45 protein-coding genes and 4 pseudogenes (2 of these 49 cut by a window edge) are annotated in these 57,671 nt (G+C 58.3%); 40 read left to right on the forward strand and 9 right to left on the reverse strand.

What is annotated here, in order from left to right; translation table 11 throughout:
* The 8 genes from trbE to XH85_RS09940 all read left to right on the forward strand — a co-directional run.
* Positions 1–1,047, forward strand: partial view of a conjugal transfer protein TrbE gene (trbE, locus tag XH85_RS09905; protein WP_128937182.1) — the final stretch only. Its footprint begins 1,395 nt before the window's first position; only the last 1,047 of its 2,442 coding nucleotides appear in the window; its start codon lies beyond the left edge, outside the window; it ends in the stop codon at positions 1,045–1,047.
* Positions 1,044–1,772, forward strand: coding sequence for a P-type conjugative transfer protein TrbJ (trbJ, locus tag XH85_RS09910; RefSeq protein ID WP_128931745.1), 729 nt, complete (start codon positions 1,044–1,046; stop codon positions 1,770–1,772). The genes trbE and trbJ overlap by 4 nt, the downstream gene beginning before the upstream one ends.
* Positions 1,772–2,143 carry a putative entry exclusion protein TrbK-alt gene (trbK-alt, locus tag XH85_RS09915; RefSeq protein WP_128931746.1) on the forward strand — a complete coding sequence of 124 codons (372 nt, stop codon included), beginning with the start codon at positions 1,772–1,774 and terminating at the stop codon, positions 2,141–2,143. The genes trbJ and trbK-alt overlap by 1 nt, the downstream gene beginning before the upstream one ends.
* The gene (trbL, locus tag XH85_RS09920) at positions 2,140–3,366 is read left to right on the forward strand and encodes a P-type conjugative transfer protein TrbL (RefSeq protein WP_128931747.1); all 1,227 of its coding nucleotides are present in this window, start codon (positions 2,140–2,142) and stop codon (positions 3,364–3,366) included. Before trbK-alt ends, trbL begins: the two co-directional genes overlap by 4 nt.
* A gap of 93 nt (positions 3,367–3,459) precedes the next feature.
* Entirely contained in the window at positions 3,460–4,143 is a 684-nt protein-coding gene (gene trbF, locus XH85_RS09925; RefSeq protein WP_128931748.1) for a conjugal transfer protein TrbF, read from the forward strand.
* A 5-nt stretch (positions 4,144–4,148) separates the two neighbouring features.
* Complete coding sequence (gene trbG, locus XH85_RS09930) at positions 4,149–5,174, forward strand: P-type conjugative transfer protein TrbG (RefSeq protein WP_164934978.1); 1,026 nt, start codon at positions 4,149–4,151, stop codon at positions 5,172–5,174.
* Complete coding sequence (locus XH85_RS09935; protein ID WP_128931750.1) at positions 5,171–6,382, forward strand: TraB/TrbI/VirB10 family type IV secretion system protein; 1,212 nt, start codon at positions 5,171–5,173, stop codon at positions 6,380–6,382. Before trbG ends, XH85_RS09935 begins: the two co-directional genes overlap by 4 nt.
* A gap of 4 nt (positions 6,383–6,386) precedes the next feature.
* Complete coding sequence (locus tag XH85_RS09940) at positions 6,387–6,629, forward strand: DUF2274 domain-containing protein (RefSeq protein WP_128931751.1); 243 nt, start codon at positions 6,387–6,389, stop codon at positions 6,627–6,629.
* Positions 6,630–6,793: 164 nt separating this feature from the next.
* On the opposite strand, the gene XH85_RS09945 is transcribed toward XH85_RS09940, so the two are convergent.
* The 3 genes from XH85_RS09945 to XH85_RS09955 form a co-directional block, all read right to left on the reverse strand.
* The gene (locus XH85_RS09945) at positions 6,794–7,702 is read right to left on the reverse strand and encodes a TauD/TfdA dioxygenase family protein (RefSeq protein ID WP_128937183.1); all 909 of its coding nucleotides are present in this window, start codon (positions 7,700–7,702) and stop codon (positions 6,794–6,796) included.
* 226 nt (positions 7,703–7,928) lie between these two features.
* Positions 7,929–8,102: a hypothetical protein gene (locus tag XH85_RS46230; RefSeq protein WP_164934965.1), complete on the reverse strand. Its 174-nt coding sequence runs from the start codon at positions 8,100–8,102 to the stop codon at positions 7,929–7,931.
* Positions 8,103–8,628: 526 nt separating this feature from the next.
* A complete protein-coding gene (locus XH85_RS09955) occupies positions 8,629–9,258 on the reverse strand; it encodes an FMN-binding negative transcriptional regulator (RefSeq protein ID WP_128931752.1) in 630 nt (209 codons plus the stop codon).
* 200 nt (positions 9,259–9,458) lie between these two features.
* On the opposite strand from XH85_RS09955, the pseudogene XH85_RS09960 reads away from it, so the two are divergent.
* From XH85_RS09960 to XH85_RS10010, 12 genes and pseudogenes are all read left to right on the forward strand, one after another.
* Positions 9,459–9,732: pseudogene (locus tag XH85_RS09960) on the forward strand (transposase); the annotation flags it as partial.
* Positions 9,733–11,223: 1,491 nt separating this feature from the next.
* Positions 11,224–11,441: pseudogene (locus XH85_RS46235) on the forward strand (transposase); the annotation flags it as partial.
* 239 nt (positions 11,442–11,680) lie between these two features.
* Positions 11,681–11,896, forward strand: coding sequence for a cold-shock protein (locus XH85_RS09965; RefSeq protein ID WP_128931753.1), 216 nt, complete (start codon positions 11,681–11,683; stop codon positions 11,894–11,896).
* A 290-nt stretch (positions 11,897–12,186) separates the two neighbouring features.
* Positions 12,187–12,588, forward strand: a complete 402-nt coding sequence (locus XH85_RS09970) for a hypothetical protein (protein WP_128931754.1) — start codon at positions 12,187–12,189, stop codon at positions 12,586–12,588.
* 1,611 nt (positions 12,589–14,199) lie between these two features.
* The gene (locus XH85_RS47830; RefSeq protein ID WP_420809152.1) at positions 14,200–14,631 is read left to right on the forward strand and encodes an efflux RND transporter permease subunit; all 432 of its coding nucleotides are present in this window, start codon (positions 14,200–14,202) and stop codon (positions 14,629–14,631) included.
* A complete protein-coding gene (locus XH85_RS47835; RefSeq protein ID WP_420809153.1) occupies positions 14,564–14,935 on the forward strand; it encodes an efflux RND transporter permease subunit in 372 nt (123 codons plus the stop codon). Before XH85_RS47830 ends, XH85_RS47835 begins: the two co-directional genes overlap by 68 nt.
* Before the next feature lie 100 nt (positions 14,936–15,035).
* A pseudogene (locus XH85_RS48225) lies at positions 15,036–15,221 on the forward strand (transposase); the annotation flags it as partial.
* Positions 15,222–16,071: 850 nt separating this feature from the next.
* Positions 16,072–16,744: pseudogene (locus tag XH85_RS44870) on the forward strand (pantoate--beta-alanine ligase); the annotation flags it as partial.
* Between the two features lie 707 nt (positions 16,745–17,451).
* Positions 17,452–20,556 carry an efflux RND transporter permease subunit gene (locus XH85_RS09995; RefSeq protein WP_128931757.1) on the forward strand — a complete coding sequence of 1,035 codons (3,105 nt, stop codon included), beginning with the start codon at positions 17,452–17,454 and terminating at the stop codon, positions 20,554–20,556.
* A gap of 109 nt (positions 20,557–20,665) precedes the next feature.
* Entirely contained in the window at positions 20,666–21,556 is an 891-nt protein-coding gene (locus tag XH85_RS10000; protein WP_128931758.1) for a sulfite exporter TauE/SafE family protein, read from the forward strand.
* Between the two features lie 79 nt (positions 21,557–21,635).
* Entirely contained in the window at positions 21,636–21,842 is a 207-nt protein-coding gene (locus tag XH85_RS10005; protein WP_128931759.1) for a hypothetical protein, read from the forward strand.
* Between the two features lie 489 nt (positions 21,843–22,331).
* Positions 22,332–23,471, forward strand: a complete 1,140-nt coding sequence (locus XH85_RS10010) for an MFS transporter (RefSeq protein WP_164934979.1) — start codon at positions 22,332–22,334, stop codon at positions 23,469–23,471.
* A gap of 310 nt (positions 23,472–23,781) precedes the next feature.
* On the opposite strand, the gene XH85_RS10015 is transcribed toward XH85_RS10010, so the two are convergent.
* Both XH85_RS10015 and gmd read right to left on the reverse strand, forming a co-directional pair.
* Positions 23,782–24,759 carry a GDP-L-fucose synthase family protein gene (locus tag XH85_RS10015; protein WP_128931761.1) on the reverse strand — a complete coding sequence of 326 codons (978 nt, stop codon included), beginning with the start codon at positions 24,757–24,759 and terminating at the stop codon, positions 23,782–23,784.
* The gene (gene gmd / locus XH85_RS10020; RefSeq protein ID WP_128931762.1) at positions 24,740–25,825 is read right to left on the reverse strand and encodes a GDP-mannose 4,6-dehydratase; all 1,086 of its coding nucleotides are present in this window, start codon (positions 25,823–25,825) and stop codon (positions 24,740–24,742) included. The genes XH85_RS10015 and gmd overlap by 20 nt, the downstream gene beginning before the upstream one ends.
* Positions 25,826–27,120: 1,295 nt before the next feature.
* On the opposite strand from gmd, the gene glmS reads away from it, so the two are divergent.
* From glmS to XH85_RS10035, 3 genes are all read left to right on the forward strand, one after another.
* On the forward strand, positions 27,121–28,947 hold the full coding sequence (glmS, locus tag XH85_RS10025) for a glutamine--fructose-6-phosphate transaminase (isomerizing) (RefSeq protein ID WP_128931763.1): 1,827 nt from the start codon (positions 27,121–27,123) through the stop codon (positions 28,945–28,947).
* A gap of 898 nt (positions 28,948–29,845) precedes the next feature.
* Positions 29,846–31,837: a glycoside hydrolase family 127 protein gene (locus XH85_RS10030; RefSeq protein ID WP_128931764.1), complete on the forward strand. Its 1,992-nt coding sequence runs from the start codon at positions 29,846–29,848 to the stop codon at positions 31,835–31,837.
* 409 nt (positions 31,838–32,246) lie between these two features.
* Positions 32,247–33,074 (forward strand): Effector protein NopP, encoded by an 828-nt coding sequence (locus XH85_RS10035; protein ID WP_128931765.1) that lies wholly within the window; start codon positions 32,247–32,249, stop codon positions 33,072–33,074.
* 919 nt (positions 33,075–33,993) lie between these two features.
* On the opposite strand, the gene XH85_RS10040 is transcribed toward XH85_RS10035, so the two are convergent.
* The 4 genes from XH85_RS10040 to dctA form a co-directional block, all read right to left on the reverse strand.
* On the reverse strand, positions 33,994–34,419 hold the full coding sequence (locus tag XH85_RS10040) for a response regulator transcription factor (protein WP_128931766.1): 426 nt from the start codon (positions 34,417–34,419) through the stop codon (positions 33,994–33,996).
* Between the two features lie 46 nt (positions 34,420–34,465).
* Positions 34,466–35,149, reverse strand: a complete 684-nt coding sequence (locus tag XH85_RS10045; protein ID WP_128931767.1) for a response regulator transcription factor — start codon at positions 35,147–35,149, stop codon at positions 34,466–34,468.
* A complete protein-coding gene (locus XH85_RS10050; RefSeq protein WP_128931768.1) occupies positions 35,146–37,818 on the reverse strand; it encodes a PAS domain S-box protein in 2,673 nt (890 codons plus the stop codon). Before XH85_RS10050 ends, XH85_RS10045 begins: the two co-directional genes overlap by 4 nt.
* 538 nt (positions 37,819–38,356) lie before the next feature.
* Entirely contained in the window at positions 38,357–39,664 is a 1,308-nt protein-coding gene (gene dctA, locus XH85_RS10055) for a C4-dicarboxylate transporter DctA (RefSeq protein ID WP_128931769.1), read from the reverse strand.
* A 1,155-nt stretch (positions 39,665–40,819) separates the two neighbouring features.
* Between dctA and XH85_RS10060 the strand changes: the two genes are divergently transcribed.
* From XH85_RS10060 to ald, 17 genes are all read left to right on the forward strand, one after another.
* On the forward strand, positions 40,820–41,509 hold the full coding sequence (locus tag XH85_RS10060; RefSeq protein WP_164934980.1) for a molybdate ABC transporter permease subunit: 690 nt from the start codon (positions 40,820–40,822) through the stop codon (positions 41,507–41,509).
* A gap of 77 nt (positions 41,510–41,586) precedes the next feature.
* Entirely contained in the window at positions 41,587–42,849 is a 1,263-nt protein-coding gene (locus XH85_RS10065) for a serine hydrolase domain-containing protein (protein ID WP_128931770.1), read from the forward strand.
* Positions 42,850–43,680: 831 nt separating this feature from the next.
* The gene (locus XH85_RS10070; RefSeq protein ID WP_128931771.1) at positions 43,681–44,775 is read left to right on the forward strand and encodes a hydrogenase small subunit; all 1,095 of its coding nucleotides are present in this window, start codon (positions 43,681–43,683) and stop codon (positions 44,773–44,775) included.
* A 13-nt stretch (positions 44,776–44,788) separates the two neighbouring features.
* Positions 44,789–46,579, forward strand: a complete 1,791-nt coding sequence (locus XH85_RS10075) for a nickel-dependent hydrogenase large subunit (RefSeq protein ID WP_128931772.1) — start codon at positions 44,789–44,791, stop codon at positions 46,577–46,579.
* Positions 46,580–46,583: 4 nt separating this feature from the next.
* Positions 46,584–47,279 carry a Ni/Fe-hydrogenase, b-type cytochrome subunit gene (cybH, locus tag XH85_RS10080; RefSeq protein WP_164940725.1) on the forward strand — a complete coding sequence of 232 codons (696 nt, stop codon included), beginning with the start codon at positions 46,584–46,586 and terminating at the stop codon, positions 47,277–47,279.
* 11 nt (positions 47,280–47,290) lie between these two features.
* A complete protein-coding gene (locus tag XH85_RS10085; protein WP_128931774.1) occupies positions 47,291–47,875 on the forward strand; it encodes a HyaD/HybD family hydrogenase maturation endopeptidase in 585 nt (194 codons plus the stop codon).
* Positions 47,876–47,891: 16 nt separating this feature from the next.
* Positions 47,892–48,182: a HypC/HybG/HupF family hydrogenase formation chaperone gene (locus XH85_RS10090; RefSeq protein WP_128931775.1), complete on the forward strand. Its 291-nt coding sequence runs from the start codon at positions 47,892–47,894 to the stop codon at positions 48,180–48,182.
* A 191-nt stretch (positions 48,183–48,373) separates the two neighbouring features.
* Entirely contained in the window at positions 48,374–48,814 is a 441-nt protein-coding gene (locus XH85_RS10095; RefSeq protein ID WP_128931776.1) for a hypothetical protein, read from the forward strand.
* Complete coding sequence (locus XH85_RS10100; protein ID WP_164940434.1) at positions 48,814–49,668, forward strand: hydrogenase expression/formation protein; 855 nt, start codon at positions 48,814–48,816, stop codon at positions 49,666–49,668. The genes XH85_RS10095 and XH85_RS10100 overlap by 1 nt, the downstream gene beginning before the upstream one ends.
* A gap of 100 nt (positions 49,669–49,768) precedes the next feature.
* Positions 49,769–50,863 carry a hypothetical protein gene (locus XH85_RS44875; protein ID WP_164940726.1) on the forward strand — a complete coding sequence of 365 codons (1,095 nt, stop codon included), beginning with the start codon at positions 49,769–49,771 and terminating at the stop codon, positions 50,861–50,863.
* Positions 50,856–51,197 (forward strand): hydrogenase maturation nickel metallochaperone HypA, encoded by a 342-nt coding sequence (gene hypA / locus XH85_RS10115; RefSeq protein WP_128931777.1) that lies wholly within the window; start codon positions 50,856–50,858, stop codon positions 51,195–51,197. Before XH85_RS44875 ends, hypA begins: the two co-directional genes overlap by 8 nt.
* On the forward strand, positions 51,197–52,150 hold the full coding sequence (hypB, locus tag XH85_RS10120) for a hydrogenase nickel incorporation protein HypB (RefSeq protein WP_128931778.1): 954 nt from the start codon (positions 51,197–51,199) through the stop codon (positions 52,148–52,150). The genes hypA and hypB overlap by 1 nt, the downstream gene beginning before the upstream one ends.
* A complete protein-coding gene (gene hypF, locus XH85_RS10125) occupies positions 52,147–54,402 on the forward strand; it encodes a carbamoyltransferase HypF (RefSeq protein ID WP_128931779.1) in 2,256 nt (751 codons plus the stop codon). The genes hypB and hypF overlap by 4 nt, the downstream gene beginning before the upstream one ends.
* Before the next feature lie 49 nt (positions 54,403–54,451).
* Complete coding sequence (locus XH85_RS10130) at positions 54,452–54,637, forward strand: HypC/HybG/HupF family hydrogenase formation chaperone (RefSeq protein ID WP_306469171.1); 186 nt, start codon at positions 54,452–54,454, stop codon at positions 54,635–54,637.
* Positions 54,634–55,776, forward strand: a complete 1,143-nt coding sequence (gene hypD / locus XH85_RS10135; protein ID WP_128931780.1) for a hydrogenase formation protein HypD — start codon at positions 54,634–54,636, stop codon at positions 55,774–55,776. The genes XH85_RS10130 and hypD overlap by 4 nt, the downstream gene beginning before the upstream one ends.
* Positions 55,773–56,819, forward strand: coding sequence for a hydrogenase expression/formation protein HypE (gene hypE, locus XH85_RS10140; RefSeq protein WP_128931781.1), 1,047 nt, complete (start codon positions 55,773–55,775; stop codon positions 56,817–56,819). The genes hypD and hypE overlap by 4 nt, the downstream gene beginning before the upstream one ends.
* Positions 56,820–57,213: 394 nt before the next feature.
* Positions 57,214–57,671, forward strand: the 5' end (the start) of a protein-coding gene (gene ald, locus XH85_RS10145; protein ID WP_128937187.1) for an alanine dehydrogenase. The gene runs 655 nt beyond the window's last position; 458 of the gene's 1,113 nt are visible here — the first part of the coding sequence; it begins with the start codon at positions 57,214–57,216; the stop codon falls past the right edge of the window.

The raw sequence follows: 57,671 nt of genomic DNA on the forward strand, positions 1-57,671 counted from the left end.
TTCCGGCGCTATCCGAACTCGCAGGTCTTTGCGTTCGACTTCGGTGGTTCGATCCGGGCGGCCGCGCTCGCGATGGGTGGTGATTGGCATGATCTCGGCGGCGCACTGTCCGACGAGAGCGAAGAGCCAGTCGCCCTCCAACCGTTGGCCTGGATTGACGATTCTGCCGAGCGAGGCTGGGCGACGGAATGGATCGGCGCAATCCTGGCACGAGAAAAGATTGAGATCACGCCGGAGGTCAAGGATCACCTGTGGTCGGCGCTGACGTCTCTGGCCTCGGCGCCGAGGGAGGAGCGCACCCTGACGGGGCTGTCAGTCCTGCTCCAATCGAACTCTCTGAAACGCGCCTTACAGCCTTATTGCCTTGGCGGTCCGTCCGGGCGCCTGCTCGATGCCGAATTCGAACGCCTTGGTGAGGCCGCGGTTCAGGCTTTTGAGACCGAAGGTCTGATTGGAACGAGTGCAGCGCCGGCGGTGCTGGCGTATCTGTTTCATCGAATCGGGGACCGCCTCGACGGCCGCCCTACACTCCTTATTGTCGATGAGGGCTGGCTTGCCCTCGACAACGAGGATTTTGCCGGCCAACTCCGGGAATGGCTGAAGACGCTTCGGAAGAAGAACGCGTCCGTCATCTTCGCCACCCAGTCACTTTCGGACATCGATGGCTCCGCAATTGCGCCTGCGATCATCGAAAGCTGCCCAACGCGCCTGTTGCTGCCGAACGAGAGGGCGATCGAACCCCAGATCACAGCCATCTACAGACGCTTCGGCCTCAACGACCGGCAAATCGAGCTACTGAGCCGGGCAATGCCGAAGCGCGACTACTACTGCCAGTCCCGTCGCGGCAACCGGATGTTCGAACTCGGGCTTGGTGAGGTGGCTCTCGCATTCACTGCAGCCTCTTCCAAGATAGACCAGGCTGCCATCACGCAGCTCTTCACCGAACATGGCCCTGACGGCTTCGTGCCGGCTTGGCTTCAGCACCGTGGCGTCGCCTGGGCCATCGACCTGATCCCCAATCTCATCAATCTGGAGAAATCGCTATGAGGCGTCTTGGCCTATTGGCGGCTGCTGGCACGGTCGCGCTGATTCTGGGCGTCACGGTGCCTGCAAGGGCGCTGATCGTCTTCGATCCCAACAACTACGTTCAGAACGTCCTGACTGCCGCACGAGAGCTGCAGCAGATCAACAATCAGATCACCTCGTTGCAGAACGAGGCGCAGATGTTGATCAACCAGGCGAAGAACCTGGCAAACCTGCCATACTCGTCGCTACAGGAACTGCAATCTTCGATCCAGCGGACTCAGCAATTGCTGGCCCAAGCCCAGCGCATTGCCTACGACGTCCAGCAGATCGATCATGCCTTCTCGACGAGCTACGCGCCAGCTACCAGCAGCCAGTCGGATCAGTTGCTGATCTCGAACGCTCAATCGCGGTGGCAGAATTCGTATGCCGCAACGCAAGACGCGCTTCGTCTCCAGGCCGGCATCGTTGGCAACCTCGACACCAACCGCGTCCAGACCTCCGTGCTCGTTAGCTCAAGCCAAGGCGCTAGCGGTGCCTTGCAGGCAACACAGGCCGGCAATCAGATTCTGGCATTGCACGCGCAGCAGCTCGCCGACCTCACTGCTGTCGTGACGGCGCAGGGCCGGGCGCAAAGCCTTGAAGCCGCGCAACGCGCGGCGGCCCAGGACCAGGGCCGCGAACAGCTCCGGCGGTTTCTTACGCCAGGGCAGGGCTATCAATCATCCAACGTGCAGATGTTCCACTGATGACCGACATCCGGGCATTCAAGGCGTTGTCGCTGCTTACGACAATTGGCGTGTTGGTCGTCACAGCCTGCACGATTCAGCTTCGCGGTAGCGACGAGTCGCCCGCGCTGCCGAAGACGGAGCAGACGACAAATGCAACCAGCTCTGACCTCGCACGCTGTCGCAGCGTCACTGCGGAGAAAACGGCAGGTTATCAGCATTGCAGGCAGGTTTGGGCCGAAAACCGGCGACGCTTCTTTGGCAAGAAGAACGGTCCCGCAGATCCTGGCCAAGACGATTCCACCGCGGGCTTGGCACCCGCCCCAAAGGATCAGAGCCGAATCCCACAAGGATATCCACCCCTGGCGGCACCTGAGGCAAGCAAGCCATGACCGGTACGGGGATCATCGACCAGTTCCTCGAAACGTTCACACGATATATCGATAACGGTTTCGGGCTGCTGGGGAGTGAGGTCGGATATCTCGCAACGACGCTTGCCGCGATCGACATCACACTCGCCGCCTTGTTCTGGAGTTGGGGAACGGACGAGGACATTATCGCTCGCCTTGTCAAGAAGACGCTTTTCGTTGCGGTCTTCGCGTACGTCATCGGCAACTGGAACAACCTCGCGCGCATCGTCTTCGAAAGCTTTGCTGGTCTTGGGCTGAAAGCGTCCGGCGCAAGTCTCTCCGCGGCAGATTTCCTGCGACCGGGAAGGATCGCCCAAGTCGGACTCGACGCCGGTCGACCGCTGCTTGACTCCATCTCCAACCTGATGGGCTACATCAGTTTCTTCGAGAATTTCGTCCAGATTGTCGTCCTCCTGTTCGCGTGGGTCGTGGTGCTGCTCGCCTTCTTCATTCTGGCGATCCAGCTCTTCGTCACCCTGATCGAGTTCAAGCTCACGACGCTGGCTGGATTTGTGCTCATTCCCTTTGGCTTGTTTGGCAAGACCGCCTTCGCGGCCGAGCGGGTCCTGGGCAATGTCGTGTCCTCCGGAATCAAAGTCTTGGTCCTGGCCGTGATCGTCGGAATTGGATCGACTCTGTTTTCGCAGTTCACCACTGGCTTTGGTGGCAATCAGCCAACCATTGAAGACGCGATGACGCTGGTGCTCGCGGCGCTTTCCTTGCTGGGCCTCGGCATCTTCGGTCCGAGTATCGCAAACGGCCTGGTGTCGGGCGGACCCCAACTCGGCGCCGGCGCTGCAATTGGAACAGGCCTTGCTGCCGGCGGCATTGTTGCGGCTGGCGCGGGACTTGCCGCTGGCGGTGCCGGTCTCGCTGGCGGTGCGATTGCAGGCGCCGCGCGCGGTGGCGGCGCTGTCATAAGCGGAGCATCAGCCGCCTATCGAAGCGGCGGCCTTGCTGGTGTAGCGGAAGCTGGCGCTTCGGCTGCGACGAGTCCTTTGCGTCGAGCAGCGGCTGTCTTCGGAGGTAGCCAAGCGGGCGAGCAGGCCGCGAGCGCCCCGGCCGAAGGGCAGCGTGATTGGGCTCGCCGCATGAAGCGTGCTCAGGCCATTCGGCATGGTGCCTCGGCTGCTGGCCACGCCGTCCGCTCGGGCGATCATGGTGGCGGCGGCTCCTCCGTCGATTTGTCCGAAGGAGAACGCTGAGACGGACCAGTGCACCTCCGTCGCACAGCGCGCCTCAAATCCTTCCATCCCACGACTTGAAACCGATCACTCGATAATCAGGGGCAACCATCGATGTTCAAACGACCATCAATTCACTACGGGCGCATGCCCGAGCCGATTACGCCTTATCAAAAGGCGGCGCAAGTGTGGGACGAACGCATTGGATCAGCGCGCGTGCAAGCCAAGAACTGGCGCCTAATGGCGTTCGGCTGTTTGATGCTGTCGGCCGGTCTCGCTGGCAGCCTTGTCTGGCAATCCAGCCAAGGCTCGATCACGCCCTGGGTTGTCGAAGTCGATCATCTCGGCCAAGCCCAAAGGGTTGCGCCGGCCAACACCGACTATCAACCAACCGATGCGCAGATCGCCTACCATCTGGCGCGCTTTATCGAGGATGTCAGAGGTCTGCCAGCCGACGGCATCGTTCTGCGCCAAAACTGGCTCCGTGCCTATGATTTTACGACCGATCGCGGCGCCGCTGCGCTCAACGACTACGCGCGCAACAATGATCCCTTTGCCAAGCTGGGTAAGGCGCAAATCTCCGTCGACGTATCGAGCGTCATTCGCGCTTCGTCCGAAAGCTTTCGGGTCGCGTGGACCCAGCGCGTCTACGACAACGGCGCGTTGAGTTCGATCGAGCGTTGGACTGCCATTCTCACCATCGTAATCGAAACGCCGCGCGATGCCGAACGCCTGCGCAAGAATCCCCTTGGCGTCTACGTCCGCGCCATCAACTGGTCGAAGGAGTTGAGTCAGTGAATGATATGACGTTAGAAGTATCTACGAAACGTCGCATCCAACATCGTAGGCTCTATTCGGCTCGGCCCGAGTTCGTGAACTCGAAACGTGCATTTTTGTTCGCTTTCCTGCTTAGTTCGTCGATGCTTGGCGGGTGCGCGACCTACATTCCGCCGGAGATCAGCTATGACGCTGAAGTTCCTCCGTTGCCGGCACCGCCTGTGGCTCTCGACGACAAACCAAGACCCCTTCACGTTCCACCCCTCTGGAAGCCAGCACTCGGCGGTAAGTCGGGAGGAAAGGAAGACGCAGAGCCGGTGAGCCGGGTCGAGACGGCAAACAGCGCGGCCCGTGTTGAGCCGCGCAAGCGGGGGTATTTCAACGCAGCCCAAATCTACGCCTACAGTCCCGGAGCGCTCTATCAGATTTACGCCGCACCGGGGCAAATAACGGATATCGCGCTCGAGGAGGGAGAACAGTTGACGGGATCAGGACCGATCGCGGCCGGAGATACCGTACGCTGGGTCGTGGGCGATACCGAGAGCGGGAGCGGGGACACACGGCGCGTCCATATCCTGGTCAAGCCGACTCGAGCTTCGATCGAGACCAACCTTGTGGTCAATACTGACCGGCGCACCTACCTAATCGAGCTCCGCTCCCGCGAGCGACCTTACATGCCCTCCGTTGCTTGGTACTATCCAGAAACTGTACGGGAACGATCGCGCTCGATCGCTCTGAAGCCCGTTCTTCCGGAGCCGGCGCAGCGCATTTCCCGCTATGCCATCGAAGGGGACAGTCCTCCCTGGCGGCCGCTCGCCGCATATGACGACGGCCGCAAGGTCTACATCGAATTTCCGGCAGGGATCGTGCAAGGCGAGATGCCTCCGCTCTTCGTCATTGGTCCAGACGGCAAGACCGAGCTAGTCAACTATCGCGCTTACGCCAACGTATTGATCGTCGATCGGCTGTTTGCTGCCGCCGAACTGCGGCTTGGCGGCGAGCATCAGCAGAAGGTCAGGATTGTCAGGACTGACGGGAGGCCGTCGAAATGAACACCCGGAATGCAAACGATGACGAGCAACCAGTTCCGCCGGAGACACAAGGGGAGCATTCCGAGAGCTTCCGCTTGAGAGCAGAGCATCCGCGCGTGACGCGGTTGTCGCGGAAGGTCTTGGCCGGCGGGAGCGCGGTTGCCCTGCTTGTCATTGGCGGAGCGGTGCTGTGGTCGCTACAGAACAATCGCTCACGTAATCAAGCGGCCGATGAGCTTTACAGTACCGACCACCACAATGTGGCCGACGGCATAACGACGCTGCCGAAGGACTATGCTGGCGTCCCGCGCCAGTCGATCCCGCAGCTTGGTCCGCCGCTCCCCGGGGACCTCGGTCGACCGATCCTCGCCGCTCAAGGCCAGTTGCCGACGAGCGGCGCTGACCCGGACCAGCAGCGGCGGGATCAAGAGACCGAAGCTGCTCGCATCAGTCATCTATTCGCTTCGACCAATGGAAGTGAAGTACGTCCGTCCGCAGCTGCGGCTGTTGGAAGTGACCGCGTTGTGCCATCGAATGCAGCGGGGCCCGGCGATGACGGATCTGCGCAAAACGGTCAAGACCGAAAGCTTGCCTTTGTGAGTGGTTCTGTGGATCGCCGCACGGTCAGTTCTGACCGCATCGCCAGGCCCGCTTCACCCTACATCGTGCAGGCCGGAACTGTGATTCCGGGAGCTCTGATTACAGGGATTAGATCGGATCTTCCAGGCCAAATCACCGCGCAGGTGACCGAAAACGTATACGACACGCCCACCGGTCGGTTCTTGTTAGTGCCCCAAGGAACGCGCCTAATCGGGGTCTATGATAGCCAGGTCACTTTCGGCCAGTCGCGCGTTCTGCTCGTTTGGACCCGACTGATTATGCCGAATGGACGTTCAATCGTTCTCGAGCGGCAGCCGGGCGCTGATACTGCCGGATATGCAGGCCTCGAAGATCAGGTCGAAAATCACTGGGGTGAACTGTTCAAGGCTGCGGCACTATCGACGCTTCTGGCGGTCGGGACCGAATTGGGTGCCGGCTCGGACACCAACAGCAACGACAGCGCAATCATCCAGGCATTGCGACACGGCGCCTCCGACTCACTGAATCAAACCGGACAGCAGGTCGTCCGCCGCAGTCTCAGCATCCAGCCTACTCTGACTGTACGACCTGGCTTCCCGGTTCGTGTTCTTGTCAATCATGACCTCATACTTACGCCCTATAGAGCGTGACAACATGCCAAAACTCAAAATTGGAGAGCTTCCAGACGACAAGCCGGTCAAAGTGAGTACGGAGCTGCCTGCGGCCGTGCATCGTGATCTCATTGCATATGCAGAAGCGCTTACGCGTCAGGGTGGTCAAGTGGTCGATCCGACTAAGCTCATCGCTCCCATGTTGGCGCGCTTTATGGCCACGGATCGAGGATTTTCTAAACTGAAACGTGAAGGCCACGTACCGGCCGCTGGCGAAGGACAGTGATGCTCAAGGTTTCCGAGACTGTTGGTCGACGCTAATTCTAGGCGCTGCCGAGCTGGCGCCAAGAGCCGAGATATCTTGTCGGAAAGGTGTGTTCGCGCCCGATACAACTCCGATTACCAGGTTTTCTCGGTTTTCAGACGCGAGGCGCTGGGTGCCGACTGCAGTTATTCGGTCGCCTTGAAGCGCGTTACACTGCTCCGGCCATCGACGCTGACAGGCACGTCACCCTCGACCGTGGCCCGCCGTACGACGCGATGCTGGTCCCCGTAATCGTTGACCGCGTAATGCTGCGTTGCGCGGTTATCCCATATTGCAATATCGCCCTCCAGCCAGTTCCAGCGCACAGTGTTTTCGGGCGCGGTGATGTGAGATTGGAACAGATCGAACAACTTTTGTCCGTCGTATTTGCCGACTCCAACAAAGTGCTTCACCAAGGCGCCGAGCACTAGCGTCCGCTCGCCTGTTTCGGGGTGGACGCGTACAACGGGATGCTCGGTCTCAAAAACCGTTCTGGTGAACACCTCGTCAAAGTGCTTCTTGTCGACCTCACGGATACGCGCGATCCCGGCGTAATCGAAAACGTTGCTGTGAACGGCCCATAGGCCGTCGGCAAGCCGTTGTAGAGGCGGCGGCAGATCAAGATAAGCGGCAGCTGTGTTCGACCACACGGTGTCGCCGCCGAACCTTGGCATTACAATGGCCCGCAGGACCAAAATCTTGGGATAGGCTTCGGCGAAGGTCCCATCCGCATGCCAAACGTCTGCGCGACCGCCGCCGCGAGTGGAGTCCAGTTCGAGGAGCGACGCCATCCCCTTGGTGGCACCGAGCATGGGATGCGGCACTAACTTTCCGAGACGAGCGGCAAAGCGCTCCTGCTCGGCGTCATTGAGATGTCCTTGATTACGGAAGAAGATCACCTTGTGCTCAAGCAATAAGCTGTTAATCGCAGCGATCGCGTGATCCGGTAGATCGCCTGATAGCTTGATATTTTTGATTTCGGCGCCGATGCGCGCTGCACGTTTCACCACATCGGTGCTCGGAACGACGCCACCGATCAAAGCTGTTGTGCTCATGTTGCGTTTGTAAGCCCTTGCAGTTTCTCTCTCTCTCGCCTCTCGGAGCGAATGATCTTCAGCAAGCATCGTGCCAAGCGAAAGACGAGCATGTACCGCAATGCGCACTGAACGAATCGTGGTATTTGGCGCGAGTCTCTGATCAGCGGCGAGCAAGACATTTCGTGGCCATTTACGTAAGTCAGCGTTGCGCGCCAAGAATTCGTATTAGTCGTGAAAAATGGCGTTACTTACTATGCACAATCTCGATTTCATCTTCCGACATATAAAGATTGCGGAAAACAATGGATAAAGGGAGCTCAAGCTCCTCTCGGAACCTCTCCATGTCGATGGTCGCGCGGCTGAAGCGGCTCAAAATAACATTGAAGGTTTGCAACACCGCGTTGGTGAGGAGTGCCATTCCAGTCGAATACAATGGTGGATTTCGTGCGTGAACCTAAGGGACGCGATCGTGCGATATTAATTTGTTCGAGACTAGGTATTTGCTGGTCTACATGTCTGGGGTGGTCGCAGTGGATATGGCCGAACAGAGTTGTCAGGCGTGCAACGCGATTCAGTGAGCTCAACGGGCGGATTGTTCTTCCAAGGTGAGATGGGGTTTGCAGAGCGTGCGCATTGCTGTTTTTTGTGGTTCTGTTTCTGGATCGAGTTGTTTAAGCAATGGCCATGCCAGGCGGCGCTGGCAAGCCACAATGCCGAATGAACTTTCGATATTCGCGCTGTACTGGACCTGACACGATATTGTGCCTCTGTCAGAATACGGACAAGTGTCTACAGCGCGATAAGCCCGAGCTGACTGTTCGGTTAGTAAATGTGGCGAGGTAATTGTATGCCCGGGCTAATCTCTACTAATGCCGCTGGAGCGGTGAGAGCTGCAGATGTAATGTCCATCGGCGCTGTTGGCCACGGTCATGTACAATATCGTCTCAGTCCTGAGCCAGGATAAGAGCTGCAACTTCCTGGTCCTGTGCCAGTTTGCTCGCCGCTAGGCCGGTGGCGACACCAACGCGATCAGGCGCAGGACGGTTTTGGCTCATCTTGCGCTTGCCTTCTACCATGGTGATCGGGATGCGCACGCCGACGATTTCACGCAACTGGACGGCAATGAAATCCGCTGGCGCATCGCTGACGGCCCAGGGCGTCGCACGTGACGTCTCATGGATATTCGTCAGACGCGTCACGATCTCAAGCAGGCGTTTAGGATCCTCGAAGAACTCAATCGGCCCATGGGCGTGGACCGCGATGTAATTCCATGTAGGCACCACGTGTTCAGTGTGACGCTTGCTTGGATACCAGGATGGTGTCACATAAGCCTCTGCGCCACTAAAGATCGCCAGAGCTTCTCCAATCGGGGCCGTGCGCCATTGCGGATTGCCCTTCGCCAGGTGCCCGTACAGCGCGCCATGTTTGCCTTCGCTCTCATCGAGGAAGAGCGGAAGAGGCGTCGCAAGTGGCCCATCTGATGTCGCTGTGATCAGGTTGGCCAATCGGGCGCAGCGGATTGTCGCTCGAATGCTCTCGAGGTCGTCATCTCGAAAGTGGGATGGTATGTACATAGAGGGTCTCCGTTGGCTGTCGTCCAGATAAAACCCAAGTCAAGAAGCTAGAAAACCGCCAGTTTCAGTAGCTCCCGTAGAGGTGCTCCGCATCCTCTTTTGACGTGAAGTTGTCGGATTTATCTGGGACGTGACCTGCCACTAACTATTTGTTCCAGAAGGCGAAGGAGTTAGACTCCGGCCCGAAGAGGGACGGACAGATGAGGCGAGCAAGGTTCAGGAAGAGCAGATTATCGCGGTATTTAAGGAGGATGAGGCTTGGGCGAAACCGCTGACCTGGCTCGCAAGCATGGGATCTCCGAAGCGACGATCTACAATTGGAGGGCTAAATTCGGCGGCATGGATGTCTCTGAGACCAAGCGCCTGAAGGCGCTGGAAGAGTAGAGCGCGAAGCTGAAGAAGCTTCTGGCCGAGCAGATGCTCGACGCGGCCGCCCTTCGCGAGCTGCTTTTCAAAAAAGCGATAGGGGCCGCCTGCGCCGGGGATCTGCCGCGTGCCGATCTCCGCGCCTGGGTGCACCAGCCGACGTTAGCTCCTTGCGAATATTCCTTCGGCAGATGCACAATTCGCCATTGCCTGGATCGTAGCGCAATTGTATCGCAACATTTCTCGTTCTGCTGCCGGTCCGACAGACTTTGAGACGATAACCGTAGCCATCCAGCGTACTGGCTCTGACTCACTTCAGATTAAAGTTCGACAGATGTCTGGCACTTTGATTGGAGAGGATCTCACAGTTCTGCTTCAGAAAGTCGGTTTGAAGCTCAGGAGCCTCGGAGATGGCGCAAACGCGCCCGCAAGGACCTATCAAGAATGGTCGGTCGCACTGTTACGGGAAGTTCGTTATACTGTCGCTCTCAACGGGGGGGATCCGTGCCCTACAGTATTAGGTGTCATCGAACGGGGTTTAGCCGTAGGCATTTTTCGGTTCAAAGTTTGAGCGCAAGAGAAGCCCTGTGGAAGGCGGAGTGTCTTGAGAGATCGGGAGTAAACATAGACTATATTGATACTCCCTCAGGCGGACGTGTCGACCTCCGCACGTTCCGGAAGCTGGCTGAGACGGAGGGCGGCTTCGAACAAGAAATTCCCAGCCAATGATGGTGATCATACCTGCGCTTTCAGGAAAATACTCAAACATTTGAGCACGCACCTACGAAGCCCTGTCACTTCAAAGCTGGCGCCTTCACGTTTCGATGCGATAGTACCTGGTACATCGAGCGTGACGGTCTGCACCGGGTTCGTGTCGGTTTCGGCCTGGAATCTCCGAGGCACTTCCCTTCGGATACTAGTGGGCCGGCCAATTTGCGTTGTCTCGAATACGCGCATCGTTGCCCTCTCTAGCATCCATCAACTTCGCGCGGATTCCACCACGCACAAGAACTAACAAGAGGAGCGGCTTCCATGAACGATGGACTTGGTTCACTCTCAAGAACGCGGCTTCTCAAGCGAGTTCAGTATTGCGAGCTGCCTCGGACTGCCACCGAAGCAGTGTCCCCTGCCGTTTAGATTGTTTCAGTCGAGAAGATGCTGCGCATTTCCGGATGCGTTCAAAAGACGTTCACAGTCTTCAAGCCGAGCCCGTCTTACAGCAGGATGCATGATCCGGCGAAGCAGCCTGATCTGCACAGTAGGCGACCGTTGTTGAGCCACGAGCCTACGACAGCTTTCCTGGCCGGCAGCCTCAAAGTCGAGACCTTACTCGCCATAGCGAAGGACGTGCAGATTGCCGACTGACACGCACGTGGGGTGCGGCGTGGTTTTGATCCGGCGCAAACGATCCATGCTTGCTTCCAGCTTCGCGAACTGTCCTAGACATGACACCGCGTCCGGCGCTTGACCTTGCGCGCACTTAGCCAGCCGAGGCGCCACGCTGACATAAAGAGTGTTCGCCGTCTGGGCCTGTGAAGCAGGCAGTGTGATTTTGCTTTGGGAGGAGTTCCTGGTTCATAGTAGCCAGCGGGAGCGAAGATGAAACAGAAATCCGGACCGGGCAAAGCACCGGCAGAACAAGTTGTAAAAAGACATTAGGCGACAGACGCGCCGGCATTATTCGCCGGAAGAGAGGATCCGCATGGTGCTGTGCGCGGCAAGGAGAACATCTCGAGATCTGCCGCCCAGAAGGCATTGCCGCCTCGATGTATTACAGCTGGTTCAAGGAGTTATCTGACGACGGACGTCAGCTCTTAAACGAATGTCGACAACTTGACCCTGCAGCCCGCTACGAAGTCCCTGCTGAACATCCAATTCTCAATTCGGCACGGCCTTTGCTTGGTTAGCGGTACCATCACGTATTGCTCCAGATACGGCGATGTTAGGGGCGGGCTCGGCGTCGCGAGCGTCTGGTCCGCCCCGCCGATTTGCTGTGGCTTGCGACTCCGGCGCCTAAGAGGCCATGCCATAGCCTCGAACACACGTTAGATCAGAGATGCAGACTGGAACGGTAGTGTCCTACAGTGTTGAGAATGGCTGGGGCTTCATCAGACCCGACAACTGCGACGGCGTGGACTTGTTCGTGCACATTTCGGACCTTTGCGACTGCACAGGGGCTGATCTGGTGCCCGGGACGCGCGTGTCTTTCGATCGTCGCTTCAACAAACGCCGATCGAAGTACAGAGCCGCCGAGGTCAGACTAATCAATTGAGATGCCGTATTTTCTGAAGCACGCGTTGCTTATCATTTGATATCGGAACGACGATGCAGGAGCGCTTCCCTTGCAAGGCGCATTAAAATTGACGGCTTCCTCTCTGTACGTTCAGGTCGATCTTCTGACGAATCTTGCCGACTCCAAGACGCCTTTTGGAGTAGTGACGTGCCACCTGGATGTCGTGAGCAATCCTGGTCAAAATCGTTCAATGAAGCATCGAAGATGTTGGACCATTTTAGGACGCCGGCGTCATCTGACGGCAGCGTTTCGGCACGGACCTCGTACAAATGATCGTCCCCAAACAATCGAAACTGGAGGCCGCGCCACGGATCATACATACATTCGGCGACGCCCGCGGTGACGCTCAGCGTAGTGCAGTCGACGATCTTGACGAGATCCTAGCCACGCCGCGTGTATTGGCCATCGGTATGTTCCAGACATGCCAACAACGCCCGTCGTTGAGCGTAGCGAAGATCAGACACGAACAGGCTATGGACGATGCGCGCTTTCACTTGCTCGCTCTCGACATTAAGCTCGGCCAGCCGCTGATCGAGTTCTCGGATCGAGTTAACAACCTCGAGGCCGAACTCGCGTCAGCCCGCGACGGAGTTTTCATCGGGAATCCTACAATGAGGCTCCTTTGCGGGGGCCAAGTGCGCAGCACCTCCAGCGCTTTGATGTCACCGTGATTGTTTCAGATCTCGCAGGAGAGCCAGATCTCGACTGCGCGATTGGGAGTACTGGACGCGTTATCTGCACCGGCGGCCCCGATCGCACAATTCCGTCGGTTTCTTACGCGCTACGGGCTCTGATGCTGCTGCCCTCACGACTCTTTGCCGCTTTCCACGGCCTTTGTCGCCGTACTTGACGCCGATTTCGTTTCGCAGACGCCGCTTTCAGAATCGGGGTCCACCTTACCATCGCTCCGTTGCTCAATCCGGCGAAATGGTATTGGCGCGCTCTTCTCCTGGGAGCGGCTGCCATAGTGTCTTAGCGCCATGTGGTTTGGAGCTTGGCCGATACGCTGGTGCCACTCGGCTGGACGGCGGACGCGCTTCCTTATGCGGACTTAATCGAGCGGACGTTGGCACCGTTTAACGAGCCGAGCGTTGTCGAGTTGAAGATTCGCATGCCGAAGCTCTACTGTGCCGTCCTCGTCCATTGCGACTCGAATCAACCCGTACCTGACGCCTTATTGTGGAGGAATACGGTGATCTGTTGCCGTACTAGAGCGCTCGTTCCTATCGACGAACAGATGCTCTTCAGATCGTCCCAGAGCTAGTTGGGGGGATCAAGTCGGGCTGGAGGACAGGCGCAGTCCGCCCCTGCCATAACTTGCGCGATCGACGATGCTTGAAAGTAGAGATCCAAGACAGCGCGTCGGCCAAGTCGGCAGCGTCCCTCATCAAAAGCCCCGTGAAGGTGACGTTGCGCTGGCATGCGGCCTGCACAACACCGATCACAGTCCATCCGAACCCATCGCCCCAGATCGCGTAGCGAGCTAATCTGGGTGAGAGCTCGATCGCGTTTCACCATTGTGCTCTTAGCCGACGCGGCGCGGCTATGGGATGCTTTGCCACTCAGACAAGTCTCGCGGGATACCCATCTTTGTAGGATCTCCAGCCCACGGCCAATGACATCTCCCGTTCGCCAACTCTTCTGCTGCTATGACTGGCGAGATATACTGGCCTAAAACCTGACCATCAAACAGGAGGGCGCATCCTCCCGGCACGATAATGATCTCGGCTAGCCCGGCGTATGTTTCATACCTCCATTTCATAGCTAACTACTGGGTTAATCCCTTTGATATTGACGGCAACGCAGGTGCGACTCGGCGCCTTCACTCAAGAGAACTCGACGCTGTCCCTGCCGCGCCCACGCTGCCGGTGAAGTTAGCCCGGACGTGACTCGGCGCTTGTGCTGGTCCGAAAAAGCGCTGTCCCTACCACGCCCCACTAACTTCAGTGGCCAACCTTGCCATAACAACGCTAACCACCTCGCCTTCGCGGGAGTGTCTTAAGCTCCCACGGGCGGCGGAATTGTAGTGCCAAGAGCGATCATGGGACGCCTACCAGGATTGGTGGCTGGCCCACGGCGTAAAGGCGCACTATTGGTGTGGTAATGGCCGCACGAGATGGGCACATGCACATCAGCACGATTGCCCGCGCCAAGCTTGGGCAACTACGGGCACTCACCTCAGCCGCGTAGAAACGGGCCCGAGCATATCTGGCGTGGATGCAGGCAAGCCGGCACTACAACCGTGGTGATACGGGCGCGGCGTGTGCGATGCGACGAGCCGCATGCAGGTTGACGACGTGCTCAAGCTTTACGTCAGCAACAATGCAGCGCTATGGTGTCCTTTCAGAACTCGTCACACCGGTCTGGGAAACCAGTCTCCTCCAGTTCGTGCGCTACAACGGCTACCCGGCCATGCGCATTGCCGGCAGGGGCTGCACCCGGGGATAGCCAGCGGCGACGCGATGATGGAAATGGAAAGACTAGCCTCACAACTGCCCCCAGGTTTCACAGTCGAGTGGACTGGACAGTCTCTGCAGGAGAAGCAATCTGCCTCGCAGGCGCCAATCCTGCTTGCTCTCTCCATGTTGGTCGTCCTTCTGGTGCTGGCTGGCGCTTTACGAGAGCTGGTCAATTCCGTTCTCGGTGATGCTTGTCGTGCCGCTTGGAATAATCGGTTCCGTTCTCGCGGCCCATCTGCGCGGGCTCGAAAATGACGTCTTCTTCAGCATCGGTTTTATTACTATCATAGGTCTTTCGGCCAAGAACTCGATCCTGATCGTCGAATTCGTCAAGAACGTTCGCAATCAAGGGCGTGGGCTTACGAACGCCGTCGTCGAAGCAGCCAGGCGTCGATTGCGTCCGATCCTAATGACCTCACTGGCCTTTGCACTCGGTGTGGTCCCATTGATGCTTGCCCGCGGCGCCAGCGCCGAAACCCAGCGTGCCATCGGGACCGGGGTATTCGGTGGCATGATTTCAGCAACGCTCCTCGCTGTGTTCTTTGTGCCCGTCTTCTAAGTCTTCGTCACGGAGCATTTCGGTGCACGCAAAGGTCCGGGCAGCCCGATACACACGACACATGCAGGCCGCATTGATATCACGCGGACTGCGCCGCAGGATCAGCCGGTTCAACAGCCCGCAGAAGCTGGTGAGCGATTTCGGGCTCAACCCGCGGGTGCGGCTGTCGCGACTGGGAGCTGCCCATCACGGCCGCATCAGCAAGATCGGCCGCAGTTCTGCGCGCGCCATGCTGGCCGAGGCGGCCTTGGCTGCGACCAAGGCGCCCGGTCCACTGCATGAGTTTGGTACTGCCGGTTTTGGCCGCGGCGGGCGATCCTAGCCATAGGCTATCGCACGCAGGTTAACTCCAGGGCCGCACGCCCATCTCACAGGTTGTCCGTCACGGTCTGGGTGAGTCCTAGTGGCTCAAAAATTTCGTTGGCATAGGACCAGCTTCGGCTATGCCAACGTATAGCTTTCGAAGGAATTCCTCCGCCGGCATTTTTGAGGAGGACACGATCACTGGGTAGCCGAGGCGACGCTATGGGAGGCCATGCAGTTGATCACACTTAAATCTGTTCAGATGAGTTTTCGTCATCCCGATTGGGACTGTACTGCGCATTCCAGAGCACGAACGCGGAGATCGCAGAGCAAGCTTGGCAATGCGCTCGGCACGGAACAGGCTGGCCGGGGCTGGCGGACAGTTCTTCTCTAGAACCGCATGAATTCAGGGCTAAGAGGTTAACTTGAAGGCGGCTCTCCGCTCTCCTCGCTGGACCAGACGGGAAGATGAACTGTTGCGCGAGCTTGTTGATGCAGGCGCGCCTGTGGAATCCATTTGCGAAACGCTCAACAGGTCCGAGCCGGAACTTCGGAGGCGTGGCTACTACATTGGCCTACCAAGGAAATGGTTTAAGCGAAGAGTCGCCCTCTGATGTTGAGGCCGCGCTCGACTGCGATCCTGGTTTTGGCAAAGTAAGGCCACTAACCGAGGCCGCCTCTTTCATTCAGTAGAAAAGGCGACGTCGACTTCCGCGCCCGCCTGCATACGACGATGGTAAGCGCGCATTTTGGCGCGCGGCTATGCGCTCAGTCGGCCGCCGGCACGATCGGACGCCGGGCTGGCTTGATTGAGCCCGGCGAACGAACGTCAGGTCGACTCCACTCAGTTCGGACTGAACGAGGATCTCAGCACCTACACGCCCGACTTCTTGCAGGATGAGGGACTGTGCCGCGACGCCGGTGTTGCGTTCCTCTTTGCGCCGGATGCACAGGAAGTTTATCCGAGTCATTTCGAGACCTTAATTGAACCGTGCGACCTCGCCAAACCTCTGTACGGAGCCTTCAGGCCTGGACATTTTCGCGGTGTCGCGACCGCCGTATGCCAGTTGTTGAACATGGTGCAGCCCGACGTGCTGTTTTTTTTTGGCCAGAAGGATTTTCAGCAATGCGCAGTCGTGCGTCGCATGGCGGTTGATCTCAATCTCCCAATCGAGCTCGTCACCGTACCGACCGTTCGCGAGCAGGATGGGCTCGCGATGAGCAGTCGCAACCGGTATCTCGGCAAGGAAGAACGTCAGCGGGCCCTTGCGTTCAATCGTGGACTCTCCGCCGCGCTCGATGAATTCCGCTCGGGAGAAAGGCTAATTGCGGTCGCCAAGACATTTAGAGACATTTGACCGACTCCAGTATCTTGAACTTGTGGACGGTGACACGCTCAACGCCGCCGACAGTCCACTGCGACGCCCCGCGGCGCTTTGCGCAGCAGCCTACGTTGGATCGACCCGGCTGATCGACAACGTAATACTGGCGTTGCCAACTCCGTAGCTCAATGCGTAGCCAACATTACGCGGCATATTGAACTGGAAGAAGTGCTCAAGCCAACCGTTCCGACAGACGTGTCGATGTTAGCAAGGGCGAACTCCGAGCAGACGTTGTTCAGCGAGTTAGCGATCCGAGAGGGAGGCTTGCGGAATATTGTAGGACCGAGAACTTTGCGTCTGGCAAGGTCACAAGTTTCGCTGGGCTGCGACCAGCGAGCGTGTCGACAAACCTTGGTATAGTGTTTTGCAGGCCATTCTATATTGCCCACTTACCTTTGTAGAGTTGAGCACCCGTCAGGTCGTTTGTACTTTCGATCTCGAACCCGGATCATTCGATCGACGGGGCGGCGCGAATCCCGAAGTGACGCCTTGCTAGGAGTCGTTGCGTTCCAATCAGGTGTGAGGACGAACATCTTGAGTCTGACCGTTGTCCGGTTGCACGCAAAAAGACTAAGGGGCTGTGTCTTAAGAAGGTGCTCACTATTCGAGATCGCGATGAGTGATCAGAACAGCGCAACCAACCTTCATTCAAGCGACGAAGATGAATAAGCGGAGGATTGGGCACGCTATGCTCAGCAACGTGTGAGTCTTTAGAGTAGCCGATACGCTTCCCTCATACTACGGGCTTTAGCGCAGTCGCCGCATTGATGATCATTGCTGTACCGCAATTTGCTGGCGTATTTGCATCCCCCTCTGGAAATGCGAGTCAAGATGGCATTTACCGAGCTTTTCATCAAACGTCCGGTATTGTCTATTGTCGTCAGTCTCCTGATCTTGCTGATCGGCTTTCGCGCGGCGACCGTACTTCCGATCCGGCAATATCCCAAGCTATCTAATACGGTCGTCAATATCACGACTTCCTATCCTGGCGCCTCCGCCGACATGATCCAGGGGTTCATCACGACTCCGCTGGAGCAGGCAGTCGCTTCCGCCGAGGGCGTCGACTACATCAGCTCCTCATCGGTGCTCGGTACCTCGACGATCCAAGTCTACATCAAGCTGAATTTTGATCCCAACGAGGCGCTCACCGAGGTGCTCTCCAAGGTCAACTCAGTCAAATATTTGATCCCAAAGGAATCAAACGATCCGGTCGTCACTAAGTCGACTGGTCAGACCACCGCTGTCATGTATATCGCGTTCTCCAGCGAGGAATTGACGGCAAGCGCGATCTCCGACTACCTCTCGCGCGTCGTGCAACCCGTTATGGCAACCGTCGATGGCGTCGCAGCGGCAGACATCCTGGGCGGTCAGAGTTTTGCGATGCGGCTATGGCTCGATCCTGCGAAAATGGCAGGGCACGGCGTGTCGCCGGCTGAAGTTTCGGCTGCAATCGCCGCTAACAACTTCCAGGCCGCGGCCGGCCAGACCAAGGGCAATTTCACTATCACCGATGTCACTGCAAACACGGATCTGCGGAGTGTCGATGACTTCAAGCGCATGATCGTCAAAGCCAATGACGGCGGCTTTGTGCGCATGGAGGACATTGCCGTAGTCGAGCTTGCCGCGCAGACCACAGACATCAGCGTCGCCATGAACGGCGAACACGCGGTCTTTATCGGCGTTCAGGCGAGCCCGCAAGGCAATCCGCTAAACATAGTGCGAGGCGTTCGGGCCCTGTTTACAGACATGGAGCGTAACTTGCCGCCGTCACTAAAGATGAAAGTGGCCTACGACTCCACCAAGTTCATTCAATCATCGATCGATGAAGTGGAGAAGACGCTCATTGAGGCCGTCGTTGTCGTGGTGGTGGTGATCTTCCTATTCCTGGCCTCGCTGCGGTCGGTCATCATTCCTGTAGTCACTATTCCTTTGTCGCTCGTTGGTGTCTGCAGCATGATGCTGGCGCTCGGGTTTTCATTGAATCTTCTGACCCTTCTTGCCATGGTTCTCGCGATCGGTCTCGTGGTCGACGACGCGATCGTGGTGGTGGAGAATATTCATCGCCATTTAGAAGAAGGTGCGCCGCCTGTCCAAGCTGCTACGAGGGGCGCGCGAGAGATCGTCGGCCCCGTTGTATCCATGACGATTACCTTGGCTGCGGTATATGCCCCAATCGGATTTCTCGGCGGCCTCACCGGTGCGCTGTTCCGCGAGTTCGCGTTTACGCTAGCCGGAGCGGTGATCGTGTCGGGCGTGATCGCTTTGACGCTGTCGCCGATGATGTGCTCGCTCTTCCTGCAGCGCGCTGAGGAGGGGCGGGTCGCAAGAGTTGTGAACCGGGGGTTCGGCGCCATGACACGATGGTACGGCCGCAAGCTCGACCGCTCGCTCGACTATCGTCCGATTACCGGGCTGTTTGCGCTGACCATGTTGGGCCTCGTCGGCTTTCTCTATATGAATATTTCCAAGGAACTCGCACCCGAGGAGGATCAAGGTATCGTATTCGCTCTAATCAAGGCGCCGAAATACGCCAATATCGACTACCTCGACTACTACGGTACCAAGCTTGAGAAAGCGTTACAAAAATTTTCCGAGACTGATTTGAGTTTCGTGCTCAATGGCGTTAGCGGCCAGCAGAGTGGCATGGCCGGCATGTTGCTCAAGCCATGGGACGAGCGCAAGCGATCATCGACCGCCCTACAGTCCCTTGTCCAAGCCGAGCTGTCGAAAATCGAAGGGATTAACGCGTTTGCCTTTAGCTTGCCGCCACTTCCCGGCGGCTCTGGTGGCCTACCAGTGCAGATGGTGATCAATTCGACGCTTGGCTTCCAATCCGTCTACGAGCAAATGTCGAAGCTGAAGGATGCCGCGCGCAAGAGCGGTCTGTTCATGGTGAGCGACTCCGACCTCGAGTTCAACCAGCCGGTGGTACGAATCAAGGTTGATCGATCCAAGGCCAACGAGCTTGGCATCACCATGCAGACCATCGGTAGCGCGCTCGCCACCTTACTTGGCGGAAACTACGTCAATCGCTTCAATTTGCAGGGGCGCTCCTACCAGGTGATCCCGCAGGTGCCACGTGAGGAACGCCTGGCGCCGCAAGCAATCGGGAGCTATTATGTGAAGACTGCGACGGGGGCGATGCTCCCGCTGTCTACCGTAGTCTCCATCGAGACTGCGACCGATCCGAACGCGCTCACCCACTACAATCAGCTCAACTGCGCGACCTTTCAGGCCGTGCCGATGCCCGGCGTCACGATCGGTCAGGCTGTGGACTTCCTCGAAGCCGAAGCAAACAAACTGCCCGCAGGTTTCAGCCACGACTTTCTCGCCGACGCCCGCCAATATGTGCACGAGGGTAACCAACTGGCGATTACCTTTGCTTTTGCAATCATCATCATCTTCTTGGTGCTTGCGGCGCAGTTCGAAAGTCTGCGCGATCCCTTCATCATCATGATCAGTGTGCCGATGGCAATCGTCGGCGCCTTGATCCCGCCATTCTTTGGCTGGGCGACTATGAACATCTACACCCAGGTCGGATTGTTGACACTGGTCGGGTTGATTTCCAAGCACGGCATCCTGATGGTTGAGTTCGCCAATGAGCTGCAGCTCAAGGAGAGGCTTGACCGTCGCTCGGCTATAGAGATGGCCGCGCGCGTCCGACTGCGTCCAATCTTGATGACTACGGCGGCGATGGTCACGGGCTTTATACCCTTGTTGACTGCAACGGGAGCTGGCGCCGCGAGCCGCTTCTCGATCGGGCTCGTGCTCGTCGCTGGCATGTCTGTTGGCACGCTGTTCACGCTCTTCGTGCTGCCGGCGGTCTATGTCGCGATCGCGTCCGATCACCGTGCCGATGCGAGCTCCGGCCGCGCGAACATCGCCGACGAGCTCGACCTCACCGGCGCTGCTGATGCCCAGCTGGCCAAGCAATGACGATAAATTCAATCCAGTTCGCTCAGTGTGGTGAGCGGATGAGCCTGCGACCGGGCGCTGGTTCCCCGATGCGTGACCCGACGCCGTTCGGATTGGGAAAGTTTAAGAAATGCCTGAATTTGATGCTGCTATGTGGTTTCTGGTCGCAACGACGTGTTTTGCGGCCTTTGTAAATGGAGCCATCGGCTACGGCTTTTCCTCGCTCACTGTACCCCTTGCGCTGATTTTCTACACCAATCGCATTCTCAACCCCGCTATTGTCATCATCGAGGTCTTCGTCAACGTTTACGTCCTCCTCGTCAATCTGAAGGGCGTGCGGGTGGTTTGGAGACGAGTGTTTCCCGTCTTGCTTGGACTCTTGCCGGGCATTGCGCTCGGCGGCTATGCGTTGACCTCGCTCCAGCCGGGATGGATCAAATTCGCCACCTACACGATCATTCTGCCCCTGATCCTGCTGCAAGCTGCGGGTTGGCGCCGCCCTATCGAAGCAAGCTGGCTGATCGGCCTGCCATTCGGGTGGATGCTGGGGCTCCTCTATTCGGTGACGACGATCTCCGGACCCCCCTTAGCGATGCTGTTTAACAACCAGGGCTTGGTCAAACACGAATTCCGCGCCGGCCTAGCGTTGGTTCGCGTGGCGGAATCGAGCGTGACCGCCTTGGTCTATTATCAGCTCGGCTTGTTCATTTCCGAAAGCGGAAGCTTGTTCTATGTTTTTATACCCGGTGTCATGCTTGGCATCCCGCTGGGGTCCTACGTCATTCGGCGGCTCGATCCGGAGATATTCCGACGCATCTGTATGAGCTTTGATGCTTGGATCGTGGGCTTCGGTTTGTCACGGGTGCTGATCGAGATCGATTTAGTGCAGAGCGCCTGGGCTTATAGCGTAATGGCGGCGGCGATACTGATCGATCTCTGCCTGCTATACTTGTTCCTTACTACGCACAGTCCGATTTGGTCAGAGCGACGGTCTCGGCGAACTGCGGATATAAGCGCTTGAGCGATGGCGGCGGGCCCCTGGGTATCGAAATGCGCGCGCGTCCTGGTCCTGATCGACGCCCCCCTCTTCGGCGGCGACAATGATGGCATGGAAATCTGGTTTGATTGCCCAGTACGCCGGCGCCGGGAGTTCGGGATCGCAGGACAGCGCTGAACTTTTGGAGGCTGATGTTGCCGCCATGCCATTCGAAGTGGCTGTTGCCGGCGGCGACCGGCTAGTCCGGAAAAAACGAATGATTCGAGACACGACACATCAAGCGCGGCGCGGGGACCGTCTGGCCGCCTGAAACCAGGACGATCGAATATCGGGCCGACATTGACGGCTTGCGCATGATAGCGGTCCTCGTTGTATTGACCTCGCGGGTCAGCGCGGTTACTCGTGATGAGAGCTTCCGATTGTGCAAAAGCTGTCGGAAAACCGACGGCCGTGTTAGCGCGCCAATCATAGAGGCGTGGGGCGCCGTTGGCTTTGTAGGCTTTGCGACAGGTCATGTGAGCGTTGCGCCTCCGGCTGTCGCAGACCAGCAAAAACTGTCACCCGTATGGCTAGCTCATCCGGCAAAGATTAGCCGAAACACCGCATGCCGGGGCTCCACGATCATCCTATTCGTCGCTCGTCCTGTGATGTAGTCCAGTTTTTGTGACGGCATCGCATTTGCAGGGATGAAGAACGTCAACTTGAGGCCATCATCGTCGAGCCGCGCGCCGCTTGCAGGCGACGCACGCAGGATGAGGGGCGCCGCGCTCGCGAGCCCGTTCTCTCAGGAGCGCCCGTGATACCATCTGCCAATTGGTCTGCCGGCCTGCTTGGGACGCGGCTGACATTTTTTGTGGCCGGATTCGGCCTCGCGGCCTGGGCGCCTTTGGTGCCACTCGCCAAGGAGCGGCTCGCGGTGGATGACCGCATGCTTGGTCTACTGCTGCTCTGTCTCGGAACGGGATCGGTCATCGCGATGCTTCTGACCAGCGTGTCGAATGCGCGGTACGGCAGCAAGCCCATTATCCTCGCGGGTGGACTTGGACTGACGATCATCCTGCCGTGCCTTGCGATTGCCGACACACCTGTCAGGCTGGGTGCCACGCTGTTTGCTTTCGGCGTTTCACTCGGCTCGATCGATGTAGCCATGAACATTCATGCGATTGAACTGGAGCGCGCAACTGGCCGTCCATTGATGTCGGGCTTCCACGCCCATTACAGCATTGGGGAATTCAGCGGCTCTGCCGCCGTGACCTCGTTCCTCTCGCTGCAGCTTGGCTCGCTTTTTTCGACGTTGGTCTGTTCGGCGTTAATGACGATCGCGATTGTGTCGGCCTGGCCGAGGTTGCTCGCGACGGGTTCGCGACAGCGGGGGCCATTGTTTGTCTTGCCCCATCGCAGTGTGTTGCTAATAGCTGTGCTCGCGGCTATCACCTTTCTTGTCGAAGGTGCAATGCTCGATTGGAGCGCTTTGCTTCTCGTTGAGCGAGATCTTCTCGCGGAGGCGCAGGGGGGCATTGGTTGTATGCTCTTCTCAATCGCAATGACCGCGGGGCGTCTCAGCGGAGATGCCGTGGTGGCGCGAATCGGCGACCGTGCCACATTGGTGCTCGGGACTCTGCCGATCGTGACAGGCTTCTTGGCTGTGGTGGCCGCGCCCGTTGCGTTGATTGCTATGGCGGGCTTCGCGCTTATTGGATTGGGTATTTCAAATGTTGTACCTGTACTGTGTCGAAGCGCCGGCAAACAGAACGTGATGCCAGCAGGCATAGCGATCGCGGTCATCACGACAGGCGGCTACGCGGGTATACTCGTCGGGCCAGCCGGCATCGGGCTCATCGCACACATGTTTGGCTTGCCCTTGGCGTTCGGGATGTTAGGCGCGCTCATGTCCATCGTTACGCTGTCGGCGAGGAGGATGATCACAGACAATCGCTAAGGCATTGGGGGAGAGGAAAGGGCACCAGCACGCTTCCGGCGAATGATCGTCCATCGGCGTTTGAGACTTAGAGTCGATGAGCTCTCAACTGATGGCAGCACATCTCGATCATCATCATTCTCCTTTTTCCTGCAAGTCGGCTTGCTGCGTCGTAGCTAGGATACACCGCGTCACTCGGGTTCTTGGCGGCCAACTGAGGCGGTTGCTGACAATGAAAGTTCGTCAACTGCGAAGCAGGATTTATCGTTACGTGAGCGGCGAGTCCGCTAGGCCGGACGTTCACCGCCGATTGATCGTAGGATCGGCCTCATTATCCGGGAACAAGCGAATCACTCTGGTGCCGTCCAGCGCAGTCAGCGCGATACGCCCGGTATGCCAGCTGAATGCCGTCCACGAGCGAGGTCGTGGCGCGCCAGCCGAGCCCGGACAGCCGACCCACGTTGAGCAGCTTGCGCGGCGTGCCGTCCGGGCGCGACGTGTCGAAGCTGATTTCACCGCGAAAACCGACGGCGGCCGCGACCATGAGTGCGAGCTCGGCGATGCTGATGTCCTCGCCGGTACCGATATTGACGAGTTCCGGCGAGGAATACGTCTTCATCAGATGGATGCAGGCGTCGGCAAGATCATCGACATAGAGGAATTCGCGGCGCGGCGTGCCGGTGCCCCACACCACGACTTTGCCGCCACCCGAAATCTTGGCCTCGTGGAAGCGGCGGATCAGGGCGGCGACGACGTGGCTGTATTTGGGGTGATAATTGTCGCCGGGGCCGTAGAGATTGGTCGGCATCACGCTGATGAAATCGGCGCCGTACTGGCTGCGATAGGCCTGGGCCATCTTGATGCCGGCGATCTTGGCGATGGCATAGGGTTCGTTGGTCGGCTCCAGCGGGCCGGTCAACATCGAATCCTCTCGCAGCGGCTGCGGCGCCAGGCGCGGATAGATGCAGGAGGAGCCGAAAAACATCAGCTTCTCGCATCGATTGGCATGCGCCGCCTGGATCACGTTGCTCGAAATCGCCAGATTGTCGTGGAGGAACTCGGCGCGCAGCGTGTTGTTAGCGACGATGCCGCCGACCTTGGCGGCGGCGAGGAACACGGCCTGCGGCCGCTTCGCGGCAAACCAAGCGTTCACCGCGGCCTGGTCACGCAGGTCGAGCTCGCTGCGCGACGCCGTCAAGAGATCGGCCTGTTCGCGTGCCAGCCGGCGCATAAGCGCCGCGCCGACCATGCCGCGATGGCCCGCAACGAAAACCGTCTTGCCCTTCAGTTCAAACGCCGTGCTTGCCATTGGCCGTGCCCTGCCTGGCTTCGACGAGATCGCTGGCGACCATTTCCTTCACCAGTTGCGAGAACGGCGTCTTCGGAGCCCAGCCGAGCTTCGCGCGCGCCTTGCTGGCGTCGCCGATCAGGAGATCAACCTCGGTCGGACGGAAATAGGTCGGGTCGATCTGCACCAGGGTCTTGCCGGACGCCTTGTCCACGCCGACCTCCTCGACGCCCTTGCCGCGCCATTCGATGTTGCGCCCGACCTCGGCAAACGCCAGCTCGACGAACTCGCGGACCGACCGCGTCTCGCCGGTCGCGAGCACGAAGTCGCCGGGCTCGTCGACCTGCAGGATCCTGTGCATGCCCTCAATATAGTCGCGGGCATGGCCCCAGTCGCGCTTGGCGTCGAGATTGCCGAGATAGAGCGTGTTCTCGAGGCCAAGCTCGATGCGGGCGACGGCGCGGGTGATCTTGCGCGTCACGAAGGTCTCGCCGCGGGTCGGGCTCTCATGGTTGAACAGGATGCCGTTGCTGGCGAACATGCCATAGGCCTCACGGTAGTTCACCGTGATCCAGTAGCCATAAAGCTTGGCGACGCCGTAGGGCGAGCGCGGATAGAATGGCGTGGTTTCCTTCTGCGGCACCTCTTGCACGAGCCCGTAAAGCTCCGAGGTCGAGGCCTGGTAGAACCGCGTCTCCTTTTCCCTGCCGAGGATGCGGATCGCTTCCAAAAGGCGCAGCACGCCGATTGCGTCGGCGTTGGCGGTGTATTCCGGGCTCTCGAAACTGACCTGGACGTGGCTCTGGGCGGCCAGGTTATAGATCTCGGTCGGCCGGATCTCCTGCACCAGCCGAATCAGATTGGTCGAATCCGTCATGTCGCCATAGTGCATCAGGAACGGCACGTTGCCGGCATGCGGATCCTCGTAGAGATGATCTACGCGCGCGGTGTTGAACGAGGACGACCGGCGCTTGATCCCGTGCACGGTGTAGCCGAGACCGAGCAGATATTCGGCGAGATATGCGCCGTCCTGCCCGGTGACGCCGGTGATCAGCGCAACGCGCCGCTTTGAATCCTGAGCCGCCATGGTCTCTCTTAGTTGCGCCGGAAAGAAGGCTCTGTGAAACGCTATTGCGAAGCCGTTTCTCGAGAAATCTAGATGCGCAAGCCCGCTCTACCCGCAATTGGTGGAAAGCGATCGTTAGCGCCAGTCATACACATCATGTAGGAATACACACTATATACATTGATTTAGATTGGACTGGAGGAGTGCCAACACATTGATCTTCAAAACATGAAAGTCAACAAACGCTCTCATCCTGGCTGATATCCGCAATGTTCCTAAGTAGGCGAGATGGATGCGATCGCCGTTGCGAGCGCAAGGGCGCGCTTGTCCAGGGCGATATCTCCAATGAGATAGAAGCCGTCTGTGTTCCTTATCTATCCTCAGGCGCAGTCGCGTGGCTTGGCAGAGCGACGAGCTGAGGCCGCAGCCGTCAATGCATTTGTCGGATGACGGATGCAAGCCAGCACACACAGTCAGGTCTGCGCGTCAATTCGCAGTCTACAAAGCGCCCGTACCGTTAACTTCCGAACAGAACGCCCGGCCTTGGCGGTCGTCTCATCAACCGTAATCAGCGCCTTTGTCCAGCTCGCGCCAGGCAGCGGACGGTCGACGCAAGACAAAATGAGAAAGAGTAGAAAACATTGGTATAGATCCTCGAACGTTTCGATATCGAAAGTTTACGTTTGTACACTACAGCTTCGCTGCCAATCGTTTAGTCTCGACGAGCGTAACTTGCCTCGGTTCGACGCAAGGACTCAGTGACTGCCACTCAAGCGCCGCCCGGTTCGTCGGTTTCGCTGCTCACTTCCTTGGGAATTTGAGTGGCAAGTCGTGAAATGACTCACAGTGATGATGAGCCAAACAAGACAAGATGTTCCATCGTAGGATAATTGGTTGCCGATCTGGTTGGAATGTCCTTAATCTATGGAGCCAGACTATTTGCGCGATATGTCCTCGCAGCGGCTTTATGCGACGACGACAGCTATCGTCGCAACCGAGCAAGTCTGTTTGTGTCGGGATTGGATGTCGCACCACCGTTCAAGCGCGCCCGATTATCTGGCTCTCTTCAAAGCGGTCACGCTATTCGCAGCCACATCCCAGTTTGTACTCGATGGGCAGCCAAAGGCGGCATGTAGCCGGGCGAAGCGATGATGGCTGAAAGAGAGCTAACTCACGCTTGTGAATGCGGCGGCGATACAGGGGGCCGCGACAAATTCCGAACTTGACACCTGTTATCATCGGGCAAGCGAATTTCGTAACGGTGTTCCCGTAATGCGGAACGTCGGACTTCTTGAATTTGGGCAGCATTGATCGATATGTGTGGAATTGTCGGCATCTTGGGGCGTGGTCCGGTCGTTGGGCAGTTGGTCGCTTCGCTCAAGCGATTGGAATATCGTGGCTACGACTCCGCAGGCCTCGCGACCCTCGAGGGTCTCCGTATCGAGCGGCGACGCGCTGAAGGCAAGCTGAGAAACCTTGAGGAGCGGCTACGCTATTATCCGCCGTCGGGTCGTACCGGGATTGGTCACACCCGCTGGGCTACTCATGGAAAGCCGACCGAGCGCAATGCTCATCCGCATGCGACGGAAAATGTAGCGGTCGTTCATAACGGGATCATTGAGAATTTCAGCGAGCTGCGGTCCGAGCTGGAGCGGAATGGAGCCCATTTTGACTCAGAGACGGACACCGAGGTGGTGGCACATCTCGTCGAATCTTATCTCAAGAATGGCTACTCGCCGCAGGATGCGGTACAAGCGTCGCTGCCACGGATGCGCGGTGCCTTCGCGCTGGCATTCCTTTTCAAGGCCCACGACGATCTTTTGATCGGTGCGCGCAAGGGGTCGCCCCTTGCGATCGGACATGGTAACGGCGAAGTGTATCTAGGATCGGACGCGATCGCGCTCGCGCCTTTGACCGACACCATTACCTATCTTGAAGACGGCGACTGGGCCGTGCTCACGCGCACGACGTGCGTGATTTATAGCGCAGACGGCTCCGTCGTGCAGCGGGAAATATCAAAGTCTGGCGTATCGTCACTCCTTGTGGACAAAGAGAATTATCGCCACTTCATGGCCAAGGAAATCCACGAGCAGCCGATAGTGGCGGGCAAGACATTGGCGCATTATCTCGACATGGCGGCCAAGCGCGTCGCGCTGCCGCTCACATTGCCGTTCGATTTTAAATCCATTCAGCGCATCTCAATTACCGCGTGCGGCACGGCGAGCTATGCCGGGCACATCGCCAAATACTGGTTCGAGCGGCTGGCGCGCTTGCCTGTCGAGATCGATGTAGCGTCCGAGTTCCGCTACCGGGAGGCGCCTCTGCGTCGGGGTGATCTCGTCGTCGTCATCTCGCAGTCGGGCGAAACCGCCGACACGCTGGCTGCGTTGCGATACGCCAAGGGCCAGGGCGTGCACACGATATCTGTAGTCAACGTCCCGACCTCGACGATTGCGCGCGAGAGTGAATCCGTTCTGCCGACACTGGCGGGGCCAGAAATCGGCGTCGCCTCCACAAAGGCATTCATCTGCCAGCTGATGGTATTGGCGGCCCTTGCCGTCGCAGCAGGCAAAGAGCGCGGTAAGCTGTCTGAGATCGATGAATCGAAGCTTGTGCGTGAGCTTATCGAAGTGCCGCGGTTGATTGCTGCGGCGCTGTTGATCGAGCCGCAGATCGAGAAGCTCGCGCGTTATGTCGCCGACTCGAGAGGCGTGCTCTATCTCGGTCGGGGCACATCGGCCCCCCTGGCGTTGGAGGGTGCACTCAAACTGAAGGAAATTTCCTATATCCACTCAGAAGGTTATGCCGCCGGCGAGCTCAAGCACGGACCCATCGCACTGATCGATGAGACCGTGCCTGTGGTGGTGATCGCGCCTTACGACGAGGTCTTCGAGAAGACCGTCTCGAACATGCAAGAAGTTGCCGCTCGGGGCGGCAAGATCATCCTGATCACCGATGCGAAGGGTGCTTTGGAAGCGACAGTGGACACACTCATGACCCTTGTGCTGCCGGAGATGGTCGCAAGCTTTACGCCGATGGTCTATGCCATTCCGGTTCAGCTCTTGGCTTACCATACCGCCCTCGTAAGGGCCACGGACGTGGATCAGCCGCGTAATCTCGCAAAATCGGTGACTGTCGAATGAGGTCGCAGTGTTAGTATCTGAGCATTGAGGCCGCGCGTCGAGATGTTGGGCTTGCGTTTGGTCGCGTCGAGTTCGTGGAGACGGAACCGGACAATTTCCCAATCTTGCTGTCTCCGAAGTTGCTCGTAGCTGCCGTATGATGCCGAAGCCGACGAGCAAGTGTTGCAGAAGCTTCGCGCCGCTCTGTCGCGGCTTATTCACTGGAAGCGTATACGCGCGACAACTTACTTTGCCCAATTGCCAGCATGCGCGCCCTGTCGGGCAAGTTGAGCATGCGCTTCGCCCCCGGAGGATTGCTTAGGATTAGCAGTCCAGTTTCTCCCTTAGATCGCGCCTACCAACGGCTCATTGAATCCGGATGCGCCACAGGCGCCGTGACACCTACTGCGTGTCATCAAAAGAATTGTTAGAAACCGGACATTCCCGCGCAAGGTCGAGGGCTTAGTATCAATAGCAGATGGTTCGCCGCACCGGAAGGACGCGGCGCTGTCTGTATATGCGACAGGCGAGTACTACTGGCCATTATCTGGCCCAGCGACAGCCGACCCGCTCGTACAGCAGGATCAACCCGCGTTGTGGCGACGCGGGATTTAGCACGATGGCAAATCCGGCGATCGCATCGGATCCTACCGCGGAGCCGCAGATCTGGTTGACAGAAGAACCGCTCCTCATTCTCGGCACGGGAATTGCTGTCCCGCTCCTCGAACGCAGCGGCTGTCAACGCATGTCTGGGAGTGCGGCGCCTTAGGGCAACCTCTCCATTTCTATCGTTTGAACGCTCGCAACGAGAATACGATTGTGCGGCCGCAAATCTCAGGGCCACAACCCGGCAAGGCAAGCGTGGTGAGGTGGCTCGCCTGGCTAGGCGACCGTTCGCCACACTCCAAGGAGGAACGCGATGAATGATCGGAATGTGGCCGAAGTCGATCTTCACAACCTACAGGTCTCGGATCCGCTGATTGGAAAATGCCAGCAGCTGGTCAGGGAAGTGGCAATTCCCTACCAATGGGAGGTGCTGAACGATCGCGATCCCGAGGCGATACCGAGCCACGCGGTGGAGAACTTCCGCCTTGCCGCCGGACGTGCGAGGGGCGAGTTCCGTGGCGCAGTTTTCCAAGACAGTGACGTCGCAAAATGGCTTGAGGCGGCTGCATGGTCGCTATGCCAGGCACCAAATCCAGACCTGGAGAAAGCCGTCGATGATCTAATTGAACTGATTGCGGCCGCCCAATGCGGCGACGGCTATCTCAATACTTATTTCATACTGAACGCGCCTCAGGAGCGCTGGACCAACCTAGCGGAGTGCCACGAACTTTATTGCGCGGGCCACTTGATTGAAGCAGGTGTCGCGTTCTTTCAGGCAACTGGCAAACGGCGATTGCTGGAGGTCGTTTGCAGGCTTGCTGACCACCTCGGCACAGTTTTTGGCCCAGAGCGCGATCAGCTGCACGGCTACGATGGGCATCCGGAAATCGAACTTGCGTTGGCACGCCTCTACGACGCGACAAAGGAGCGGCGATATCTCACACTAGCCAATTATTTCGTGGAGCAACGCGGCACGGAGCCGCACTTCTACGACATTGAGTACGAGAAGCGCCAGCAATCCCGCGTCCCCAAATCCGACGGCCCGCCTTGGATGATAAAAAACAAAGCGTATAGCCAAGCGCACTTGCCGCTTTCGGAGCAGCGGACTGCAACAGGTCATGCGGTTCGTTTTGTATACCTCATGACGGCAGTAGCTCATCTCGCGCGTCTGCGCCAGAACGAGCAGCAGCGCCAAACTTGCCTACGGCTATGGCAAAACATGGTCCAGCGCCAGATCTATATTACCGGAGCCATCGGCTCGCAAAGTGCCGGCGAAGCCTTCAGCAGCGATTACGATTTGCCGAATGATACGGCGTATGCGGAAAGTTGCGCGTCGATTGGCTTGATGATGTTCGCGCGCCGTATGCTGGAGTTGGAACTGGACAGTCGCTATGCCGACGTGATGGAGCGCGCGCTCTACAATACCGTTCTCGGCAGTATCGCGTTGGACGGGCGTCACTATTTTTATGTTAACCCGCTCGAAGTGCACCCAAAAACGCTGAAGTCTAATGGCATCTACAATCATGTCTCGCCGGTGCGACGACCTTGGTTTGGCTGCGCCTGCTGTCCACCGAACATCGCACGGCTTTTCACATCCATTGGTCATTACATCTACACGCCCAGCACCGATGCGCTCTATGTAAATCTCTACGTTGGTAATAGAGTAGCAATATCCGTCGACGGACATGCGCTGCGGTTGCTCATAAGCGGCAGCTATCCCTGGAGAGAAGAGGTAGAAATCGCCGTCGAATCTGCGCCGCCAATTGCCCACACGCTCGCCCTGCGCCTGCCAGAATGGTGCAGCGTACCGCAGGCGAGCCTGAACGGCGAGCCAGTGAATTGCGAGCCGCGCAAGGGCTATTTGCACATTCGCCGAACGTGGCAGCAGGGAGATCGCGTCAAATTATCGCTGCCGATGCAAGTGCGTCGCGTATACGGCCATCCACAACTTCGCAATTTGGCCGGCAAGGTGGCCATCCAGCGTGGCCCCTTAGTTTATTGTCTGGAGGAGGCCGACAACGGGACCGAGTTACACAACGTTTGGCTTCGCTCAGACAGCCGGTTTTCCCTTATGGAAGGAACTGGTCTCTTTGACGGCAAGATTTTGCTGCAGGCCGACGGGGCGCGGTTGCAACACACGCATTCTGAAGAAGCGGCGCTTTATCACTACGACAAAGTGCCTGGACAGCTAGAATCGCAGCGGCTGACATTCATTCCGTGGTTCAGCTGGGGTAACCGCGGCGAAGGCGAAATGCGGATTTGGATAAATGAGCGGGTGGGTCGCGCTTCTACGGGCCGACGTTAGACTGCCGTTCTGGCGCAGGCGATATCGTTGGTCAAATTCTGGAAATCGGCCAATCTATGGAAGGCGGTGCGCGAGTCCACTGGAACGTTGAAAATGAAAACCGAATATGAAGCGGCGCGGCGGAACTCCGAAAAGAGTACGATCCGATTGGCGTCAACAGGTCAATCAGCGATCGGCCTAATTCCCAATAAAGGAGCTTCCTCGGAGGTGTTCGCGGCCTCTCATCGAACCTGATGAATGCCAATGGCACGAGCGTGCCGCCGTGTCGTTCGAAAGGAAGCCCTATGATAAGCCAACGTGAGGGCGGCCACGTCAGGTTTTGGTAAGCCAGGCTCCCTATCAGCGCCGCTGGGCCTAACAAGCCTAAACTAGATGCGGAAATGTATGTCCGACGGGAGCACCAATCGCCATGTATAATCGGATCAATGGCTCGTCCTACTTCCAATCCTCTGACTTTGCCGAAACTGATGAGCAAATGGACGCAGACATCTTTGCGGATGCGTTCGCAAATATGCGCTTAGCCGAATCTGGTTCCAGTGGCAGTGCATCTTCGGCAACAAGACCGTATTCGCTCGCTTCAACCCCTCCCATAATAGAGTTCAAGGATCGTCAGTCATTCCGAAAAGCGGCGGAGGCCTATCATGGCGACGAAATCATGTACATCGCCGACAACCCCCAAGAGTACTCCGATTTCGTGTCCGGCAAGGCAAGGCGAACTGCGGAAGTTGCCAAAGACTACGGGCGAACCCGAGATTCCGAGAAGGCGCGATACTTCAGCTACCAATTGGGCAACAAGAGTGTCGGACTTCTAAGAACGGAAGGCGGCGACAGCATGACCGAGTTCGACGTCAAAAGGTTTAAGAAGCTATTTCCTGGACGCGACGGGACTACCTCTACTGTGGATCTTCAAGTCGTTCATCCGCTTGTCGAGAACGCTGGCGATATCCTGCTCGAGCACCAGCTTCGACTAGACGGAAAACAGCCGCTGCTCAATTTGCGTCCGGCTAATTCGGAAGCAAGAGCCCGTGCGGCAAAGATGGGATTCGTCGAGGTTGACGCCGACAACATGGTTCTTGACCCAGCGAAGTCAGACAAGTGGGTAAGGAATAGCGACGGCGAATGGCAGCGCAAAGGTACTGCTGCGCTGTATCTTTCCAAAGCTGACGACAGTGAAGGTAGTGATACCGAGATCTCAGCGAGCCCCTCAACATACGATTATGAGGATGATTTTATGTGACAATGGGATCACCGGTGATTTGGCCCGATGGAGTAGACCAATCTAGCCTGCTCCGGGCTCCTCTGTGTTTATCGCCTTTTCGGCTGAGAGTTCCTCTGAGTTGGCTCAGAATACTGTTCCCAGAGTGCTCCTTGGCTTAGCGGTTGCTGATTTGTTTGAGCCTTGGAAGTAGGGGCTCACTGCGCATGGCAATTGCGACAATGCTCGCTGCGGCGAGGACCTGCATGGGGTGCCGCCAAAGTGCGCCCGGCCGCCGAGGGCCGGGCGTGTTGTGCCGAGCCGTTGGACGGCTTGGAGCCAGAAGTCGTCTACAGATGACGCCTACGAAGTAGTAAGGGCGTGGGCGCCTGCCGTGAGTCGGTGGGCAAGGAAATGCACAGCGAAGCGGCGCCCGATGGGCAAGACGGCTGGCCTGCGTCAACGGACATAACGACGCCGAGAGCACGATCATCGTGCAGAGCACTTTCACCAGAAAAGCCTCAACAGAAGACACGAGGCGGTTGTCCTGGGCGAAGCTCCGTTATCATCGTCACTGCAGTCGGCTGCGAACAGCCAATCTCTTGCTTTGTCGATCGCTCTCGGCCAGCTCCGCTCTGCAATGGAATATATAGAAACGATCCAGACGAGTTAAGAAGGGGCTTAGGGTCGTCGATTGCTTTGAGTGAGCATTACGTCGAACGTCGATCTGCAGAATGAGTCGAGCTGGCGTGCCCTTCCAGCACTCGCAGCGATAAGCTTGTTCTGCACCAATGTAGCCGGCCGGCGATGGTCGCTAAAGTGTCGACAAGGCGACAATTGGCCTCTCGCTCGCTTGATTTTAGAGCAAGTAGCATCTTTGACTCGAAGAGGTTGATCGGCGGCGAGATCGACGCGTGGAGCGTTTAGATCGGACATCAACCCAAGCCGCAGGTTGATTGCATCAGATGTCGCGCCGGCCGTCATACGCGTTCAGTGCGGTGTCGAGGCATTCGATTAACGCTTGTCCTGCAAAGGGTTTGGCGAGGAAGCCAATCGCGCCGGCGCCCAGCGCTGACGCGCGCACGCGGTCGTTGGGGAAAGCAGTAATGAATATGAATGGTGCGTCGTAACCACGTGTCCGCATCTCTGCCAACAGATCCAGGCCGCTCATAGCCGACATCTGCACATCGGTAATGACACAGGATGTCTCGTCCAATTGCGGGGACCTCAGGAGTTCCTCGGCCGACGCAAATATTTGGGCGATGTAGCCACGCGATTTCAAAAGATTCTCTGTCGCCGCACGGACTGAGGCGTCGTCGTCAACGACGGAAATCAAAGGCGTGGACAAGACGAGCCCTCCTGGCGCGGGGATAGCGGCTGCAAGCATTAGCCACCTTCGGCGAAAAGTGGGCTCGACTGATGAAATTGTAAAATCATACTTGGGTTTGTTCAGGACGATTAGCGCGAATTCCCAGCGTCTCAGTCATTCTGATCAAGTCGGCCAGCGACCGGGCACGCATCTTTTTCATGACGTGTCCCCGGTAGATCTTGACCGTAATCTCGGCGAGCCCAAGCTCGGCGGCTACCTGCTTGTTCATCAGGCCGGCAGCGACCAGTTTCATCACCGCCTGCTCGCGCGGGCTTAAGGTCTCAAATAGAGACTGGAGGTTCGCGACGGTTTGCTGAGCCTCCCGTCTTTTGCGATCGCGTTCGGTCGCCGCAACCACGGCATCAAGCAGTTCCTGGTCGCGAAACGGTTTGCTGAGAAAATCGACCGCTCCTTCCTTCATGGCCCTAACGCTCATGGGAATGTCGCCATGGCCGGTAATGAAAATGATCGGAATATGTATGTTTAACCTCGCCAGCTCGCTCTGGTATTCAAGGCCGCTCAAGCCTGGCAGCCGGACATCAAGAACGAGACAGCTAACAACGTTCGGAATTGTGCTCTGCAGCATTTCGCGGGCCGATCCGAATGCAACGACGTCCAACCCTACCGATCGAAAAAGGTTCGTAAGCGAGCGGCGCATGGAGATGTCATCCTCGACGACGAAGACTATCGCCTTTGTCGAGGCCTCGGCATCGCCGCTGTCACCTGGCGAGTCAAATCGTCCTGTCACGAGACGGCTTCCTTATGCTGCGGCAAGGCAAACTGGAAGGTCGCGCCCGGTCCATCTTTGTGGACGATTGACAGCCGCCCTCCGTGAGCTTCCACGATCGATCGGCAGATCGAAAGACCCATTCCAAGGCCACTCGCCTTGGTGGTGAAGAAGGGATCTAAGACGCGGTCCGCGTCGTCCTCGGCGACCCCGATGCCGCAATCGGTCACGGCAAGCTGCACGTGCCCCAGATCGTCCTTTGATGATTGAATCAGCAGCTCGCGCGTCCGGTCTGTAACTGCTTCCATGGCTTCGATTCCGTTCATGACCAGATTGATGATCACCTGTTGTAGCTGAATCCGGTCGCCGAGGATCGTAGGCAGCGCGGCCGTCAACTCGGTTCGTAACGACACTCGGTGGCTCACCAGCTCTCGTGTTACCAGCGCAATGACGTCCTTAACGACCTCATTAATATCGAGCGCCACCATCTCAATCTCGCCTTTCTTCGCGAGAGCGCGAACACGACGGATCACCTCGCTTGCCCGGATTGCGTCTTCGATGATCCACTCCACCGAAGAGCGCGCGGCAGAAAGATTAGGAGCTTCGCGACCCATCCAACCGAGGCACGCATCGGCGTTGCTGATAATAGCGGCCAGTGGCTGGTTTATTTCGTGGGCGATGGTCGTTGTCAGCTCTCCTAAGGTCGTTACACGCGTCACATGCGCAAGCTCCGCCTGCGCCTTTCGTAGTTCTTGTTCGGCTTGATCGGCGCGAATGGTAGCGGTGATGTCAGTGCTGACGCCACGGTAGCCGAGAAAATTGCCCTTTCCATCGAAAAAAGGCTTGCCACTCGTGCGGACGTAGATCGGAGATCCTATCCGATTCACGGTGCGGTAGACCAGATCCCGAAACGGGAGATGGGCCTCCAACATCGCCCGATGCTGCCGCCACTTCTCGGGTTCCTCTTCGACGTCGCGGGCAATGTCCCAGCGAGGCAGACCCATCAATCGTTTCGCCAAAATTCCCGCAGTGCTGGTGTGCTCGGATAAGTGAGTGACCTGATGATCTGGCCCGGTCTCCCAGAGCCAGTCGGAAGCTGTTTCGGCGTAGTCGCGAAAGCGCTGCTCGCTTTCGCGCAGCGCGGCAAGTGTGTTCTCCAGGCGTTCCCTAGCTGCGTGTTGTTCGGTGACATCCATATGTGTTCCGATCAGCTCGCTGACGTTACCATCGCTGCCGACCACCACGTGCGCAACGGAGTGTATGCGCCTTATCCCGCCATCTGGTAGAAGGATACGGAAATCATATTCGAACCGCCCCTCCTTGTGTTCAATCGCCTGGCGCTGCACCTCCTGTAGCCGCGGCAAGTCGTCCGGATGGATGCGCGATCGAATCGTCTCTATCGATACCGACTCTTGTGGACTAAAGCCAAACAGACGATCGACCTCGGCGGAGCGATACACGAAATCTAGACCGTAGACGTCCCAGGACCAACTGCCCGTGTGACTGAGATGCTGGGCTTCGGCCAGATAGGCCTCGCTCCGGCGCAGCTGCTGTTCTGCTCGCCTCGCCGCCGTGATATCCGTAGCTGCCCCAACAAACTCGATCTCACCAGAGGCAGTTCTCGTAACTCGTGCCCGCGCATGGATGTGCTTCACCGAGCCGTCCGGTAGCAGCAGCCGGTATTCGTGCTCGAAATCTCTCAGGTCTCGCATCGCTCGATCGATAGTTTCTTTAACCGAAACCCTATCATCTGGATGAGTGCGCTCAATGACGAGCTGCGGCGCCGGGGCAGTCTCAGGATCTAATTGGAAAATCCGAAATGTTTCCTTTGACCAAAAGGCCTCGCCGGAAGTGGCGTTCCAGCTGAAGCTGCCCGTATGACTCAACTCCTGCGCCTGGGCCAAATGTGCTTCGCTCCTCTGCAGGGCAAGTTCGGTCCGCTTTCGCTCCGTGATATCTTCGCAGGCTATAAGGACGATGGGCTGGTTATCGGCCCAGAGCATGGCTTTGGCGTTTTCACGTACCCACAATACCGAGCCGTCCTTCCTGACTTTCTGGACGTCCCACGTGCGCGATTGTCCGATATCCTCAAGGCACCTTCGAATGCATTTGCGAACGAATCCGCGATCCTCTTCAAGAAATACGCGCAGCACGGATTGGCCGGTCAGTTCAGCACGAGCATAACCGAGTTGTGTCGCGCCGAACGTATTGACGTTGAGGACAGTGCCGGCTTCATCGACCATGAAGTACATGGCCGGATTGTGCTCGAAGATGGCGCGCCAGCGTTTTTCGCGATCCTCTAAATCCGCCGCACTCTGCTGAAGCTTGCCCGCAGCCACACGCGCAGCCTCTCTTTCCTGGCGGAGTTTTCCGATCAGGTGCGTTCCCACAATCGAGACAATAAAAAATGCAACAACCACCGGAAGATCTTGGGGGTCTTCGATTCGCAGAGTGAACGCCGGCGGCGCAAAGTAGTAAGCGAGAGCAGCGATGGCCAGGATGCAAAGCGCGGATGACGCGATGAAGCTGCCCATCAACGAAAACAGCAAGACCACTAACAAATAGGCGAACGCCGTCGCGGCGAAATGCGCGTGAAGGTACAAGCAAGACAGTGTTACCACCGCCAGCGTTATGGAGCCGAAGGTAAACTGAGGGGCTGAGCGCTTTAAGCTGCTGATCTGGCTACGCATTTTGATACCGTCCGGCCTGTTCTCCGGCGGGAGAGCTATAACATTTTAGGCAAAAATGGGGCAATACTCGGCACGCGCACCCGCTGTGAGCGGTTCCGAGATCGATTGCTTGCTGAACTGAGCACGCGCGAAGAAAAAACGCATCACAGACATACGTATAGTTGTCCTAAACCTTTCAATATGGCGCGCTGACACGCCTAGAATGGAAGCTGAGATGTCTGCTTTCCTCCGCTGCCGATAACCTTCGGGCAGGTGCTTGAGGCTGCAGCCGAGGACAACCCCCTCACGCCAGCCGGACGAGGACAGCGGCTGCAGTTCGGTCAAGACGTTGAACCGAAACAATCAGACGCGCCTCGTGGCAGCTTTTCAGGGCGGCTGCCGGGACGCGACGCGGAGCAAGGGCTGCGCACTGGAGATCGCGCTAGAAAGTTCCGGCTCGTGTCAAGTCGGAGTGTCGATTCGAACTACGAGAAATGTGGCTGCGCTTGCATTCAACCCGTCTTCGAATGGCGGTGGTTATGACCCGGGAGCTATCTCATCATGCGTCGATGGTGGTGGAAACGTTGGGCTGGTTGAGCCGAGCCTGCAGCGTCGCGTGCTCGAGCTCGTCCTCCCACCAGGATATGAACACGGCGGCGATGCCATTGCCGGTGATGTTAGTAAGGGCGCGCACCTCGCTCATGAACTTATCGATTGAAAACACGATTGCCATGCCCGGCACCAGCGCTGGGTTGACCACCGACAACGTCGCAGCGAGCGTGATGAAGCCCGCGCCGGTGACGCCGCTTGCTCCCTTCGACGTTAGCATTGCAACGAGCAGGATCGTGAGCTGCTGGCCAAAGGTGAGCTCGACCCCGAGTGCCTGGGCAATGAACAATGTCGCAAGCGTCATATAGATATTGGTGCCGTCGAGGTTGAAGGAGTAGCCAGTCGGCACCACCAGGCCGACCACGGGCTTGGAGCAGCCCAGCCGTTCGAGCTTCTCCATTAATTGCGGCAGCGCGCTTTCAGAGGACGAAGTGCCGAGCACGATCAGAATCTCGTCCTTGATATAGACAATGAACTTGAAGATTGAAAAGCCGACGAGGCGCGCGATCAAACCGAGCACCACCACGACAAATAGCGCCGCAGTCGCGTAAAACAGCGCGATCAGACCGATCAAATTGCCGAGTGCTGCCGGCCCGAACTTGCCGACGGTGAAGGCCATGGCGCCGAAGGCGCCGATCGGAGCCGCTTTCATGATGATAGCGATTACGCCGAACACCGCGTGCGCGACGTCGTCGATCATGCCGCGCAGCCGCTCCCCACGCTTTCCCAGCGCCATCAACGAAAAGCCGAATAGAATCGCGAACAAGAGAACCTGCAGAACATCGCCGCGAGCGAAGGCGCCTACCACGGTCTCGGGAATGATGTTGAGAAAGAAATCGACGGTCTTCGAGGCTTCCGCCTGCTTCACGTAATTGGCGACCGCCGCAGCATCCGGCTTGACCGCAAGGCCATGGCCGATTTGGACCAGATTGCCCATAACAAGGCCCAACAGCAATGCAAAGCTGGAGACGATCTCGAAATAGACCAGCGCCTTGACGCCGACGCGCCCGACTTTCTTCGCATCCTGAATATGCGCAATACCGGATGTGACGGTGCAGAAAATAATCGGCGCGATCACCATCTTGATGAGTTTGATAAATCCGTCACCGAGCGCCTTGACCCAGTCGTTGGTCGCGACGGACGGCCATAGGCAGCCGACCATGGCGCCAATCATGATCGCAATCAGCACCTGCACGTAGAGAATCTTATACCAAGTTTGCGACGCGCGCGCGGGTGCCGCAGTTGACATGGTGGTCATGACGCTTCCTTCCCGAATATCCTCGAATGTGAGCCGCCGCGTCTTTGAGAGGCGACAGCGTCATACGAGACTCATTTTTAGCCGTGTGCGATTGAAGACGGTTCCGAGAGTCGGCGCGTCGTTCCAAAGGCAGGCGAGTTGCGTTTATCCTTTCTCTTAAGCAAGATCTGCACCAGATGCCCAAAGTGCGCCGACTAAGCAGTGGCGGACAAACCGTCTGTCTCCGGCGGCATCGGTTTGAGTGCTCTGACCGCGTTCGCAAGGTCGAACAAAAAGTTCCAGCGTGACTCGTAACTTGATAAGGCTGGGCGCATTAGCGGAGTCACGTCTCCGCCGCGAAGCCCTAGCGTGATCGATATGCGCCGACTGCTGAGATGGATGCAACAGTATGTGACATCGGTAAAATTCATAGTTTGGATTGTAGGCATCCACGCGATGGAAGCCTGGTTTAGGAACTCGATTGCGCGGAAGAATCTTTGATCGATGCACTGCGTTGTCGCTAATGGCAAAGCTCGTTCGCGCACGGGGCATTGTCTCCAAGCCTGTGCTAGCGATGCGCATTAAGCAGGCGGCCTTCGCTCTCGGCTCCTCGTGCCTTTTGCCGCGCCGCAGAAGCAGCGTTACGATGATTTCTCAGCTAGATCGTTCCCGTTACTGCCGAACGGCAGTCTTGCTGAGATCCGTTCCATTGCCAGCGCGGCGTGTGCGGCGGTTGAGCCATCGACGAATCAAACAGGCCTCTATGAGGGCGTCAAAGTCTACCCCTTCGTTGCGCGGCGTGTCGCTGTCTGCTCGGGAACAAAAATGCCTGAAATCTGACAGAGCGTTAGGTTCACGCCACAGTGATGTCGGCGTCTATGCGAATTTCGCACGTTGAGCATAGAGCGCGCGGCAGTTCGCACGCGGCACAGGAATTGCTGATGACGAACGAGGAGCTTCCGCCGTCAGATGGATGGAAGTGACCCAGTCGCAGGAGTTGCTGATGAGTATTGCGATGCTGCTGTTGCTCGCAGAAACGACGCGCGTGAATGTGGCGGCCGCCACGAAGTGCCGCGCGACTAAAGGGCGATCTGCGCCACATCCCTGGATGAGCCGGACGTGCAGGCGATCACTGTGCCGACACGGCGACCTGCTTGGATTGTTGGGCTGACCCACATGGATGTCTTTTCGGCAGAGATTTCGCAATCGGTTGCGCTCACGATTGAGCTCGCCAGCGTGACGACCGTGATCCTTCTCCTGATTGGTGTGCCCCTCGCTGGGTGGCTGGCGCGCTCGAGGACTCTTTTGAGCGAGGCGGTGGCGACGATGATCGCCCTGCCGCTAGTGCTGCCGCCGACGGCTCTCGGTTTTTGCGTACTCGTGTTGCTCGGCCCAAACGGACCGGGTGGCATTCTCGCCTCTTTGTGGGGCGAGCGCACGCTCGCTTTTACCTTCGCGGGAATCGTGATCGGATCGGTCCTCTCGGCGCTGCCGTTGGTGGTGCAGCCGATCCGTAACGCCTTTGTTGCGATAGGCGATCGCCCGTTGAAGACTACGGGGCCCGTTTCGTCGTTGTATGCCTTCATTACCATCAGCGGGCCGCTGGCGCGACTGGAGTTTGTTAAAGCCGCCGTGGTCGGCTTCTCTCATACGATCGGCACATTCGGCGTCGTGATGATGATCGGCGGCAACATTCCTGGGCGCACCAAAGTGTTGTCAGCCTACGTCGTAGACTACGTCCAAGCATCGCGCTGGCGCGAGGCGAGTGTGGTTGCCGGCGGTATGGTGATGTTCGCCTTTGCGGCTATCTTCACCTTAGCCCACATCGAGAGACACTGTGCCAAAAGAGGCATTGAACCGTCTTAGGCTTGCCGGCCGGACATATCCGTCACGACCAAGGAGCATTATTGCAAGCCGGATCTATCCATCCTTGCGAGGCTACAATGAATAAGCTTGTTATGGCCGCGGCGGCTGCTGGAATCGGCTTCAATTCAGTGCACTCCGCGCCTCTGCCTGAAGCGACGGCCGATGATGTTGGCGTTTCTCAGCAGCGCCTCGCCAAGCTAGACGAGTTCTTCGCTCGCGAGATCGCGAGTAAACGCGTGCCGGGCGCGGTAGTTGCAATCGCCAGAGACGGCAAGCTGATCCACTACAAGGCGTACGGGCAACTCGATCCTGCGAAAGGAAAGTCGATGCCGCTCGATGCGATGTTCGCGCTTGCGTCTATGACCAAACCGATGGTGGCCGTTGCGGGGCTTATCCTCATGGAGCAAGGTCGCCTGCCTCTACAGGCGAGGCTTACGGATTACTACCCGGAATTCGCAAACATGAAGGTGGGAGTGCCACTGCCAGACGGCTCATTAGAATTTCAAACGCAGAGTTCTCCGATCTACATCCACGATCTATATCGCCACACATCTGGGCTGACCTATGGCGCGGCCCCCGACAGCTCAGACCAAGTGGCGCGCTTCTATCCCGATTTCGCCGCTCCGCCACTAAGGGGCGATAAGCAGGCGTTCATCGAAGCCATTACCAAGCTGCCGCTAGCGCACCAACCGGGGACAGAATTCGAATACGGCTTCTCGACCGATGTACTGGGAGATGTCGTGGAACAGGTCAGCGAACAACGATTGGGCGACTATCTTGCCAGCAACCTGTGGAAGCCGACCGGAATGCAGGATGTCACTTTCCATTTGTCGGAATCGCAACGCGAGCGCCTCGCGCATCCATTTCCAGACGACCCGCTGACAGGAAAGCCACAAGACATCGAGCTCCTCGAAATTCCGACGACGTTTGACTGCGGGGGAGCCTGCGCATTTGCGACAGTCGGTGACTACGTGCGCTTTGGACAAATGCTGCTCAACGGCGGGGAGCTCGATGGGCAGCGCATTCTCGGTCCGAAGACGGTGCGCCACATGATCTCCGACCACCTCGGGCCAGAGATCAAGAATAAGGTCGCCAATGTGGAGGCGCACCGTTCCGGCTTCGGCTTCGGGCTCGGAGTGGCTGTACGCATAAACGAGGATCTCTCGGCGGTTCCAGGCAATCCAGGTGAGTTCACCTGGACCGGCGCCTACGGCACACAATTTTTCTGCGACCCAAAGGAGCATCTCGTGGTGGTGGTCGGAACGGCAGCGCCCGGAGAAATCCGGAAGTATTACCGCGAACAGGTCCAGTATATCGTCTATGCTGCAATAATCCGATAATCTAATTCCCGTCGAAAGGCTCGATCAACCGTTTTGGGTTTTGGCAGACAGTGTTGCTACTACCCATCGAGGTCGACTGAAAGCCGGCGCCGTCACCTGCTATCCGCGTCGGCCGGATCGCGCCAGTGCTTCAATAACGAGATCGCCTCCGCTATCGCGAAGAAGCTCTTGCAAGCGGGTTGGTGTCGCGATGCGCCAAGACGAGCGCGCATTGCTATCGATCGGCTCGCGCGATCAACGCTCCTGTGATAGCTCTGAACCTCCAGGCTCTCGCCCAAGATACTGCAGCGATGCGGTGCGGCGAGCCGCTTTGAATCGAAGGCAGATCGGATCGATCAGACCTAAGAAGCGAACGCTGCGTGCGCATCGGGCTCACGTTGCGGCTTCTCTCGTCGCTCGACAGCCGCTTTGGGTACGGGCTGCTTGCGCGGTTGCGACTATGAGCGGCTTTAACGCCCCATTGGTCAGCAATCGGCAAGTCTGATTGAGACTGGGGGGCAGTGCGGTCCCCGTCAACTGCACCGATTCTATCAACAATCGGCGTGCCGCGTGAGTGTCGCGGTCGTGCAAGAGCGAGCATGACACGGTCACCTTGCAGTGGTGAACCATCGGGCTGCTCTGTTGAAGTGCTCACATCGACGTCCAAAACCGGACACTAATAGCATGACATATCAATGGCGCAGCTTGTGGCTTGCTGGCTGGTTTCGATTGTCCGCAAAGCCAGAAGCGGCGGCGTGCCATCTGTCAAGTGTTTCGGTCCGCTGGCTTGTTTCTTGCTCAACGTCCGTAATTCGTTACGGCCGACGACAACTCACATGGAAGGCTTAATGGGTGGCAACAGAAACGTTCTACAGCGTGATCAGACGTCAGGGTATCACGCGTCGTAGTTTCCACAAATTCTGCAGTTTGACTGCCGCGAGCTTGGGACTTAGTCCGCTCGCCGCAGTCAGTATTGCCAATGCCCTGGAGACCAAACCGCGTGTGCCCGTCATCTGGCTGCACGGGCTCGAGTGTACCTGCTGCTCGGAAAGCTTTATCCGCTCGGCCCATCCCTTGATCAAGGACGCGCTGCTGTCGATGATATCGCTCGACTATGACGATACAATCATGGCGGCGGCAGGACACCAGGCCGAAGCCATCCTGGAGGAAACTCGTGCCAAGTACAAAGGCAGGTATGTGCTCGCCGTCGAAGGCAATCCGCCGCTGAACGAGGGTGGCATGTTCTGCATTGACGGCGGCAAGCCGTTCGTTGAAAAGCTCAGGTCCATGGCGGAAGAGTCCATGGCGGTCATCGCTTGGGGCACGTGTGCGTCCTGGGGATGCGTGCAAGCGGCCAAGCCCAATCCGACTGGCGCGGCGCCGATCGATAAGGTGATCACCAACAGGCCGATCATCAAGGTGCCCGGATGCCCTCCTATCGCAGAGGTCATGAGTGGCCTCGTGACATTCATGACCACGTTCGGAAAGCTTCCGGAGCTCGATCGCCAAGGGCGTCCAAGTATGTTCTATTCCGAGCGGATTCACGACAAGTGCTATCGGCGTTCCCATTTCGACGCTGGCCAATTCGTCGAAGAGTGGGACGATAAGTACGCACGCAAGGGCTACTGCCTGTACAAGATGGGCTGCAAGGGGCCAACCACCTACAATGCCTGTTCTGCCATTCGGTGGAACGGCGGCGTTTCATTTCCGATTCAATCCGGCCACGGCTGCTTCGGCTGCTCCGAAGACGGCTTCTGGGATAAAGGGTCATTTTACGACCGCCTCACAACCATCAAGCAGTTCGGCATCGAGGCGAACGCCGACCAGATCGGCATGGCCGCTGCCGGCGTAGTTGGGCTAACCGTCGCTGCCCACGCGGCGGTCACCGCCGCGAAGCGGTTGACCCACAAGCGGGATCGCGCAGCCCACAAAAGCAAACCGAGTTGAGGAGGGGGCGACGGTGGCCGTCCAGACACCGAATGGGTTCAATCTCGATCGTTCCGGCAGGCGAATCGTCATCGATCCGCTGACGCGGATCGAAGGCCACCTGCGTGTCGAAGCCAATCTCGATTCAGACAATGTGATCCGCAATGCGGTCTCAAGCGGGACGATGTGGCGTGGCATCGAAGTTATCCTGCGCGGGCGCGATCCGCGCGACGCCTGGGCGTTCACCGAGCGGATTTGCGGGGTATGCACCGGTACCCATGCGCTCACCTCCGTGCGCGCGGTTGAAAATGCACTAGGAATTGCGATTCCGGAGAATGCCAATTCGATCCGCAACATCATGCAGTTGTGCCTGCTCGTGCATGATCACCTCGTACATTTCTATCACCTGCACGCGCTGGATTGGGTCGACGTGGTCTCCGCGCTCAAGGCCGATCCCAAGTCGACGTCCGCGCTCGCGCAGTCTATCTCGCCCTGGCCGCTGTCGTCCCCTGGCTATTTTAAGGATTTGCAGATCCGGCTCACCAAATTCTTCGGATCAGGGCAACTCGGTCCGTTCAAGAATGGCTATTGGGGGCATCCGGCCTACAAGCTGCCACCGGAAGCGAACCTGATGGCTGTAGCGCATTATCTGGAAGCGCTCGACTTCCAGAAGGAGATCGTCAAGATCCAAGCTATCTATGGTGGCAAGAACCCGCATCCGAACTGGCTGGTCGGCGGCGTGCCCTGCGCGATCAACATCGACGGAACTGGTGCGGTGGGTGCGATCAATATGGAGCGATTGAACATCGTGTCCTCGATCGTCGACCGTTCGATCGAGTTTGTCGAACAGGTCTACCTGCCCGACATTGCCGCGATCTGCTCGTTCTATAAGGACTGGCTCCATGGCGGCGGGCTTTCGAGCAAAAGCGTGATGTCCTATGGCGACATCCCCGAAAACGCAAATGACTGTTCCGCCAAAAGCCTCAAGCTGCCGCGCGGGGTCATTCTTGGTGGCAATCTCAAGGAGATACTGCCGATCGACCATGGTGATCCCGAGCAGATCCAGGAATTCGTCGCGCATTCATGGTATAAATACCCCAGCGATTGTTGTGGACTGCATCCCTGGGACGGTATCACCGAGCCGAGTTTTGAACTTGGGCCAAAACTCAAAGGCAGCAAGACAGATATCAAGGAACTCGACGAGGGCGGCAAGTATTCCTGGATCAAAGCGCCGCGCTGGCGCGGCCACGCCGTGGAGGTCGGGCCGTTAGCGCGATACATCATCGGTTATGCGCAAAACAAAACCGAGTTCAAGGAGCCCGCCGAGAGACTGCTCAAGGGGCTCAATCTTCCCCTGACTGCGTTGTTCTCAACGCTTGGCCGTACTGCGGCGCGGGCGCTCGAATGCCAGTGGGCGGCGCATCAGATGCGTTATTTCCAGGATAAGTTAGTAGTCCACATCAAGGCGGGCAATACGGCAACTGCCGATGTCAGCAGATGGAAGCCGGAGACCTGGCGCAAGGAGGCCAAGGGCTACGGGTTCACTGAGGCGCCGCGCGGTGCGCTTGGGCACTGGATCAAGATCAAGGACGCCAAGATCGACAATTATCAATGTGTTGTGCCGACGACGTGGAACGGATCTCCTCGCGATCCCAAGGGCAATATTGGCGCTTTTGAAGCCTCCCTGATCGGTACCCCGATGGCCGATCCGCAGCGGCCCCTGGAGATCTTGCGCACGATCCATTCCTTTGATCCGTGCTTGGCTTGCTCGACCCACGTGATGAGTCCTGAGGGCCACGAAATGGCTTCAGTCAATGTTCGTTAGGGGCATGCCGGACAGGGCTCGGAAGCTCCTTGCCGCCGTCGGTGCGGCACCGACTGAACGCAGCATCGGCGGTGGCATCGCCTGCGCGCCGGTGCGACTGTGGCATTGGGTCAATGCCGCGGCCATTCTGATTCTGAGTTCAACCGGCTATCTCATTGGAACCGGGACACCGGCGATGTCGGGAGAGGCAACCGGCAATTTCCTGTTCGGCTATATCCGCTTTGCTCATTTATCGGCGGGATATGTGCTCAGTATCGGCTTTCTTCTGCGGATCTACTGGGCTTTAAAGGGAAATGCGCATGCCATGCAGATCTTTTGGGTGCCGCTCTGGCGCAGGTGCTTTTGGCGCGAAGTGTACCACGAGATTCGCTCGTATGCGTTCCTTACAGTTGAGCCCGAGAGCCGCGTAGGGCGCAACCGTCTTGCTCAGCTCGCAATGTTCTTCATGTTTACGCAGACGATCACGTTCATGGTCGTCACAGGGTTTGCACTTTATGGGCAAGGTGCAGGTACTGACAGCTGGCAGTACAAGCTGTTCAGCTGGGTATTTTCAATTTGGCCGAACAGTCAGGACGTCCATACCTGGCATCATCTCGGCCTGTGGGTGATCGTGACCTTTGCGCTGGTCCACATCTACGCGGTGATCCGGGAAGACTCATGTCGCGCCGGAGCATCTAATGAGCGCGGGTTTCGCGATTGACTGGGAGGCGGATGCTGACTCCGGAGAACAAGAAGAGGATTCTGGTGCTTGGCATCGGCAATATCTTGTGGGCCGATGAGGGATTCGGCGTGCGGGTGGTCGAGGAGTTTCATCGCCGCTACGCCATCGATGACAACGTCACCGTCCTCGATGGCGGCACACAGGGCCTCTACCTCGTCAGTTTTCTTGAGCAGGCCGATTGCGTGATCGTGTTCGATGCCATCGACTATGGATTGCTGCCCGGGCAGTTGAAGCTTGTGCGAGATGACGAAGTGCCAAAATTTATCGCCGCCAAGAAGGTGAGCCTGCATCAGACCGGCTTTCAGGAGGTCTTGAGTGCGGCCGACCTGCTTGGCCGCCTCCCGCGAGAGCTCGCTCTTATCGGCTGTCAGCCGCTGGACCTGGAGCATTGGGGCGGTCCGCTGACGGCCCCGGTACGCTTTCAAATTGCGCCTGCGATTGAACTGGCTTGCAAACTCCTGGCGCAGTGGGACTCGCCGGCAAAACCGCGGACCGCGCCGCTGCCTGCATCAGAACGACTGTTAGCGAACAATATCGACCATGCAAATTATGAGATGAGGGCGCAGCCGATCTAGCGGCCCGCGACTGACCATGTGCCTTGGCTTGCCGATGACGATTCTCGAGACCGACAGCATTACGGCGCTGTGCGAGTATGGCGATGAACAGCGGCGCGTCTCAGTCATGCTGCTCTCCGACGCCTTGGTCGGCGCAAAGGTGCTCGTTCATATCGACACCGCGGTGCGGCTTTTGGACGAAAATGAAGCAAGGCTGATCTCGGAAGCACTTGACGGGCTTGAGGCCAGCCTCAACGGCCAGGACTGCGATCGCTTCTTTGCAGACTTGATTGGTCATGAGCCGCAATTGCCGGAGCACCTACGCTAGCGGTTCCGCTTGCGGATATTGCGCCGACTGCGCTTGCTCACACATCGGCTTCCAGTCGCACGTAACCTTTGCATGGAAAATGTCAGGCGCTTCGAGCCTTTGGTTCGAGCGGGAGTCGCGGCCAGACGATGATTGGCATGCGCCTTGCTAATAGCCTGTTAGCAGAATCGAACATTTTCAGAAGGCGTGTGATGAAGTTGCAGCCGGCGCAGCATGGTCTTGCACGGTCCGCTCCGTCCGAGGTGGGGGGCGTCAGCGTCGATGCGGGCATAGTCGCGCACCCTCCCGTCAGCGCGGCCCTGATGCCGCAGTCGGCGGCCAATCCCCTATATTTGCTCCGGATCATCAAGCCCGCGTTCTTCCGTCTTGAAATGGTCAACGCGTTTCGGCGGCGCATGCAAGGCGCAGTGCCTGCGGGCGGCGTTGGTGGCGAACTGGTCGGCCGGCTCGGCCTGCGCGGCCCGTCGAGCCCGAGCCTGCGCCGTCGGCACGATACACTCCGCGTGATCGGCAAGAGACCGGTCCGTTTGGTCACGATCGACCGCATCTCGGTACCGATCGGTCGGCCACACGCCGGCAGCACTTCTGTCAAGGGCATTGCCTCTGAAGACAGTCAACGGAACATCGCATGATGAAAACAGCGCTCCGCGTTGGATCGGACGGCGCCGAGCGGGTGGCTAGCAAGCTTGCCACGGGCTCTGGAAGTCTCGATGTATTCCATAGCGGGTCGACGAGTGCGCTCGCCAGCGGTTGGCGCGATGGCGACGAGCTTGCAAGGAACTACCCGAATGCCACCGCGCTGTTGTCGAATGCCGCTGCTGCCGTTGGCGGCCAGAGAAGCGGCGCTCGGACGCAACAGTACGGACTCGCGAATCTCAGCGATCCCGAGCGCAAGCTGATTGGCGAAGTGCTCGGAGAAGGTGAGGTTGCTGGCGTGGTTGCGCTGCCAGATGGCACTTTGGCGCAAATCCGGGAGTCCGTGCTTGCGGGAATCTGGCGAGTGCGCATCGGGCCCGATCCGGCGCACGAATATGTTGAGGTCGGGGCGATTCCGCAAATTGTCCGGAGCGCCGCAAGTGACCTGACGTCCGCCGATATCGTGATCGGCGCGGCGCCGGACGGCGCGATGAACGTGCAACCGTTGCTCGCGGAAATACGCGAGCGGTCGCGCGTCTGGCGGTTTGGCATGCGCGCGCATGTCATCAATCTCACGTTGCTGCCGATGAGCGTTATCGATCTGGCATACCTGCAGCACAGCGTGGGCAATGGCCCGGTCCAACTCATCTTCCGCGGTTACGGCACGTGCCGAGTGCACGCGACGGGGATCAGGAATGTCTGGTCGGTGCAGTTCTTCAATTCTACGGACAACATCATCCTTGATACGCTGGAGGTCGGCGGCGTGCCGATTGTTGCGTTGGCTGCCGACGAAGATTTCCAGGACTCTGCCGAACGCATGCAGGAAATTATTAAGGCGTACTTCACATGAAGAGCTTGGAGAACGTTCGGCGTCCGGTGGGATCCCGTAGACGGCGTGTGCGCAGCGACCGCCGGCATACCTTGCGCGGGATGTTTGAGGAGCGGTGCGCATGAGCCTCGCTGCCCGCAACAAGATCGATGTCACCGTATCGCTTGCTGCCAACGTAGTCGCCGCGGTCGAGATCCTGCCGCGAGTCCGGCCGCCGCTGGGGCAGCTGTTCGCTGGTAAACAAGCCTCCTCGCTGCTCAAGGTACTGCCGCGGCTCTTCGCGTTGTGTGCCGCTGCGCAGCAAACCGCGCTGCTGTCCGCGATCGAGACGGCGCGCGACGAAGTGATCACCCGCACAACAAAGCAGCATCGTATTGCGCTTATCGTTACCGAGCGGATCGCGGACTTGCTACGGGGCCTCTTTGTCGGACATCTTGCGCAAGACGTCGCCAGTGTGGCGGCAATCCGCTCCCTGATGCGGGAAATGTCAGCGCTAGTCGGCACCGCACAGCCACCCTGGGGCTCCGCTCAATGCGAAGCAGCAGCGCGGATTGTCGCTGCGCTGGCCGCGCTCGGCATACCGAATGAGGATGGTGCGCTGACGTCCGGTAGCCCATTGGCGCTTCGCATTGCAGCGCTTGATGAGATCGACCTGAAGTCAATTCCGGCGGAGCACTCGTTCCTGTCCGTTGCTGACGACCGCAACATCATTAAACGGCTGCTCGTGGATGACCCTACATTTTGCCATTGTCCCGACCTTGACGGACATGCGCCCGAGACGGGTCCATGGGCGCGCCAAATGGCGCGTGATCGTCTCTCGCCGAGCCCCTCCGGAGCGGCCGAGCGGCTGAGGGCCAGAATTGCTGAAATCTTCCGGCTATGCGCCTGGCTCAAGGCCGGTGCTCAGATTGACTCGGCGGAGCATGGGATTATCGAAAGATATAGGCTAGGGCCCGGCCGTGCAGCGGCCGCGGTCGAATGCGCCAGGGGGCGTCTCTACCAAGCGGTTGAGCTTGATGCTCAGGGCCGGATATCCCGCTTCGAATTCCTTGCGCCGACGGAGTGGAATTTCCACCGGCGCGGACCGCTTGTCCGCAGCCTGCAGGGCGCGGTGCTGACGGCTAGACGGCGTCGGGATGCAATCCATGCGGTGATTGCATCGCTCGATCCGTGCGTCGGGTTCACCCTCAATTTTCGCGAAATTGGCGATGCATGAAATGGCGATTTGTCTTGGCATCATTCAAATCATCGAGGAGGAGGCGCGTCACCGATCGTTTTCGCGGGTGCGGAGCGTCTGTCTAGAGATGGGAGCGCTTAGTCATGCCGCGCCTGAAGCGATCAGGTTCTGCTTTGCTGTCGTTGCAACGCGGACCGTTGCCGAGGGCGCGGTCCTTAATATCGTCGAACTGCCAGGCTTTGTCTGGTGCATGAGCTGTTCGAAGAGCGTCGAAATTGCACGGCGCGGTGAGTGCTGTCCTCGCTGCGGCAGCTATCAGTTGCAGGTAACCGCGGGCGAACAGATGCGCGTGAAAGAGTTGGAGATCGATTGATGTGTACCGTTTGCGGCTGCACCGACGGGACGCCGTCGACCGAACGCGCCACGCATGATGCGGAGAGCCACGCGCGTTACTATGCTGATATGCAGGACGATTTCGCTCGCCGTTACCATCCGCATGGCCACCAAGGCCTGCAGCGTTCATACCATGCTCGCGACAGTCATAATCACGATCATCGCTTTGCCCATCACCAGGCTCATGGCGGGCAGGCGCTTCTGAGCGGCGGCGCCGGGCCGGCTGGCTTGAAGGTCGCGGGCATGAGCAGAGAGCGGGTTATTCAGATCGAGCGCGACATTCTTGGCAAGAATAATGGGATCGCGGCGGACAATCGCGCGCTCTTCGTAGCCGATGACCTGCTTGTATTTAATCTTTTGTCCAGTCCTGGTGCAGGTAAAACGACGCTGCTTGTCCGCGCCGTGTCCGAGCTCAAGCGCAGCCGCCCGGTCGGGGTCATCGAAGGCGACCAGCAGACCTCGAACGATGCCGAACGCATTCGGGCCGCCGGCGTGCCATCCGTTCAAGTCAACACCGGCAAGAGTTGCCATCTCGATGCTGCAATGATTGGCGAGGCTTATCGGCGCTTGCCGCTACTCACTGGCGGTATTCTCTTCATCGAGAACGTCGGTAATCTGATCTGTCCCGCAGCCTTCGATCTAGGCGAGGCCTGCAAGATCGTAGTTTTGTCGATTACCGAAGGTGAAGACAAGCCGCTCAAATATCCTGATATGTTTGCCGCTTCTTCGCTCATGGTGATCAACAAGATTGATCTGGCCCCGCTGCTTGAGTTCGATTTGGGTAAGACGATCGAATACGCCAGACGCGTCAATCCAAAGATCGACGTGCTTGTAGTTTCGGCTCGCACCGGCGAGGGTTTTGGCGCGCTCTACGCCTGGATCGATAGACAGGCGAGGCATCAGAGGCACGTCGTAGAGGACACAAGGCGATGAACGCCGCAACCTCCTGCGACCGAACACGGCTACGCGTGCGCGTGAGTGGGGCCGTGCAAGGGGTCGGCTTTCGTCCTTACGTCTATGGACTCGCTATGCGGTACGGATTGGCGGGATTTGTCATCAATGGCCCCGAGGGCGTTACGATCGAGGTCGAGGGTCATCGGGCCTCGGAGTTTGTCGCCATGTTGCCGCTCGAGGCGCCGCCATTGGCACGCATCGACCACATTTGCGTTCGGGAGACTGCGGCGCTCGCTGCGAAAGACTTTTCGATCGGCACGAGCAAAGGCGGCAAATTGTCAACGCAGATCGTCGCTGATGCTGCGGCCTGCCAGCAATGTCTCAGTGAGCTGTTCGATCCAGAAAATCGGCATTACCTTTACCCCTTCATCAGTTGCTGCCATTGCGGCCCACGCTACACCATCGCCGAACGGCTTCCATACGATCGCCGCAACACCGTGATGAGGGTTTTTAGGCTGTGCGCCGCCTGCGCGGCTGAATATGGCGATCCGGCGAGCCGTAGGTTTCATGCGGAGGCGATCGCGTGTCCGAAATGCGGTCCTCGGCTCAGCCATGAGATCAGCGCCATTGTCGCGTCAATCGCTGGGGGACAAATCGTGGCGATAAAGGGGCTGGGCGGATACCAGCTGCTTTGCGATGCGCGCAACCAGGACGCGGTGCAGCGTTTGCGCAGGAGAAAGCAGCGCCTTCAGAAGCCGTTCGCGGTTATGGTCGATTCCATAGAGCGCGTCAGCGAGATCGCGGATGCGAGCGCGCCCGAGCTTGCGCTGCTCGAATGCGTAGCACGTCCCATCGTCCTTCTGCCTTCGCGAAACAATCTGGCGCCCGCCATAGCTCCTGGCTTGTCACGTGTGGGTGTCATGCTGCCTGTAGCGCCGTTGCATCACCTCATCTTTCATGCGCTTCGCTCGGCAGGAGCATGGGCGGGGGCCGGCTCGGTCATCGTGGCTACCAGTGCCAATCTTTGCGGCGAACCGCTTCTGATCGACAACGCGCAGGCGCTGCGGCGGCTCAAAGGGATCGCCGACCTTGTCGTGACCCATGACCGCGATATCCTGACGCGTGCTGATGACTCCGTGGTGTCGGTGGTGGCTGGCCGGCCACAGTTCATTCGTCGTGCCCGTGGCTATGTTCCCGAACCGATCAGGCTTGCGAAGTCTGTGCCCCCCGTGCTCGCCGTCGGCGGCGCGCTGAAATCGACCATCACCATCACGCGAGGCAACCAAGCGTTCGTCTCCCAGCATATTGGCGATCTGGATACGGCCGAAGGCATTCGTGCGTTCGAGGAGACGATCCGACACCTCACATCGAGCCTTGACGTGGAGCCTGTCGTCGTCGCCCATGATCTGCATCCCGATATGGCTTCTACCCGGTTTGCGGAAGCAAATGGCCGCGAGCTGGTGGCTGTCCAGCATCACCACGCACACGCTGCCGCAGTGATCGCCGAGCATGGTCATGCGGGACCTGCGCTTGCCCTGGTGCTCGATGGCCATGGCTTTGGTTCCGACGGCGGTAACTGGGGTGGCGAACTATTGTTGTGTGAAGGGCCGAGTTGCCGACGCATCGGGCACTTAGCGCCGCTGCAAATGCCTGGTGGAGATCGTGCAGCTCGCGAGCCGTGGCGCATGGCGAGCGCAGTACTACACGGGCTCGGCCGGGGTAATGAAATCGGGTCGCGCTTTGCGGCGCAACGGCAGGCTGGATGTGTCTCGGCCTTGCTCGATCAGCCGGGCGGACCCACCACGACCAGTGCGGGCCGGTTGTTCGACGCGGCAGCGGCGCTGCTGGGGATTGCGAGTTTGCAGAGCTATGAGGGCGAAGCGGCGATGAAGCTCGAGGCGCTGGTGCGGCGGACTGCGATTATCGAAGCCGGCTGGACGATCGATGGCTGCGTGCTGTCGCTTCGTCCGCTGTTTGCGCGGCTGATTGCAGATGACATTGACGCCGTGGGCGGAGCCCGGCTTTTTCATGGCACCTTTGCCGCCGCCTGCGTTGACTGGGTCGCGCGCTCCGCGCGGACAACCGGCGTTGATACTGTCGTTCTGAGCGGCGGCTGCTTCCTGAACGCGGTGCTGGCGGAGGAAATCCCGCGCGGTTGCAGCGCTGCCGGCCTTACCCCGCTCGTGCCACGGCGGGTGCCGCCCAATGATGGCGGTTTGAGCCTTGGCCAGGCCTGGATTGCCGCTCTGCAGATTGCTCAACAGTCGTCCGCCAGGGGAGGAACAGCCTGATATGTGTCTTTCAGTGCCGGCAAAGATTGAGAAAATTCTTCCCAACGACATGGCTACGGTGTCCATCGATGGCATCAGCCTGGAGATATCGATTGCTCTTATCGACGAGCTCGAGGTCGGCGATTGCGTCCTTGTCCATGTCGGCTATGCGCTGGCCAAGATCGATCCGACGGAAGCCAAGCGCACGCTGGAGCTCCTGCAGGAGCTAGGCAGCGCAGGAGAACGCCGATCATGAAATATGCCGACGAATTTCGCGACAAGGCCATCGCGCAGGGAATTGCGCGTGCGATCGGCGCCGAGGTCAGTTCGCGAAGGGCCTATCGGTTCATGGAATTCTGCGGCGGACACACTCATGCGATCTCCCGCTACGGCCTGGAGGATCTGCTCCCCGCGAACGTTCGCATGATCCACGGGCCCGGTTGTCCCGTCTGCGTTCTGCCCGCCAGCCGAATTGATATGGCGATCCGGCTCGTCGACCGACCAGAGGTCACTCTGTGCGTCTACGGCGACCTGATGCGCGCGCCTGGGTCGCAAGGACAGTCCCTGTTGCGGGCCAAAGCGCTCGGCGCCGACATTCGAATGGTCTACTCGACGCTCGACGCTATCCGGCTCGCCGAACAGGCGCCGCGCCGCGAGGTGGTCTTCTTTGCCATCGGATTTGAGACCACGACGCCTCCGACGGCGGTGATGATCCGAATTGCCGAGAAGAAGCGGCTGAGGGGGCTCAGCGTGTTCTGCAACCACGTGCTCACACCCTCTGCGATGCACAGCATTCTCGAGAACCCCAAAATCCGCGACACCGGCGGGGTTCCAATCGACGGCTTCATCGGGCCTGCACATGTCAGCACCATTATTGGTACGCAGCCTTACGAGCCTCTGGCGGAACAATTCGGCAAGCCGATCGTGATCGCGGGATTTGAGCCGCTCGATGTGATGCAGGCGATCCTGATGCTGGTACGGCAGGTGAACGAAGATCGCTACGAGGTGGAGAACCAATACAGTCGTGCGGTGACGCGTGAAGGCAATCGGCGCGCCAAGGAGGAGGTATCGCAGATATTTGAACTGCGCGAGCAGTTTGAATGGCGAGGGCTCGGACTCGTACCCAACAGCGGACTGAAGCTGAAGCGGGCTTACGCGCAATTCGACGCCGAGACGCGTTTTGCGATCCACGACCTGCGTGTCGCAGACAATCCCGCATGCGAGTGCTGCGCGATCTTGCGTGGCGCCAAGCGGCCGGTCGACTGTAAGCTGTTTGGAACCGTCTGCACGCCGGAAACTCCCATAGGATCCTGCATGGTGTCATCGGAAGGCGCTTGTGCGGCGTATTGGGCCTACGGTCGAGTTCGCGATGAACAGTTGAGGCGGACGTCATGAGCGTAAAGGCTTATCAACGCAAGCTCGACGTCAAGAACGGACGCGTTGATCTTTCCCATGGATCCGGGGGCCGTGCCATGGCACAGCTGATCTCCGGCCTTTTTCACCAAGCCTTTGGTAATGAATGGCTCGCCCGCTGCAATGATCAGTCGACGTTTGACGTTGCGGCAGGCAGGATGGTGATGACGACCGACGGCTATGTGGTTTCCCCGCTGTTCTTTCCCGGCGGCAATATCGGGTCACTGGCTGTGCACGGCACGATCAATGATGTCGCGATGTCCGGCGCGCGTCCCCTCTATCTGTCGGCCAGTTTCATCATCGAGGAGGGCTTCCCGTTTTCGGATCTGAAAGCGATCGCGGATTCGATGGGCGCGGCAGCGCGCGCGGCTGACGTTTACATCATTGCCGGAGACACCAAGGTCGTCGAGCGCGGCAAGGCGGATGGTTTGTTCATCTCTACGACCGGCATCGGGATTGTGGCCGATGGGCTCGATCTCTCCGCCGACAAGGCAAGGGTCGGGGACCGTGTGCTGGTGTCCGGTAGCCTCGGCGATCATGGGGTGGCGATCATGTCAAAACGTCAGAACGTCGCTTTTCAAACCGAGGTCGTCTCGGATTCCGCAGCGTTGCATAATCTCGTAGCGGTCATGGTTGCCGCCGGCGGTAGCAGCATCCGGGTGATGCGCGACCCCACGCGGGGTGGGCTTGCCGCGACCCTCAACGAGATTGCGCATCAATCCGACCTCGGGTTCCGTCTGGAGGAAACATCCATTCCGGTGAAGCCCGCGGTTGCAGCTACCTGCGAGCTCCTTGGTCTCGATCCGATCCATGTCGCCAATGAGGGCAAGCTCGTTGCGATCGTCGCGCCTGATTTGGCCGATGCCGTGCTTGCAGCCATGAAGGCGCACCCGCTCGGGTCCGATGCAGCTGATATTGGCGAGGCGGTGGCTGACGATCGGAAATTTGTGCAGATGGCGACCGGTTTCGGCGGCCGGCGAATCGTTGATTGGTTGTGGGGCGAACAATTGCCTCGGATCTGTTGAACACATTGCGCATCGTCCAGTTTCTTGGAAACCAAATTTATGATCAATGGTCATTAGCCAAGAGCCATCAGCTTTGGAAAACGATCCCTTCTATGGGCAAGCCTACCCAACGGCAGACCGCAACTCCGCTCTTTAAGAAGTTTCGGCGAGGCTGGATTTGGGTTGTTAGCTTTTCCACGAGCCGAGAGCGCAATTCGAAACGATTCATCGCGATCACACATTTTGGACGGTGAAGCTCAGCGAGCATGGTCATACGATCCGCTCGGCACCGGTGGATTTGAAATCCTGCGAAGCTTGCCAAATATCGCTGAATTTCTGCGTCATTTTGACCGCTGCGTCGCAATATCCCTGCTCGCTTCCGATTAGAAAGGCGAACCAGGCAGGGAGTTTTCAAATGAAGGTCGGAGTCCCCAAGGAAATCAAGGCGCACGAATATCGCGTGGGCCTTACCCCGGGAGCTGTCCGCGAATACGTGGCAGCGGGCCACCGCGTGATGATCGAGACCGATGCCGGCGCTGGCATTGGTGCAACCGACGACGATTATCGCAATGCTGGCGCAACGATTCTAACTTCCGCAGCTGAGGTATTCGCATCGAGCGAGATGATCGTAAAGGTTAAGGAGCCTCAGCCGTCCGAATGGTGTCAGCTGCGGGAAAATCAGATCCTTTTCACTTATCTGCATCTCGCCCCCGACCCTGATCAGGCCAAGGGCCTCCTGAAATCTGGATGCACCGCGATCGCCTATGAGACCGTAACTGATGCGCATGATGGTCTTCCGCTGCTGGCGCCGATGAGCGAGGTCGCGGGTAGGCTTGCGATCGAAGCGGCGGGTAGCGCTCTGAAGCGGAGTGC

Origin of the sequence: Bradyrhizobium zhanjiangense (genome assembly GCF_004114935.1) — a bacterium.
GTDB lineage: Bacteria > Pseudomonadota > Alphaproteobacteria > Rhizobiales > Xanthobacteraceae > Bradyrhizobium > Bradyrhizobium zhanjiangense.

What these genes read in the sequence shown, in the direction of transcription:
- XH85_RS09940 (WP_128931751.1), top strand. Translation starts at nt 6,387, where the DNA reads ATGCCAAAACTCAAAATTGGAGAGCTTCCAGACGACAAGCCGGTCAAA.
- XH85_RS10095 (WP_128931776.1), top strand. Translation starts at nt 48,374, where the DNA reads ATGAAGTTGCAGCCGGCGCAGCATGGTCTTGCACGGTCCGCTCCGTCC.
- XH85_RS09945 (WP_128937183.1), bottom strand. Translation starts at nt 7,702, where the DNA reads ATGAGCACAACAGCTTTGATCGGTGGCGTCGTTCCGAGCACCGATGTG.
- XH85_RS10130 (WP_306469171.1), top strand. Translation starts at nt 54,452, where the DNA reads ATGGCTACGGTGTCCATCGATGGCATCAGCCTGGAGATATCGATTGCT.
- XH85_RS47835 (WP_420809153.1), top strand. Translation starts at nt 14,564, where the DNA reads ATGCTTGTCGTGCCGCTTGGAATAATCGGTTCCGTTCTCGCGGCCCAT.
- hypA (WP_128931777.1), top strand. Translation starts at nt 50,856, where the DNA reads ATGCATGAAATGGCGATTTGTCTTGGCATCATTCAAATCATCGAGGAG.
- XH85_RS10030 (WP_128931764.1), top strand. Translation starts at nt 29,846, where the DNA reads ATGAATGATCGGAATGTGGCCGAAGTCGATCTTCACAACCTACAGGTC.
- XH85_RS10085 (WP_128931774.1), top strand. Translation starts at nt 47,291, where the DNA reads ATGCTGACTCCGGAGAACAAGAAGAGGATTCTGGTGCTTGGCATCGGC.
- XH85_RS10000 (WP_128931758.1), top strand. Translation starts at nt 20,666, where the DNA reads ATGCCTGAATTTGATGCTGCTATGTGGTTTCTGGTCGCAACGACGTGT.
- XH85_RS10035 (WP_128931765.1), top strand. Translation starts at nt 32,247, where the DNA reads ATGTATAATCGGATCAATGGCTCGTCCTACTTCCAATCCTCTGACTTT.
- XH85_RS10005 (WP_128931759.1), top strand. Translation starts at nt 21,636, where the DNA reads ATGATGGCATGGAAATCTGGTTTGATTGCCCAGTACGCCGGCGCCGGG.
- XH85_RS10050 (WP_128931768.1), bottom strand. Translation starts at nt 37,818, where the DNA reads ATGCGTAGCCAGATCAGCAGCTTAAAGCGCTCAGCCCCTCAGTTTACC.
- XH85_RS09965 (WP_128931753.1), top strand. Translation starts at nt 11,681, where the DNA reads ATGCAGACTGGAACGGTAGTGTCCTACAGTGTTGAGAATGGCTGGGGC.
- trbJ (WP_128931745.1), top strand. Translation starts at nt 1,044, where the DNA reads ATGAGGCGTCTTGGCCTATTGGCGGCTGCTGGCACGGTCGCGCTGATT.
- trbL (WP_128931747.1), top strand. Translation starts at nt 2,140, where the DNA reads ATGACCGGTACGGGGATCATCGACCAGTTCCTCGAAACGTTCACACGA.
- gmd (WP_128931762.1), bottom strand. Translation starts at nt 25,825, where the DNA reads ATGGCGGCTCAGGATTCAAAGCGGCGCGTTGCGCTGATCACCGGCGTC.
- XH85_RS09955 (WP_128931752.1), bottom strand. Translation starts at nt 9,258, where the DNA reads ATGTACATACCATCCCACTTTCGAGATGACGACCTCGAGAGCATTCGA.
- XH85_RS09935 (WP_128931750.1), top strand. Translation starts at nt 5,171, where the DNA reads ATGAACACCCGGAATGCAAACGATGACGAGCAACCAGTTCCGCCGGAG.
- XH85_RS10060 (WP_164934980.1), top strand. Translation starts at nt 40,820, where the DNA reads ATGGATGTCTTTTCGGCAGAGATTTCGCAATCGGTTGCGCTCACGATT.
- hypF (WP_128931779.1), top strand. Translation starts at nt 52,147, where the DNA reads ATGAACGCCGCAACCTCCTGCGACCGAACACGGCTACGCGTGCGCGTG.
- XH85_RS46230 (WP_164934965.1), bottom strand. Translation starts at nt 8,102, where the DNA reads ATGGCACTCCTCACCAACGCGGTGTTGCAAACCTTCAATGTTATTTTG.
- cybH (WP_164940725.1), top strand. Translation starts at nt 46,584, where the DNA reads ATGCCGGACAGGGCTCGGAAGCTCCTTGCCGCCGTCGGTGCGGCACCG.
- XH85_RS10090 (WP_128931775.1), top strand. Translation starts at nt 47,892, where the DNA reads ATGTGCCTTGGCTTGCCGATGACGATTCTCGAGACCGACAGCATTACG.
- trbG (WP_164934978.1), top strand. Translation starts at nt 4,149, where the DNA reads ATGACGTTAGAAGTATCTACGAAACGTCGCATCCAACATCGTAGGCTC.
- hypD (WP_128931780.1), top strand. Translation starts at nt 54,634, where the DNA reads ATGAAATATGCCGACGAATTTCGCGACAAGGCCATCGCGCAGGGAATT.
- hypB (WP_128931778.1), top strand. Translation starts at nt 51,197, where the DNA reads ATGTGTACCGTTTGCGGCTGCACCGACGGGACGCCGTCGACCGAACGC.
- hypE (WP_128931781.1), top strand. Translation starts at nt 55,773, where the DNA reads ATGAGCGTAAAGGCTTATCAACGCAAGCTCGACGTCAAGAACGGACGC.
- XH85_RS09995 (WP_128931757.1), top strand. Translation starts at nt 17,452, where the DNA reads ATGGCATTTACCGAGCTTTTCATCAAACGTCCGGTATTGTCTATTGTC.
- XH85_RS44875 (WP_164940726.1), top strand. Translation starts at nt 49,769, where the DNA reads ATGAGCCTCGCTGCCCGCAACAAGATCGATGTCACCGTATCGCTTGCT.
- glmS (WP_128931763.1), top strand. Translation starts at nt 27,121, where the DNA reads ATGTGTGGAATTGTCGGCATCTTGGGGCGTGGTCCGGTCGTTGGGCAG.
- XH85_RS10040 (WP_128931766.1), bottom strand. Translation starts at nt 34,419, where the DNA reads ATGCTTGCAGCCGCTATCCCCGCGCCAGGAGGGCTCGTCTTGTCCACG.
- XH85_RS09970 (WP_128931754.1), top strand. Translation starts at nt 12,187, where the DNA reads ATGATCGTCCCCAAACAATCGAAACTGGAGGCCGCGCCACGGATCATA.
- trbF (WP_128931748.1), top strand. Translation starts at nt 3,460, where the DNA reads ATGTTCAAACGACCATCAATTCACTACGGGCGCATGCCCGAGCCGATT.
- XH85_RS10015 (WP_128931761.1), bottom strand. Translation starts at nt 24,759, where the DNA reads ATGGCAAGCACGGCGTTTGAACTGAAGGGCAAGACGGTTTTCGTTGCG.
- XH85_RS47830 (WP_420809152.1), top strand. Translation starts at nt 14,200, where the DNA reads ATGCAGGTTGACGACGTGCTCAAGCTTTACGTCAGCAACAATGCAGCG.
- XH85_RS10100 (WP_164940434.1), top strand. Translation starts at nt 48,814, where the DNA reads ATGAAAACAGCGCTCCGCGTTGGATCGGACGGCGCCGAGCGGGTGGCT.
- XH85_RS10065 (WP_128931770.1), top strand. Translation starts at nt 41,587, where the DNA reads ATGAATAAGCTTGTTATGGCCGCGGCGGCTGCTGGAATCGGCTTCAAT.
- trbK-alt (WP_128931746.1), top strand. Translation starts at nt 1,772, where the DNA reads ATGACCGACATCCGGGCATTCAAGGCGTTGTCGCTGCTTACGACAATT.
- dctA (WP_128931769.1), bottom strand. Translation starts at nt 39,664, where the DNA reads ATGACCACCATGTCAACTGCGGCACCCGCGCGCGCGTCGCAAACTTGG.